Below are 57,671 nucleotides of genomic sequence, written 5' to 3' on the forward strand. Positions count from 1 at the left end.
AGATTGGGAGGCTTATATGAATGGCAAGGATGCATTTGTTCAGAATTTAGAGCGCAAAGCGCTGTTATGGAGAAGGAAAGGTGAGTGAAAGGTAATTCGCTCATCAGGAATTGTAAACGGACATAATATAGCGCATCGAAGGCTTACATATGATGCGCTATATTATTGATTTTAAAACTCTTCGTAAACAGCTGGATCTTGATTTTTATTTCTGCCATCAGGTCGGGTTAACTCTCCAATGAGGTTCATTTCCGTTTCGTCTAGTGAAAAGTCAAAAATCGATATGTTTTCTAATTGTCTTTCAGGTGATGCCGATTTAGGAATTGGAATTGCATCTAGTTGATAATGCCATCGTAAAATTACTTGTGACACTGTTTTGTTATGGTTATTGGCAATTTGTTGGAGTACTTCATTTTGTAAAACATCATTTGCACGAGCGATGGGACTCCAAGATTGGGTCTGAACGTGATTATCTTGATGCCACTTTCGTTGTTGTTCTTGGTTGAAAAATGGATGTAATTCGATTTGGTTCATGGTTGGCTTCACACCGGTTTCTTTTTCCAATCGATCGATATGCTCCGGTAAGAAATTACAAACACCGATGGAGCGAATAAGCCCCCATTTTTTAGCGTCAATTAGCGCTTGCCAAGCTTCCACATAGATGTCTTGGATTGGGTTTGGCCAATGAATAAGGTATAGATCATAGTAATCTAGATTTGCGCGATATAAGGACTCTTGAATGGTCGTAACAGCTTTATCATATTCATGGTAACGCCCTGGTAATTTGGATGTAATTCTTAATTCTTCTCTCGGAATTGAGCTGCGTCTAACAGCTTCCCCTACAGTTCCCTCGTTTTCATAATTATAAGCTGTATCGATTAATCGATAGCCGATATCCATTGCGTTTGTAATCGCATTTGCACCTGCATTACCGTTTAGATTATATGTACCAAATCCAATAACTGGTACAGTCATTCCATCATGAAGCGTAATCTCTGGAATTGATTTACTCATTATGAACCACTCCCTTTTAATAATAATTTAAGCCTATCACTATATCAATAAATAATTCAAATAAATTAATCGATTATTACTAAAATAAAGGATACTTAATTCAACGTTAACATTACCTGAGCTGACCTTTAAGTTTATCTCCAACAGTTCGTTGTCTGCCAGATCCAATCCCAGAAAGAAGTAGCAATCCAATGACACCTATTAATAATAGCAATGGGATACTCCAGCTGTTTGCGATATCGTGTAGGGCACCAATAAGAACAGGGCCTGTCGCTGCTAACAGGTAACCAAATGATTGGGCCATTCCCGATAATTCTGCCGCTTGTTTTCCATCTGTTGTGCGTAAGGTGAAGAACATCATCGACAAACTAAATGCACTACCAGAGGCTATACCAATTAGGATAGCACTAACAGGAACGATAGATGGATGTCCAATTAACAATCCAAGTATGCCTGTCGCATATAAACAAGCGGTTACGATGCTTAAACCAATTTGATTTTTCAAGCGCTCTGCAATTATTGGTATAATAAAGGTGATCGGAATAACAGAGAATTGCATTAAGAAAACCATCCATCCTGCTGCACTTGAACCATAACCAATTGATCGTAATATATCAGGGAGCCAGGTGATTAATGTATAGAATAGAAAAGATTGACATCCCATATATAGTGTGACCTTCCAAGCTAATCCGGATTTCCATAAATGATTCCCCTTTTTCTTTTCAGCGATCGCGTTAGTAGATACTTTTCTTTGAAGTAACTGTGGAACCCAAACAAGTATGGCTAAAAATGAAACACATGCGAAAACTGCTAAAGCGCCTGGCCAGCCAAAACCTTGAACTCCAGCAAGAGGGACACTTAATCCAGCGCCGAGCGCACCAAATATATTCATGGATACGGCATATACACCTGTCATGATTCCGATTTTTAAAGGAAAATTCATTTTGATAAATCCTGGTAGTAACACATTACCAAATGCTATTGCTATCCCTATTAAGAGTGTTCCAATGAATAGAAAGCTAACATCTGCTAACGAACGGATAATAATCCCGATGGTTAGAATAAGCATAGAAAGAAAAATCGTCCATTCCATTCCAAGCCGATTCGCTAGTTTTGGTACAAAAGGAGAAAGAAGTGCAAATGCAATTAGAGGCAGTGTGGTGATGCTTCCTGCTATTGCATTGGAAATGGCTAAATCATCTCGGATAAAAGGGATGAGTGTTCCGACAGAAGTAAGTGGCGCTCTTAAATTGGATCCGATTAGAATAATTCCGAAGATAAGAAGCCAAGTTGTCCGTTTATTTTTTGGGTGATTTTCTAATGGTAATTCTTTCGTATTCAATTTTAATCCTCCATTAATTCTATTTGCGGTCTGGTGCTTTTGGGTAAATGATGTTATACTTAAAGTTGCGATGAGCTGATTTGTGTAAGTCAAAGCACAACGCAATAGATGTGAATGTGAACACATCGTGCTTTGCCACAAATTTCGTAAAGGCGCCTGTATTGTATACGGGCGCCTTTTTATTAATTACTAGACCTTATCAAGGTGTCACTTTGATCATTTAAATGAAGTTTACGAAGCAGACTTTGGAGCGGTTGCTGAACAATGAGGTAAGTCCCGATTGATAGTAATGTGGCAGCCATACCAAAGAAAAATCCAGCAATCACGTCGGTTGGAAAATGAACCCCCAAATAAACTCGTGTAACTAATATGAATCCAATCCACACTAGCGTAGTAAAGCCAACTACAAATTTCATCCAAATATTTGCAACGATAAGTACAAGTACTAAACCGATAAGCCCGTAAAAAACAGTTGATCCAGTAGCATGGCCACTCGGGAAACTTTCATTCGTTTTTTCGATAAGCTGTAAAAAAGCTGGACGATCTCGGTCAAAAGCCTTTTTAAGAATCTTTCCAGCGATTGCAGCACAAAAGAGTATTGTGCTACCAAACCAGAGTCCTTCTGCATACTTACGCTTAAAAAATAAAACAATAACAAGAAGAATGGTTAAGGCAATAATAAGCCTCATATTTCCTAGTTCTGTTGTTATCTTAATAAAGGATGTTTTTCTTTCTGATATCGTTCCTTGAATCCGCTCGATCCATAATGAGTCAAAGGCAGCAATCCATTGGCTTTCAAAATAGACACCCCAGGCAACAATGCTGAATAATAGTAAAAATAAAAGGCCCATTAGAAAAAAGGGCATGGTTGATAATTTTGTATTTCTGATAGTATCACTCTTTCTATTACTACTCTCCCAGTTTCATTATAGAAATCTGTTGAAATCTAATTTATCTATCATACCATGATTCTAAAAGTAATTGTAGAAGTAAATCAATACTGGAATATGTAGTTGAAAAAATTTACCTTTATATTATAATTAGTCCTCACTTACTATTAAGAGAATTTTTGTGTTAAAAGAAGAAAAAAAGGATAGCAGATGTTACCTGCTATCCTTGATAAAGGGGGGTAATTCTATTAAGAAAGCCGAGGATCAGCGAGTAATCGTTCGATTTCTTCCTTATGGTGTGTCTCGTCCGAAATTAAATCTTCTAATTTAACAACAAGCTCCGTCAATCCAAGTTCTTCTGCTTGTTTTTTTCGTTTTTCATAGCGTGTAATGGTATCTGACTCAGCTTGAAGTGTTGCTTCGAGTAATGCTTTTACTTCTGTTGGTTGAGGTACTTCAGCTGATTCTGTTGTTGGGATGCCTCCAAGAGCCTTGATTTTTTCAGAAAGATAGAGCGCATGTCCAAGCTCATCTGTTATTTCCTCTTCAAAAAATGGCTTTAATGCGGAACGATATAACCCAGAAACAACAGATGCACTGTATGTGTATTGAATAACCGCACCATACTCATGAGATAAATCTTCATTTAAACCATCAATTAAATTTTGTAAATCTTTTTCCATTAGTAATCTCCACCTTTTTCAAAAATAGGACTATAAGTATAAAGATATAATACCCGGTCTAGTTTTTTTGAAACATAAATTAATGTAAGATAAAAGAACATAAAAAATTTGAGCGAGGGAGCGATTTGAATGAAAAGTAAAAGAATGCTTTTACGCATGATGCTTGCTTCGTTACTGTTTTTAGCGGCTTGTGGCTTGTACCAATGAAAGTGCTCCGCCCAATAAGGATCCTGATATCACTGGGTATATCATGGATGCTACTGGAGAGCGTATTTTGGTTGTCAGTAAGGAGGCTCAGAATCATGATAGTGATCATGAATATTATGATGCAATCAGCTTGTCTGGAGCACCTAAAGAAGTTGAAGCAGGTCAATTAGTGAACGTTTGGTATGATGGACCTATAGCAGAATCGTATCCAATGCAGTCTAAGGTTGGCGAGCTGGAGATTGTTTCAAGTGCACAACCTGATGGATCTCAATTAACAGAAGCAGAAGTATTGAAGATAGCGATTGAAGATCAATCGGCGCTTGTAGCGGTGCGATTAATAGCGTTTGATCCAGCATCAAAACAATGGCAAATAGAATTTATCGAAATACCACAAGGGGATACCTTTAAAGTGACAATTGAAGATAAATAATTACTTCAAAACATGTGAAAATGTGTATATAGTGTAGAAAGAGGTGTAATAGTTGAAGAAAAAGGGTCGAACTCTGTTGCTGTTACTATTTGTCACAGTCCTTATTATAACAGGGGTTTGGATTGTGCAAATCGTAAATGGTTATGTGCCATATATTGATCGATGGTCAAGTCAATTCATTGAAAGGTTGCATGATTCAATTATTTACCAACCATTCCGGTTGGTGACAGATCTTGGGTCAGAGTCTTTTCTTATACCATTCGTAGTTGTCATGACTATTGTGTTAAGTGTGTTACTAAAAAAATGGTTTGTTGCTATTCTTTTCCCTGGTGGGGTTTTACTTACCCATCAATTGAATATGTTTATTAAAGGTGTTGTTGTAAGGGAAAGACCGAGTATTTCGGTTGCGGCTAATGCAGAAGGATATAGCTTTCCATCTGGACATGCTATGATTTCGATAGTTTGTTATGGATTGATTGCTTATTTATTGATAAAGAAAATGAAGTCGCATGTTCTAATCGTAATTACTCAAACGACGTTTACCATACTTATATTCCTGATTGGAGTAAGCAGATATGTTATTAATGTCCATTATTTAACCGATATTGTCGCTGGCTTTGCAATTGGGTTTATCTGTTTAGTAGGACTCATATATGTGTATGAAAAGTTGGAGTCAGTCTTAAGTCGGAGCTAAAAGCATCCTCTAGATGGTTTAACGGAGGAGCGACTACGTTTATGATAAGGTTAGTAACTTGCTTATAGTCCGTGTTAAAAAGAGGATGTGTAGTGCAATCTCCTATATACACAGATTGACTCTGAGAGGAGGACAGACAGATGAAAAATTTCTTTCGCTATTTCTTTGCGATTTTTTTAATCGTTATTGGCGTTATGCTTGTTATGGCTAATCTTGAAGTGATTGACTTCAATTTTAGTGTCGCATGGCATTATATTTATCCGATTTTCTTTGTTGTGATTGGTTTTATGTGGTTGATTCGTTATTTACGAAGAAGAGGAGGAAGCTGGATTTTTGGATCCTTTTTCCTAATATTTGGTTCGTTGTTAATCATGGATCGGTTAGACTGGATGACATTTGCTTTTAAAGATGTTATTAATTTATGGCCGCTACTCATTGTTTATATTGGATTTTCATTAATCGGACGCAAGAGGATTTCGACCGATTTCAATTATGATTATGATATGAATGGTAAATATGATTACAATACGGGTAGAGAGAAGAAGTATTTCAATAATTCGATGTTCACAGTAGGGACTCATACGTTTGATGAGCAGAACTGGAAAGTTGAGCCAATGCACCTGAAACATATGGCAGGAGATTTTTATTTTAATTTTTCAAAGGCGTTCATTCCTGAAAAGAAAATACCGATTACAATTGATTCACTAGCAGGTGATGTGAATATTGTGTTGCCAGAAAATGTTGATTTTCGTATTTATGCTACGGTGAAAGCTGGTGAGATTAAGGTGCTAGATCAGACTGTAGATGGTATTAATCGTAGACTCGTATATCACACGAATGACTACGATACTGCTGTTAGAAAGTTAGACTTCCATATCGACCTAAAGGCTGGTTCAATTCGTATTGATCGTGTGTAAGGGGGCTGTATCATGAAAAATAGGTTTTCAAGTATTCGTTATATACTCATCCGTTCCCATTTGTACAATATGTTTTTAACGTCTATCTTGCTTCTTACAATTTTGTTATCGGTTTATGTTTTAGTTGAACCGGAATGGCTGTCTGTACAGGGTATCTTTTTGTTTACGATTCTCTACGCACTCATTGCCTTTATTATCTCCTTATACACCGGGTTTAAAGATATTGGGAATATATTAAAAACAAAGTTGGATAGTATTTCGCTTTTAATTACGCAATTTTCAAATGGAAACTATGATTCATCGATTCAATTCCCAAAATCTATGGATCAAGAAGATGAGATTACGAGAATAGCGAAGGATTTAAATGAGCTCGGAAATAAATTGCAGAATCAAGTAAAATCATTACAACGGATGGCGGATGAAAAGGCCGATTTTGCGAAATCTGCACATAAAGCGGCTGTCATTGAAGAAAGACAGCGGATTGCTAGAGACCTGCACGATGCTGTCAGCCAGCAGCTTTTTGCCTTAACGATGATTTCAGAGGCATCAATCAAGCAATTTGAAAAAAATCCGGTATTAGCGAAAAAGCAAATGAAAGAAGTTGCTACTGCGGCGTTGCAAGCACAGACCGAAATGCGAGCGCTTTTACTCCATTTAAGACCGGTTCATTTATCGGGAGATACTTTGGAAAAAGGAATACATAAATTAATTGAAGAATTAAAGCAAAAGAGTTCAATTGATTTTAAAGTGTCGATCAAAGAAGAGCTAAAGCTGAGTGAAGCAATTGAAGAGCATGTATTTCGGATTGTTCAGGAGTCTTTATCAAATATTTTAAGACATGCGAATGCGAATAAAGTACATGTCGATATTTTTAAAAAGTCAAAAGAATTATTTGTTCATATCCAAGACGATGGCAAAGGGTTTGATGTAGTCAATGATGCAGAAAAAAAGACCTCCTATGGCTTAAAAACCATGCGGGAGCGAAGTGAAGAGTTAGGTGGAACATTTGTAATTCGTTCTATTCCAGATGAAGGAACATATATTGATATTCGGATTCCATGTTAGTAGGAAATAGCTTGGGCTGTTTATTAGGAGGAATGAAAAATGGTACGTGTTGTAGTTGTTGATGATCATGAAATTGTGCGAAAAGGAATTATTGCCTATTTACAGACGGAAGGTGATATTGAAATCGTTGGTCAAGCATCCAGTGGGAATACCGGAGCAGATCTTGTTCTTGAATTAAAGCCAGATGTTGTATTAATGGATCTAATTATGGATAACGGAACTGGGATTGAAGCAACAAAACAAATTATGGAGAAATACTCAACTTGTAAAATTATCATTTTGACGAGCTATTATGATGATGAACAAATCTTTCCAGCCATTGAAGCTGGTGCCTTTAGTTATATTTTAAAAACATCTTCTGCTCCTGAGATTGCTGCCGCTATTAAAAAAGCAGCTAATGGTGAAAATGTAATTGAACCGAGAGTTGCTGGGAAAATGATGTCTAATTTCCGTGTTGAAGCAAAAAAGCCTCACGATGAATTAACAGAACGTGAAATGGAGGTACTGCTCTGCATTGGGAATGGGATGACCAACCAAGAAATTAGTGACAAGCTTTACATCGGAATCAAAACAGTGAAAACCCATGTTAGCAATATTTTATCGAAATTGGACGTGAACGATCGTACGCAAGCCGCTGTCTATGTCCATCGTAATCAATTATTATAACCAATTGGCCGAAAGCCACTTAAAACGCATGTTATTTTTAAGTGGCTTGAAGTGTAAAGAAATTCACTCCTCTCACTCTCCAAACACCGAAATAAGTCACCATCTCACACCTCTTGACACGATATGCCAATCCATTATAGATCATAATATTGATAGATAATCAACAATATAAATAGAGTAGGAGTTAGATTTCTTTGGCGATTGTTCAATAATTTGTCAAATTGTAAGTTATAAGCAAGACTGTTTTATTGTGTTTCATGACAAGCATTTGTATAATACAAATGTATAAAAAGTAGAGAGGAATACTCGAATATGCGACAGATGACTAAAAAAGCTGAGAATTTATTGTTGTTCATTTGGGTACAAGCATTTGTAGCAACGACAGGAAGTTTGTTTTATTCAGAAGTAATGGGGTATGTTCCATGTGAAATGTGCTGGTACCAAAGAATTCTAATGTATCCACTTGTCGTTATTTATGGGGCTGCAGCAATTAAGAAGGATATCTCGATTGCATTGCCAGGGTTAATTTTGAGCCTCATCGGGTTGCCAATTTCAATTTATCACTACATGCTGCAAAAAGTACCTGCCATGCATGAATTGGGCGGAGCATGTACAGGTCCAGTTCCATGTAATGCTGTTTATGTCAATTACTTTGGTTTTATAACAATACCGTTCTTAGCTGGTGTAGCATTTACGGTAATCATCGTTCTACACCTTATGCTATTAAGGGAACAAAGGAGGAAATAAAGAATGGGAAAGAAAATGATAGTTATTATTGGAGTAATTGTTGTATTATTTATTGCTCTATTCTTCGTCCTTGATTATAAAAATAATCAAGCATTAAATAACAATGATAATCCATATGGAACAAACGATTTAGATCAGGCTACAATTGATCAGCTAGGTGATCCATTATATCAAAACCAAATTCTTCCTGATGAGCTAAGTGAAACGATTCAGAATGGGGATCCTGTAACGGTTTACTTTTACAGCCCAACTTGTATTTATTGTCAAAATACAACACCATATCTTGCACCATTAGCTGAGGATATGGATGTCGATATGAAGAAATTTAATTTATTAGAGTTTGGTCAGGAAGGCAATGCGTACCAGATTGAATCAACTCCAACATTGATTCATTTTGAAGATGGGGAAGAGGTTGCTCGATTAGTTGGTCAGTATCCTGAAGAGGGTTACGAAGCTTTCTTTAATGAATATGTTGCTAATTAAATGATTTTGAAGCAAGTAAGGGAAGTAGTGGATTCGTTAATGAAGCCACTACTTTTTTTATGATTAACCTAAACTTTTGGTGAAATCCAAAAGATGAGAAGGCTGCGAACCACTTTGTTCATTCTATAATAGCGCTATAATGAAAGTGAACAAGTGCTAGGCTCGTACCGAGTATCTTTAGCGCTGTTACTTCGCTTTGATAAAAAACGGATAGGTAAGAATTAATCCAATAATATATAGTCCAAGCGCAACATATGCAGGTAATAAATGAATAAAATTCGTATAGCCAATTGCAAAGTGAATATAGATTCCCGCCCAAAATGCTGGCAAGCCTCCAATTAAGTAAGTCCACCATACCCAACGATTCCCTTGTTGAAATCCCCATAAGGAGAGCGTCAATACTAACAAACCAACGCTTAATAACGCACTACCAAATCCAGCACGATCATGTGCTAAAACAGGAAGCAGATTCTCGTTAAACGCATTCATCATTTCAGCAGGCATACAGATATAAGCTAAATCAGTTGGGACAAAAATGGTTGTCATTCCAATAATGGAAATAATAATGCCGCCTAATACAAAAGAAAAACCTAATAATACAAATGCTAGTTGCCCAAACACCCCTCTTTTAAAGATGACATCATTTTTTCTGTTTTTAGAGGATGCTGTGCCAGTGACTCCCTTTGTTTTCCTATATCCATATACATAAACAGGAAGCAAAATCAGCCAAAAAATAAGATGTAGCCAGTCGAAATAGCCAAAGCCAATAAAAGAAAAAATACCAAGAAAACCAATAATTGCAGCAATATCAAATGCTTGTTTTGCCCATTTTAATCCATGTTTCACACCGTGTTTGGCTAATTGCATGTAAACAATTCCACCGGATATCATGGTACCAGCGAGTGTCATACGGTCATGTGCCATAAATAACATAATCCGCTCATTGAAGGTCATTATGGACTCGCCTGTCATTTCTAAAAACAGCTCATCATAGGGGAGGACTACAGTCGTCATGCTAAAAAGAAGTGCCAGTAGTCCTCCTATCATAATAAATAAACCGAACAACCAGTAGGCCAACCACCCATGTTGGTGTGTTGGATTGTAATTTAAACGATCTAGGAGGGCTTCGTTGATTCGTTTGGTTAATCCGGGACCAGCAAATACATATCCATCTGATAGCATAATGAAATCAGCCCCAGCATCTAGCAACTGTAATGCTTGTTCTGGTTCTTTAATTCCACCTGTAGTTATAATCGTGCCTTGAAAACCATTTTTTCTTAAGTTGATCACTTTTTCAAGGAACTGAACATCTTTTTCCGCGTGTTCCAACACAATACCAGCAAATGGACTATCTACTAGATTCTCACTTGGAGAAGCGGTTGAGAAGAATATCGGCTTATTCGTTTCACTGATTAGTTCCGGATACGAGGCTTCGATAATATAACCATCAGCGTACTGCTCAAACCTTTTTATCATCTTGCTTAAGTTCTCACGAGTCCCGATAAGCCTAACGAATATAGGTTGCTTCTTTTTTACCTTATGTAATTGATTAATCGTTTTTTCAATACCAATGGATTCCACTTTAGTAGGAAACTGAATTACTTCTATCTTTTTATCAACTGTTGGAGTCGAGAAATGCTTTGATGGCTTTACTGCGACAGGTCCAATTTCTAGAAAACCAAAGCCTAAGTTGGTAAAGGCTTTTGTTCCAGAAAGAAGCGGGTCGATTTTGCCAGATAATCCAACTGGGCTGTTGAAGTTTAATGCATGCTTCTTCTGATGGATGAGTGGAGAACTTTCTTCCCTGCCCAGAAAATGAATCAATTGTGGGCCGATTTGGAGTGGAAGCGTGGCGATGAAGCTCATTCCACGATGTATAAGCTCTCTTGAGACGTTTGGCGGTAATCTATTTAGTAGAGGACGAAAAATACCATGATAAGACCAGTCTGGCACGATATCCCTCCTTCCGGCTGTCTTTTACTTCATTGTAGCATCTATGTGTTTGGAAAAGAAAGAAACCTAGTGTTTAAGTATCTGAGTATGGGAAAATAGACTGTTCGATGATAAAATAGAATTTTCAAATGAGAATTAAGTTGCTATTTTTGTAGTAAAACGTAATAATTAATATGATTTAATACTCCTAAATTGCGTACTATTTTAGTACTGCCAAACTCATCTAAGGTAAGGTGATTACCATTAAAAATATAAGAAGTGGGCTTTTCATGCTTCTGGGGCTTATATCCTTTGGTATTGGTGTTGCTGGAACGGTGTTACCGGTCTTGCCAGGTGGACCGTTTTTTCTATTCTCCGCGTTTTGTTTTGGGAAAAGCTCGAAGCGTATTGAGAACTGGTTTAAGAGCACCATGTTTTATGAAAAATATGTCGTTCGAATCAAAGAAAACCGTGGCATGACAAAGAAGGAAAAAATTCGGATAAACTTGATTGCTGATGCTTGTATTTTATTTTCGGTATTTTATGTGGATATTCTAGTAGTGCGGATTGTCTTAATTATACTTATGTTCTACAAGCACTATTATTTCATTAAGAAAATAAAGACAATCACACCAGAAGAAGCAAAATTATTGTAAGAAAAATGCTCGAGGAATGAATCCCGAGCATTTTTGCTTTTTATTGCTCTTCCTCTGTATACATATTGCAAACCGTTAAAAAGGCTTGCTCGAGAATATTTGCTGGCTTTTTAGCAGCCTGGTTTTTATGAGCTTCTTTAAACTGTTCTGATTCCTTCCAGTTTTCGAAGTCCTCAGCAGACTTCCATTGGGTGAAGACAACATACGTATTATTTTTCAACGGCTTAAGTAAGCGAAAGGCTTGAAAGCCGGGCATCCCTTCAACCGAATTTGTTCGGTGTTTGAATCGATATTCAAAACCGGGCTTACTTTCATCAGAAACAGGAATGTTGTTCATGACAACAAAACCTTCCTCCAGAATTTCTCCTGTTTGCATTAAAACTTCATATTCTCTTCCAGATTGAAATAGTTTCTTTTCATGATTTTCATAGTAAGCAATTCCTCCTTCACTGCTATGCATGAGGTGAAGGTCTATTTCTGGATTTTTCTTACGTAGCTTTAAAAGAAATTCAATTGTTCCATTCGTCATATATGCTTTCATGTAACAACCCCCTTATCTTTTTATATTATCATACTTCCCTTTTATGGCAACGATTACACAAAACGTATATTAAAATTATTATTAACTAATAGGGAGTATATTCTTTAGACTTGACGAAAAATGTCGTATAATAAATACTGTAATTGTGTAGAGGTGAACATATGCGGAAAATCATAAAAAAAGAAAAGCGACGACTAACAATTCGGCGTAGGTTAAAAGTATTCTTATTTATGACTGTATTTCTAATTGGAATTGGCCTTCTAGGATATGGTGCTGCTTTATTTGGTGGAAAGCTTATCGTTAACCAAGCAGGTATGGTATTGGATGAAACGACTATCATTGAAACGCAGGATGGAGAAGTAATCGGGACGTTATACAATGAAAATCGCATTTATACCCCTATTGATCAAATACCAGAGCACCTGCAGCAAGCTTATGTTGCTATTGAAGATAGACGCTTTTATGACCACGCAGGGATCGATATGAAATCAATTGCACGGGCAGTCTACAAAGACATTATAGCGATGAGCAAGGTAGAGGGTGCAAGTACGATCACTCAGCAGTTAGCGAAGAACTTATTTTTATATAATGATAAAACATGGACACGAAAAATAAAGGAAGCAATGGTCGCTGTTTATTTAGAAAAAGAATTAACGAAGGATCAAATCCTAGAGTTATATATGAATGAAATTTATTTTGGCCATGGTTTATATGGAGTAGAAGTGGCTTCAAACTATTTCTTCTCGAAGTCGGTTGGTGATTTGACAATTGCAGAGAGTGCGATGCTTGCTGGACTTGCCAAAGCGCCGAATGGATATTCACCAATTAACCATCCAGACAAAGCGCTGAATAGAAGAAATGTTGTTTTACAGGCGATGGAAAATGCAGGATACATTTCAGCGGAGACAAGGATTGCAGAGCAAGAGAAAACATTAGGCTTGGAAGTACAGGAAAAAGAAGCTAAATCTTGGACAGATAGCTATATTGATCTTGTGATGAAAGAAGCTGCCGGTGAACATCAGCTTTCCGTTGATGCGTTAAAACGTGGTGGATACCGAATTGTCGTTAACATGGATAGTACGATCCAAAAAATTGCTTACGAGCAGTTTCAACATGATGAATTTTTCCCGGGGAATACAGACGGAGTGGAAGGTGCCTTTGTCATGATGGAAGGTGAAACTGGAAATGTTGTTTCTGTTATCGGTGGTAGAAATTATCAGCTTGGTGATTTAAATCGAACGGTAGTAAAGCGTCAGCCAGGGTCAACCTTCAAACCAGTTGCAGTATATGGACCGGCGCTCATGCAAGAGGAAAAATATACACCTTTTACACTTTTGCCAGATCAACAAATGGATAAATATATGGTGTCAAATTCGGATGGAACGTACACAAATGCAGTTACTATTTATGAAGCTTTAATAAGCTCAAAAAATACATCTACCGTATGGCTCCTTGACCAAATTGGCGTTGACTATGCAAAAGGGTATCTAGAACAATTAGGAATGCCGATTGAGGATGAAGGGTTATCGATTGCCCTAGGTGGTTTAACGGAAGGGGTTACGCCGCTTCAGCTCGCGGAGAGCTACCGTTCATTTTCTGCAGGAGGAAATATTGTAGAAGCAACAACGATTAATCGCATTTTTGATCGAAATAATGAAATAATACACGAAGAGGGAGCTGTATCGACACCGGTTTTTAGTCCGCAAGTTGCATGGAATATGACAGAAATGCTAATGGAGACCGTTAATAATGGGACAGCAGCTGCTGGTGATTATTCAAAAGCCTTAGCGGGAAAAACAGGTACGACCCAGCACCCACATGTTGAGGGACAATCCAAAGATGCTTGGTTCGTTGGATATACACCAGAATATGTTACAGCTACGTGGATTGGGTATGATAAATCAGATAAGGATCATTATTTAACAGGTGGTAGTTCTTATCCAACAAGATTAACGAAATCAATATTGACAGAGGTTGATAAACAGACTGGGGGAGCATTGGCAGCAGCATTTACGAAACCAGATGATGTGACTGAATTGCCGAAGCCAATCAAGATCCCGCAAATTATGAACCTTCGTGCAGAATATCAATTCGGAGGATTTTCGTTGGTACAAGGAAAGCTTTCATGGCAAGGGTCGGATGATGACCGTGTGCATTACCGAATTTATCAGGAAAAAACAGGAATCGATAAGCGTATTGATGAGGTGCAAGGAGAAACAGAATATGTCATTAATCATGCACTGTTTCGTGGCAATGCGTATTATGTTGTAGCATATGATCCCTTGACTAAATTGGAAGGTGGCAGATCTGAAGTAGTGGAACTCAATTGGTGAATTAAATTAGACAAATTGATGACAATCAGCCACCGTTACTATACAGTAAGGGATGTAATCGCTATAGTTAGGTATGGAGATAGTAGAGGATTAACGTACAGTATGTTAAAAGGGTGAAAAAATTATGTCGAAACGAATCAATGATACGATTTTAAAAGCTTATAAAGGGGAAAAAACGGATTATACACCAGCTTGGTTTATGAGACAGGCAGGACGTTCTCAACCAGAGTATCGGAAACTGAAAGAGAAATATTCTTTGTTTGAAATTACACATCAGCCTGAATTATGTGCCTATGTAACAAGGCTCCCTGTTGAAAATTATGGGGTCGATGCAGCAATCTTATACAAAGATATTATGACGCCATTACCAGCAATTGGTGTCGATGTGGAAATTAAAGCTGGAATTGGACCAGTGATTGACAATCCAATCAGGAATATTAGAGACATCGAAAAACTTGGTGAATTAAATCCGGAAGCAGATATTCCTTATGTACTTGATACGATTCGTATTTTAACAGAGGAACAGCTTGATGTACCTTTGATTGGATTCAGTGGTGCACCGTTTACATTAGCGAGCTATATGATAGAAGGTGGCCCATCAAAGAATTACAGCAAAACAAAAAGCTTGATGTATCGTGAGCCGGAAGCTTGGTTTGCTTTAATGGATAAGCTCGCAGATATGATTATTACGTATGTGGATGCACAAGTAAAAGCTGGTGTAAAAGCAGTTCAAATTTTTGACTCATGGGTAGGTTCATTAAATGCTGCGGATTATCGTGTATTTATTAAGCCGGTAATGACGAGAATATTTTCAGAGCTCAAAAAGCATAACGTACCATTGATTACGTTTGGCGTTGGAGCACGTCACTTACTATTAGAGTGGAATGATCTCCCTGTTGACGTTGTTGGTCTGGATTGGCGCACGTCTATTGCTGAAGCACGTGAAATGGGTGTAACGAAGGTTGTACAAGGGAACTTGGATCCGACCATTTTACTAACAGACTGGGAAACGATTGAAAGACGGACGAAGGCAATTCTAGATGAAGGAATGCAACATGGGAAGCACGTGTTTAATCTTGGACACGGAGTTACCCCTGATATAAAACCAGAAACATTGAAAAAGTTAACAGCGCTTATTCATTCTTATACACAAAAATAGATACAAGAGGTTGTTCAAAAAGTCCGGTGAAAATGACGCATCGAGAACAGTAGACCTTCGACTAACTACCGACACGTCCTGTGTCGAACGTCGAAGTCACCACATCCTGTGGAAGCTCGTTGGCTTGCTTTGCGCTACTCACGTATTAAATGCATACGTTCCGTTCCTAGGAAAAGAAAATCGCTTTTCCTGCGTGCAAGTACGTCTGCTCAAAGCCACGCCGCCTCGAACTTCTCGGTCCTTTTCATCCTCCTTTTGAACTCACACTTTAAATTTTCACAAAGAGGTGCAATAAAAATGGAAAAGAAGAAAATGGGATTATTAGTAATGGCATATGGTACTCCAACGAAGGAGGAAGAAATCGAACCGTATTACACACATATTCGCCATGGAAGAAAGCCAGAGCCAGAAGCACTTCAAGATTTGAAAGACCGCTATAAGGCAATTGGTGGTACTTCTCCATTAGCAAAAATTACCGAGGATCAGGCACAGGCTATTGAAACGAAGTTAAATGAATCACAAAATGAGTATGAATTTAAAGCGTATATTGGATTAAAGCATATTTCACCTTTTATTGAAGATGCAGTACAAGAGATGGCGAAGGATGGCATTGAGGAAGCTGTTTCTATTGTGTTAGCACCACACTATTCAACGTTTAGTGTGAAATCTTATAATGATCGCGCAGCAACTGAAGCTAAAAAGCATGGCATTTCCATTGATGCTGTTGAAAGCTGGTATAAAGAACCTGGATTTATCCAATTCTGGGTTGATGGAATTAACAAGGTTTATAATGAAATGTCTGAGGAAGAGCGTGAAAAAGCAGTTCTTATTGTTTCGGCACATAGTCTTCCAGAGAAGATTTTACAACATGGGGATCCATATCCAGAGCAGCTTCAAGAGACAGCAGATTTAATTGTAGAAGCTGCTGGAGTTAAACATTATGCTCTAGGTTGGCAAAGTGAAGGGAATACGCCAGATCCATGGTTAGGTCCAGATGTACAAGATCTTACACGAGACTTATATAATCAAGAAGGCTATCAAGCTTTTGTCTATGCACCAGTTGGTTTTATTGCCGACCACTTGGAAGTATTATATGACAATGATTATGAGTGTAAAGTAGTTTGTGATGAATTAGGAGTATCCTATTACCGTCCAGACATGCCAAATGTTCATCCTGACTTTATCGCTTCACTAGCGAAAGTTATCTTGAGCAAAGTAAAGAGTGAAGTGTGATGGAGCGTAAAAAAATTGCGATTGTAGGTGGCGGGATAACTGGTTTATCCGCCGCCTATTATTTGCAAAAACAAATTAAGGCAAGTCAATTGGCTGTTGAAGTGCAATTGGTTGAAGCAAGCGATCGTCTTGGAGGGCGAATTCATACGATTAAAAAGGACGGTTTTACGATCGAACGTGGGCCGGATTCTTTGTTAGCAAGAAAACCAGAGGCGATGGGGCTTGCAAAAGAGCTTGGTCTAGAAGAAGAAATCGTTTACAATGGTACAGGGCAATCTTATATTTTAGTAAAAAACAAATTACATAAAATGCCTAAAGGTGCTTTTATGGGAGTGCCAAAGGAATTAAAACCACTGCTCGCATCGAATGTATTTTCACTGAAAGGGAAGCTACGAGCACTTTGGGATTTAGTTTTACCAAAAAGTAAAGAAATAGATGATCAATCGGTTGGTACATTGATGCGCCATCGTTTTGGGAATGAACTTGTTGATTATCAGATTGATCCGCTGCTTTCTGGAATTCATTCTGGTGATATTGATCAAATGAGCTTACAAGCCACCTATCCTATGTTCCATCGGTTGGAGCAGGAACATGGCAGCTTAATCAAAGGTTTGCAAAAAACAATGTCGAAACCAACAAAAAAAGCAAAAGAGAAGAAGACGCAAGGAATGTTTTTCTCCTTTGAAAATGGACTTGAGACATTAATCGAACGACTTGAAGAAAAATTAGCAGATGGAACGGTACGTATGAATACTGCAGTCGATCACATTGAGAAGAAGGAACATGGCTATCATTTGTTATTAAGTAATGGAGAAGTATATCGTGCAGATGCGGTGATTATGACAGCGCCACATAATAAAGTTCCAAAGATGCTTTCACAATACGATTTCCTTAAAAAATTGTATGACATTCCAGCAACATCAACTGCAAATGTTGTCCTTGGATTTGATCAATCAGCGATAAAAAAAGATATCGATGGAACAGGATTTCTCGTTAGTCGAAGTGAAAAGTATCGAATTACCGCTTGTACGTGGACACATCGTAAATGGCCGAATACGACACCGGAAGGCAAGGCGCTATTCCGCCTGTATGTTGGAAAACCCGATGATCAAGATATTGTGAATTTATCAGATGAAGAGATTACAGATATCGTTTTACGAGATATGAATAAAACGATGAAAATAAAAGCAAAGCCCGAATTTAGTATTATTACGCGGTTTAAAGAAGCTAGACCACAATACCATGTTGGACATTTGGAACGCGTTGCAGAAATTCGTGCAAATGCAGCACGTGAATTGCCAGGTTTATTTTTAACAGGAAGCTCCTATGATGGTGTTGGAATACCAGATTGCATTGGACATGGACGTAATAGTGCGGAAGAAGTGCTTGCATTTTTAAATAAATAATAGTTTTGAAGCTCTAGACAATTGTTGGTCTGGAGCTTTTTTGTTTGTGTAGGAAAATGCTTTTCTTGGGGAAATACTGATCATTAAAGTGAAACGACTAATATTTGGATGCAAAAAGCTGATGTTCACACTAAATAGGCTGATATTCGACATGACATGTAAGAATCGAGCAATTTAATCCGAGGAAAAACAAAAAGTAGATGATCAGCAATTATCTGGATCACCTACTAAACAATTATGCCTTTGGTTTTACCTTGTAACGAAGAACGGTTTTAAGCTTGGATGCCTCTACTCTTCGAAAGTCGGATAGATAAATTTCTTTATGTGTTAAAGATACCCTTTCAAGCTGATTGCTAGCTACAAATTTATCCATCTCCTGAAATGTTTTTGGTTCATCATCATATGGTCCGACGTGAAGCATTTGCACAGACAAACCTTCTTCAATCGAATCGAAAATCACCTCATCTAGCAAAGGGTGGTCTTTCTTCTTTCGTACATGTTCAATTGCTCTCTCCACAACTTCTTCTGTTACAAATGCTGGTTGTTTAATCATAATGGTATATAACAGTTCATCCTTATTCAGGGTATCTAGCTGTCTGCCTTTCTCTGTCAAATCCCATATACCTTCTAATGGATAGACTGTATATTCGAAATAACCTTCAGGAGTATGTCCTTGTTTTGGCATCATTCGCACAGCATATGCTAACGAGTAAAGGACATGTATTCTATTAGAAAATTCCTCATCATTCGGGTTACCCTGGCCTTGAATCATAAAAAAATGCTGTTTCGGAACGGTGACTATTTCAGGTTGTTGTTTTGGTATATATAAATCCTTTTCCTTTTTTCTCCACTCATATTTCATTTACTATCATCCTCTAATTAATGGATTGACTTTACTATTCTAAATTATAAAAGGGATAGGGTTAGAATACAAGATTCCAACACTATCCCAAATTGCGAAGGGAGCATTACTCCAATGCTCTAGCTTATTGGCTTGCCAAGCAGATAGCAAATATCATTCGTAGGTTTTCACCAATTCATCTACAAGTGACCCTACATAGTTAACAGCAACATGAATCGCATCTGGATTAGACATATCAACTCCAGCTTGCTTAATTAGTTCGAGTGGCTTTTTCGTTCCACCAGCTTTTAATACATCTAACCAACGATCAATAGCTGGTTTTCCTTCTGTTTTAATTTTTTCTGCAATTGCTGTGGAAACAGTAAGTCCCGCTGAGTAGGTGTATGGATAAAGTCCCATATAATAATGTGGCTGGCGCATCCAGGTTAACCCGGCACCTTCATCAAATACGACCTCATTTCCCCAGAAAGCTTCGAGTGTTTCTTTTTTCACCTTGCAAAGTACGTTTGCTGTAAGGGGAACACCTTGCTCAGCCAGTGTGTAGACACGGCGCTGAAATTCCCCCTCTAATAGATGCGTCACAAAGTTATGATAATAGGTTCCAAGCAATTGGCTGATCACCCATCGTTTCATGCGCTTATCATCATTGTTTTTCATCAGATGTTCTGCCAGTAGCAGCTCATTTAAAGTAGATGGGGCTTCAATGAAATACGTAGATGGACGTGTATTGACAAGGGATTGATTCTTGCCAGCTAGATAAAAATGGCCCGCATGGCCAAGCTCATGTGCCAATACGAATGCGCCTCGCATTGTATCTGTCCATGTAATTAGGATATATGGATGAACGCCATATGGACTGGAACAAAATGCTCCGTTGGCTTTACCGACATTATCAGAGCGATCGATCCAGCGGTTGGAAATTCCTTCTTTCATAATTTCCGTATATTCAGGTCCCATCACCTGCAGCGCTTCGATAATGGTTGCTGTTGCGTCTTCATATGTTGTTTTTGGGTTGAACGTTGGATCAAGCGGCGCTTTTAAATCACAATATTGCATTTCATCAAGCTTGAGTTTTTCTTTCTTTAATTTTGCATACTTGCGCATATGTGGTGCCAGTTCTTGTTGAATAACATCTAACTGGTTGTGATACATTTCCTCTGTTACTTGCTGTGGTGCTAAGAGCATATCTGTTACAGAGTTGTAACCACGAAGTTTAGACATTGTAACCTGTTTTGTCACTTCTGTTGCATAGGTTGCAGCAAATGTATTCTTATATTGATCGAATGCTTTTATGAAGGATTCATATGCTGCGCGTCGAGTATTGGTGTCTGCTGTAAATTCATAACGGTCTTCGTAGAGAGCAGCAGACATAGGCAAGTCGACATTGTCCTCATTTTTAATCGAGTCGAATTGCATATCTGCAGCCTTACTACGCTGATAAATCATATATGGTGCATTATGTACTTCGCTTAGTGCTGCTAATGTCTCTTCAATCTCTGGGGAAAGTGTATAAGGTTTTACATCCATTAAATCCTCGAGCATTTTCTTATAGGCTGTTAACTCAGACTGTTCACTAAGAAATTGATTGATCGTAGCATCCGAAAGCGTCAATAGTTCGGATTGGAAAAAAGCCAGTTTGGCTTGAATAGAAGCCGTCGCTGCAGCTACTTTTGCAGAGTCTCGCTGGTTATCGGGATCTGATCCATCTGCACTGGAACGAAGCATTGCATAAACAGAAACATGCGTCAGCCTTTGCTGGAATGCTTCCAACGCTTTCAATGCTTGTAGTAACGTATTAGAATCAGAGCCTAACCTACCTTTATAGGCTGTAATTTCTGTAACATCTTCCTGTAACTTCATAAGCTCATGATCCCAAGCAGCATGAGAAGAAAATAAATCAGCTAAGTTCCATTTTTGCTCCTCTGGCACGTCTGAACGATTTTTGGTTACTGTATGAATTGTCATCATTAAGCTCCTTTGCTATATATTTCGTAACTCTAAATAAATTATAATATAAAATGGGGGTTAATAATAGAACTTTCTGATATAAGTTCAATCTATTTCCTATCCAGGCAAAAAAAATACAGCTATAATAATAGCTGTAAGAAAAAACTTGTTGTAGTACAGTTGGGATAAAGTGCTTTATTTAGGTTATACACATTAATAAAATAAATGACGTATTGCAGTTATCTTGCTGGGTGGTCACACTCATCACAGATATTACCATAGCAGTCAGCTTTCTCGTGAATCATATCTTCACCACATTGCTTGCACTTCTTTCTAGGCAGGTTTCTGAAAAACTCAACAATACTAGTCATGTGTATCCTCCTTTAATATTAACGTATTTGATGTTAGACTTATTGTAATATAACAATATGTTGTTTGTCAATACTGTGTTACAACAAATTTTATAACAGGAGTGTTTTTTTATGAAATTAACGGTTATTGGTTGCTGGGGTGGTTACCCGGCAAGGGATGGAGCAACATCATCTTATTTACTTGAAAAAGAAGGTTTTTTGCTGTTAATCGATGTTGGGAGTGGGGCACTATCTAAACTTCAGAAATACAAAGCAGTTTCTGATCTGGATGCAGTTATCATTTCACATTATCATCATGATCATATTGCTGATCTTGGTGTGCTTCAGTATGCAAAGCTCATTGAATACTATGTTAAAGGCGCAAATAAAAGGCTGCCGATTTATGGGCATACAGCGGATCAAGCGAGTTTTCAAACGTTAACCCATGAATATACAAAAGCTATGCCATATAACCCGAAAGAAGAACTGAAACTGGGGCCATTTACGATTCAATTTTTTGAAACGGTTCATCCAGTTCCGTGCTACGGAATGCGAATTTCGGATGGCGAATCTGTAATTGTCTATACAGCAGATACAAGCTATAAGGAAGAATGGAAGGATTTTGCACAAGGTGCAGATTTATTGATTGTTGATTGTAATTATTATGCTGGCCAAGATGGAACCAAAGCAGGTCATATGAATAGTGAAGAAGGTGCGAGAATAGCAGAGGCTGCAGGAGTAGACACATTGATGCTTAGTCACTTACCGCAATATGGCGATATTCATCAATTAGTGATAGAAGCGAAAAAACATTATAAGGGAAATGTAAGGTTAGCGGAAGAAGGAGCAATTTGGCAAAGCTAGTCATGATAAGCGATATCCGTTGATTCCTTTGATTCTTTCGATTAAAATTAATGATAGAGAATAAAGGAGGAAACGGTAAATGAAATTTATTGATAATAAAGGGATTACAGATCCAATGGTTAACTTGGCTATTGAAGAATATATACTTGAAAACTTTGGTGAGAAGGATACATATTTATTATTTTATGTAAATAAACCGTCTATTATTATTGGTCGAAACCAAAATACGATTGAAGAAATAAATACAGACTACGTTGATGATAAAGGAATTAAAGTTGTGCGCCGTCTTTCTGGTGGTGGTGCTGTTTATCATGATGAACAAAACCTTAATTTCAGCTTTATAACAAAGGATGATGGTAACAGCTTTCAAAACTTTGCTAAATTTACGAAGCCGATGGTTGATGCATTGAATAAATTAGGCGTTCCAGCAGAAATACAAGGGCGGAATGATTTAGCTGTAGAAGGACGAAAAATTTCCGGGAATGCGATGTTCTCAACAAAAGGACGTATGTTCAGTCATGGAACATTAATGCTAGACTCTGAGCTAGAAGAGCTAACAAAAGCATTGAAGGTTAAAAAGATAAAAATTGAATCAAAAGGCATTAAATCGATTCGCAGTCGTGTTGCCAATGTTGCAGAGTTTCTTGACGAACCAATTACGATGGAACAATTTAAAGAGATCATCTTGAAAAATGTTTTTGATGTAGAGGATGTAAAGGATGTTCCACAGTATGTGTTGACAGAAGAAGACTGGGAAAAAATTCAAGAAATTTCAAAAAAACGTTACCAGCAGTGGGAATGGAACTATGGGAAATCTCCAGCATTTAATGTTCAGGAGTCGTATAAATTCGATGCTGGACTTGTGGATATCCGCTTGGATGTTAAAAAAGGAATCGTTGAAAACTGTAAAATTTATGGTGATTTCTTTGGCATTGGAAATGTAAAAGAGCTTGAAGATAAATTAAAAGGAGTTCGCCATGAGCGAAGAGCGATTGAAGCTGCATTAGCAGATTTCGATGTATCTCACTACCTTGGCAGAATTTCTAAAGAAGACTTTATCAATTTGCTCTATTAAATAAAATAAAGTATAAAAATCCCGCCCATATAAGTTTGTTGGGTGGGATTTGTTATGACTTAAGTTAATTTTTCTTAAAATTTTGTTTTTGGCTATTATTACTCACATAAATATGGTAAATTAGTTCTTGAGCCACTTTCTTTTTATTTTTTAGAAAGGAAGAATTGCATTTATGGAAAATTATTATTTTACCTCTCATGAAGTAACCCCAGTTACAATGGCAGTCTTATCTTTACGTGATGTAAATGGTGATGCAGTTACACGTGTAATAGAGGAGGATGCGGAATATGTGGTTGATCACTCCCCGACAAAAATCATTGACAATGCATGTCGCTTCTTCGGTTCTAGTCTGAAAGGCAGGCAGGACGGGACCAAGGATATTAGCGGAATCACCCATAAAGCACCAATCTCCATTGATCCTTCAAGTGGAATGTACTTTTTCCCAACTACTTCACCTAGCAATCGAAAATGTTCATGGATTGCACATTCACATATTGATAAAGTAAATAAAGCTGCGGCCAAGCACACCGAAATTCAATTTACAAATGGTAGAAAGATTGTCATTGATTCATCATATGGGTCAATTATGAATCAATTGCAGCGCACTGCACAATTCCGTTACTTATTAGACCATCGAATTAGACTCTTCCAGCAGTTTCAGCCTGGGACTGTTCCAGAGACTTCATCATGAGTTCATCTAGAATAGCTTCCACTTTTTTGCGAATCGCAGGATTGAAATAATTTCGTTTTTCTTCTCGACTTTGGCAAATAAAAAGAAACGAAGAAAACGAATCGTTTTTATTTAATGTAATTACCTGCATTCTCTTCTGTTTCATTGCTATACGTAAGGCTCTTCGTTCATCGGCTGCTTTTTCTTCCATCTTCGTTAAGAGCTTCATATAAGTTTCTTTAATTTTAAAGGCGCCACTCTGAATATGATCCATATCTTGTCTAATGACAACCATTGCCATTGATAAAAAAAGAAAGCGAGTGCCCAGTTCTAATTCTTCGTCTGAGAGATAGCGCATATCGATACCCTCCTCTGAAATAGGAACATAAGTTCTGTATTTATTATATGCTAAAGTTTAAGGCATTACACTACTAAAATAAAAATAATTACATCATAAAAAGAAAGTGGCTAAATTACTATTTAAAATTATGCATTTTTCATTGTTTACTTTAGAATATATAATGAGATACTTGTATTTATAATCGAAAATTGCTTATGTTAACGAGGAGAATTAGACTACATGTACTTGTCAAACATCAATTTTTCTAATTGGAAAAACGTTCTTGAAACAGAAGGGCTAGAAGATTTTATACAGCAACTATTGAGACAATATGAAGGTTTAGGACCATTGCCGGGAATACTACTCCCGTTTATAGAAGCTTTTTTGCCCTTTTTACCGTTAATTGTTTTTGTATTGGGTAATGCAGCAGCATATGGATTGTTGGAAGGATTTTTGTTCTCTTGGATTGGTGCTAGCAGTGGGGCAGTTGTTGTATTTATCGTTATTAGAAGGCTTGGTAATACAAAACTGTTTTTAAAAATTCGTAAAAACAATCAGGTAAAGCGAATTACTGCATGGGTAGAAAGGCACGGATTCGGCCCGCTGTTTCTCCTGCTTTGTTTTCCGTTTTCACCATCAGCTATTATTAATGTTGTGGCAGGGCTATCAAAAGTAAGTACACACCAATTTATTCTTGCCGTCTTTCTAGGGAAAGCGGTTATGATTTTTTCGATATCCTATGTTGGCTCCAGCATTATGGAATTCGCAAAGAATCCAGTTCGGACGATTGTCGTTGGTATTGGCATTTTCCTCTTTTGGATGTTAGGGAAATATCTGGAACAGAAATTACAAAAAAGAGTTGTGGAAAAGGCTTATCCAAATAGGAAGAAAGATTAAAAGGGCGTCCTCTAGGGTATTATAGGAATATAATAACCTGGAGGAAGATGAAGATGAAAAAAATTAATTATCGCAGACTCGTTCCTTTGGTCATACTTGCAGTTTTATTTGCGGTAATTCTCAGGTCCAGCATCTTTGCAAGTTATGTTGTAGATGGTGAATCGATGCAGCCAACGTTATATGATGGCAATTTATTAATTGTGAATAAAGTTATATATAATTTACGAGATGTAGGTCGTTTTGATGTGATTGTATTTCATGCGAATGAAGAAGATGATTATGTGAAACGAGTCATTGGTTTGCCAGGTGATGAAATTGAGTATACGAACGATAAGCTGTACATTAATGGTGAATATATCTCAGAGGAATTCTTGCAGGTGGATGGCTATGTGCAAGCGAGTGACAATCATCCATATACAAAGAATTTTACACTTACTGAAACAACTGGGGAGAAGGTAGTTCCCGAAGGCCAGCTGTTTGTTATGGGAGATAATCGTGGTGATAGCTATGACAGTCGCGCATTTGGATTTATATCAATGGATCAGCTTGTTGGTAAGGTAGATATTAAATACTGGCCACTCTCCCAGACAAAGCTTAGTTTTGGCAAATAGCTATATTGGAGCTTCTATCTTTGGTAAAATAGGTAGGAGCTCTATTTTATTTAGAGGGTGTTTAAATTCGCACTTTTACAGGATTTTTAGGAGGGCTAACGCAGATGGGATTACGATTTATTATGGGAAGGTCTGGTACGGGAAAAAGCGGAAGAACATTAGATGAAATCAAAGAGAAATTGTTAGCAAACCCTCAAGGTTCTCCCATTTTCTATATTGTTCCAGATCAAATGACATTTCAACAGGAATTTGCATTATTTAATGATGAACATATAAAGGGAAGTATCCGGGCACAAGTAGTCAGCTTTTCTCGACTCGCATGGCGGATATTGCAAGAAACGGGTGGAGGTACAAGACAATTTATTAGCTCCATTGGACTGCAAATGATGCTTCGCAAAATTATTGAAGAGAAACAGGGAGAATGGCAGGTTTTTCAAAAAGCAATGGAAAAGCAAGGCTTCTTGAACCAATTGGAGCAAATGATTACGGAATTTAAACGCTATCAGATTACGCCAGAGATTTTACACATGCAAATGGAACATATGAACCAATTTGTACATAAAGCACCTGGTGAGGTAGCTTTAATGAATAAGCTTGATGACTTAGTATATATTTACGAAAGGCTAAACAGTGCATTAAAGGATCATTACATGGATGGGGAAGATCAATTACAGCTATTAGCGGAAAAAATAGAAGAATCATCGATTTTACAGGATGCAGAAATCTACATCGATGGGTTCCATAGCTTTACCCCAAATGAGCTCGTTGTTGTCGAAGCGTTAATGAAGCAATGTCATTCGGTTACGATTACGCTTGCCGTTGATAATCCGAATGAAACAATCTCTGAGCTTGACTTGTTTCATCAAACGTCGGAAACGTATCATATCCTAAAGCAAATCGCATATGAGAACGGGGTGATGATTGATGAAACGGTCGTTATGGATCCAGCTAATGGCAGGTTCCGTAATCGCCCGTATTTTGCGCATTTGGAGCAACATTTTGATGTTAGACCTTCACCTGAATTTCTTGGGGAAGTGCCAATTCAGATAGCAGAAGCAGTACATCCGCGTGCAGAGGTCGAAGGAGCGGCACAAGAGATATTGCGTCTTGTTCGAGAGGAAAAGTACCGTTTTCAAGATATTGCTATTTTTATTAGGCAAACAGATGTCTATCATGATTTAATTCAAACGATTTTTGATGACCATGATATCCCGGTATTTATCGATGAAAAAAGGACGATGCTGAATCATGCTTTGATTGAATTTATTCGTTCCATGCTTGATATCGTCGAAGGTAACTGGCGATATGATGCTGTTTTCCGTGTTTTAAAAACAGGATTTATTCAAGCATCGAATTCGAAATCCCCCTTAACAAATGATGCAATCGATGAGTTAGAGAATTACGTATTAGAATATGGAATTCGCTCACGAGAGCGTTGGTTTAGTGATGAGGAATGGAAGTTTCAACGATTCCGTGGTTTTGAAAATAAGGTACAAACCGATATGGAAAAACAAACGCAGGAGAGAATTAATGCCTATCGGGCGCAAATTGTACATGCATTAAAGCCATTTGATGAACAGATAAGAAAAGCAACTACAGTAAGAGAGTTATGTGAGACAACCTATTTATTGCTTGAAAAGATTGATGTCCCGGAGCGTTTGGAAGAAATGCGATCCTACTATGATGAGCATGGCGAAAACGAAAAAGGAAGAGAGCAGGAGCAGGTCTGGGCAGCGGTGATTCAATTATTTGATGAAATGGTAGAAATGGCTGGCGAAGAACCAATGAAATTAAGTCCATTTCGTTCGACACTTGATGCTGGCTTTGAAACACTTAAATTTGCCCATGTTCCTCCAAGTATGGATCATGTTATCGTAGGGACGGTTGATCGTTCGCGATTAAGTGGAGTGCAGTGTGCATTTCTTCTCGGTGTAAACGATGGTATTTGGCCGATGAAGCCACCGGCTGATGGCATGATTAATGAAGAAGAAAGAACACTCTTAGCGGAAAATGGCATGAAGTTGGCAGAAAGCGGTAAACGTCAATTATTGGATGATTGGTTCTATATGTATATTGCGTTTACAGCTGCACAAGACAGGCTGATAATTAGTTATCCATTGAGTGATGAGGAAGGGAAGGCAAAAATGCCATCCCAGCTTATTAAGCGTATCGAAGATTTGTTTCCGGTTTGCTCTGATCATCTGTTGCTTCAGGATCCGGATGAATTAGCAGATGCAGAACGTTTTATTACAACACCGGTAAAAACGAGGTCTGCATTGACCGCCCAATTGGCAAGAAATCAGAAAGGCTATCCAATACAGCCTGTCTGGTGGGAAGTGTTTAACTGGTATGTAGAACACCAACCGAAATTTAGCACAACCTATATGATATTGCAAAGTCTATACTATGAAAACAGACCTAGTAATCTAGCGAAAGATACAGTGGAAGAGCTTTATCCGAAACAAGTGAAGGCAAGTGTAAGTAGACTGGAAACATATTATCGATGCTCGTATCAGCATTTTGCGAAGTATAGCTTGAAGCTAGATGAGCGGAAGACGTATAAATTAGATGCGCCAGATATTGGTCAGCTTTTCCATGAGGCATTAAAAATAATTACCGATTGGATTCAGGGCGAAGGGAAGGACTTTGCACAGTTAACGAAAAAAGATGCAAATGGGTATGCAGAACGGGCCGTTTTTAATCTTGCACCTATTTTACAGCATCAAATTCTTCACAGTTCGAATCGGTATAAATATATTCAGCAGAAGCTGCAGGAGGTTATCGCAAGAGCCGCTTACATTTTAAGTGAACAAGCAAGGCAGAGTAACTTTTCACCGGTAGGATTAGAACTTGGCTTCGGTGACAAGGAAAAGCTCCCTCCATTAACGATGCAACTGCCAAATGGGTATGAGCTTTTACTTCGCGGAAGAATTGATCGTGTCGATAAAGCTTTGAATGAAGATAACTTATATTTGAGGATCATTGATTATAAATCAAGTGCAAAAGGCTTAAATCTAATGGAGGTTTATTATGGAATTGCATTACAGATGCTTGCCTATTTAGATGTCGTCTTAACGCATTCGGAACAGTGGCTTGGAACGAAAGCGAGCCCAGCGGGTGTTCTTTATTTCCATGTCCATAATCCAATGATTTCAAGTAAACAAAAAATGAACGATGATCAAATTAGTGAAGAAATCTTTAAAAAGTACAAAATGCAAGGGTTGCTGCTTTCTAATGAGGAAATTGTAAAAATGATGGATAAGTCGCTAGAAACTGGATCTAGCCAAATTGTACCCGCTGGCATTAAAAAAAATGGTGGGTTTTATGGCTACTCGAAAATTGCGGATCAAGAAACGTTTTCAAGCTTACAACATCATATTCATCAATTAATGCGACAGGCAGGGATTGATATGACATCCGGTGGTGTGGATTTAAATCCATACCAGCATAAAGAGCAGATTGCATGTACGTATTGTCCGTTTCATTCGGTTTGTCAATTTGATCCTGAATTAGAAGAAAATAATTATCGAAAGCTTAAAGAGATAAAGGAAGAGGACATTCTTGAAAAGCTGAGAGAGGAGTGAACATATGGTTAATTGGACAAAGGAACAGGAAGAAGCGATTTATACTACTGGCACTGACATTCTTGTAGCTGCTGCAGCTGGTTCTGGAAAAACAGCGGTACTCGTTGAACGAATTATTAAAAAGCTGTTATCGACAAGCAATCCAGTTGATATCGACTCTTTGCTTGTCGTGACATTTACGAATGCTGCTGCACAGGAAATGCGTAATCGCGTTGGGATTGCACTCGAAAAAGCATTAGCAGAAAATCCAACCTCTATGCATTTAAAGAAACAGCTTTCCTTATTACAGCGTGCTTCGATTTCAACGCTACATTCCTTTTGTCTTGATGTCGTCCGAAAATATGCGTATTTAATTGATATGGACCCATCTTTTCGAATTGCCGATGATATGGAAGGGGATCTCATCAAGCAGGAAGTTTTAGAGGATTTATTTGAAGAATGGTATGGTGCTGAACCGGGACATCAAGAAGAATTCTTTGCGGTTGTGGATCGATTCTCCAGTGACCGAAGCGACCTTGAAGTGGAAAACTTAATTTTAGATTTATACACATTTGCGACCCAGAATCCATGGCCAGAGCAATGGCTTGATAAGCTAGCTGAATCCTATCGTATTCCAGAGGATTGGAAAGAAGAGGAGTTAGCTTGGCTAAAAATTATAAAGCGAGAAGTGAATAATCAGTTCGAAGCAATCCGTCAAGAAATGGAGCTTGCTTTAAGCATCACACGGGAAAATGATGGGCCATACCACTATGCAGATACAATTGATACAGAGTTGGCATTATTACAGGAAGCAATGAGGCTCGTGGGTTCATGGGATGAGTTACAACAATTCATGGCATCGAAGTCCTTCGGCAGACTTTCAGGGAAAAAAGCTGACTGCGATGAGCAAAAGAAAGAAAAAGTGAAACAGCTAAGAAAAAGCTACAAAAAACGCTGGGACGATATGAACAGTGAATGGTTCAAACGGAATTTATCTAGTCATGTCGAGGATATGCGTGAACTTGCACCAGTTATTAAACAGTTGACAGAGCTCGTGAAACAATTTAAAAACCGATTTGCAGAACTGAAGCGTGAGAAAGCATTGGTGGACTTCTCCGATTTGGAGCATTATTGCTTGCAGCTGCTTGCCAGCGAGACCTCAACAGCAGATAACATCATTCCATCAAACGTAGCGACTGGGTTTCAAAAGCAATTCAGCGAGGTTCTAGTTGATGAGTATCAAGATACAAACCTCGTTCAGGAAACGATTTTGACGTTGATTAGTAATCGATCCGAAGCTGGAAACATGTTTATGGTTGGGGATGTAAAACAAAGTATTTACCGGTTCCGCCATGCGGAGCCATCCCTGTTTATCGAAAAGTATAAACGATTTGCACGTGAAGAAGAGCAGGCAAAGCGAATTGATTTGGCAAGTAATTTCCGCAGCAGGGAACAGGTTTTAATTGCGGCGAACTATATATTTAGACAGATTTTAAATGAGGAACTTGGTGAAATTGATTATGATCAAGATGCCGAGCTGATCTATGGAAATAAAATGTATGAAGATATGCCGTTTGATAAACCTTTTCCTGAGCTGTTATTAATTGATCGAGAAGCAGGGGATGAGCATGCTGAGGTATCAGGTGAAGAGGAAGATTTTCAGGATTTAGAAAAAGCGCAGTTAGAGGCAAGAGCGTATGCAGAAAAAATTAAGACCTGGATTGGTGCAAAAGAAGATTCCAAGCCGATGCAGGTCGTTGATAAAGCAACCCAGTCACAACGGGATTTACAGTACCGTGATATCGTGATCTTAATGCGTTCCATGACTTGGGCACCAACAATTGTGGATGAGCTGAAAAAGCAAGGAATTCCAGTCTATGCCGAGCTTTCGACAGGCTATTTTGAAGCGATTGAAGTAAAGGTAATGCTTAGTCTGTTGAAGGCAATTGATAATCCAAGACAGGATATTCCGCTCGCTTCCGTGTTGAAATCACCGATTGTAGGTTTAAATGAAGATGAGCTTGCTGCCATACGTTTAGCAGCAAAACACGATTCCTTCTATGAAGCTGTTATTACCTATCGAAAGCAGCAAACAAATGAAACGGCCACGAAACTAAACCGATTTTTAAAACAGCTCGAACAATTTCGCTTAGCGTCCAGACAAGGGGCATTATCGGAATTGGTTTGGGATATTTATCGGGAAACAGGCTACTATGATTTTGTTGGTGGAATGCCAGGCGGCAGACAGCGTCAGGCGAATTTAAGAGCACTTTATGATCGGGCAAGGGGCTATGAAACAACTTCCTTCCGAGGGCTATTCCGTTTTCTCCGGTTTATTGAAAGAATGGAAGAGCGTGGTGACGATTTAGGTTCAGCGCGAGCACTCAGTGAGCAAGAAGATGTTGTACGTATCATGACGATCCATAAGAGTAAAGGACTGGAATTTCCGGTTGTCATTGTTGGCGCAATGGACAAGCTATTTAATCAGCGGGATTTAATGCAAAAATACTTATTGCATAAAGATTTAGGGTTAGCAAGCAAATATATCGATCCAATCAAACGCATCACCTATCCGACGCTATTTTATCATGCTTTTAAGGAGGAGATGCGAAGAGAGCTGCTTGCAGAGGAAATGCGAGTGCTTTACGTAGCCCTAACAAGAGCAAAGGAAAAATTAATAATGGTTGGAAATGTAGCATCTGTAGAGAAAAAGCTGCAAAAATGGCAAAAAATACAAAATCATCCAGACTGGGTGCTGCCAGCATACTTCCGAGCGGAGTCGAAAACGTATTTGGATTGGGTTGGACCAGCCCTCATCCGTCACCAAGAATCAGGGAAGCTTCGTGAAGAGGAAATTGGCAATGGTGTGTTAGATGAAATTAAAGCAGATCCATCAAAGTGGGACATCTCGATTATCCATGCTAGTGAATTAACAAATTTGGATGAGAAAACGAGAGAAACAGATTTGAATTTGAAAGAGAAGATTATCGAATGGCAGACTGTAAATGTCGATGATAAAACATTAGAAGAATTTGTTGATGAACGTTTATCCTATCGCTACCCGTTTAGTCAAGCAGCGAGGTCACGAGCAAAGCAGTCTGTTACAGAATTGAAACGGCAGCAGGAAATGAAGGACGAATATAGTGATGATCGCTTTGTACAAGCATTTCGAGCGCCGATTATTAAACGACCAAATTTTATGCAGCAGGAAAGACAGGTAACAGCTGCAGAAAAAGGGACAGCCTTGCATACGGTCATGCAACATTTACCAATACGTGAACCGCTGAGGAAAAGAGAAATCGAGGAAACAGTGGAAATGTTGGCTGATAAAGAAATTTTGACGCGTGTAGAAGCATCCGTTATCGACAGTGAAGCCATTGAGCAGTTTTTCCATTCTGAAATTGCCGAACGTATGATGGAAAGTCCACAGGTCATTCGTGAAATTCCATTTAGTTTAACGTTGCCAGCAAGTCAAGTTTATGCAAATTGGGATAGTGAGAAAGATGAGCAAGTATTGATTCAGGGTGTGATTGATTGCTTAATCCAAAGTGAGGATGGCTGGATTATTTTAGATTATAAAACAGATGCAATTACATCGGATGTTACAGAAGAGGTAAAGGAACAGTTAGTAAAGCGATATGAAACACAAATGAAGCTTTACCGAACAGCATTGGAAACGATTTGGAAGGAGCCGGTGAAGGAAACGTATTTGTATTTCTTTGCTAAGCATCTATTGCTTGAAGTGTGATCAAATTTGGTTTGAAACTGCATGTAGTGGGGGATAATTCTCACTACATGCTCGTTTTTTAGATAGAAACCGAAATGGAAAGGATATCGATGATGGACATAAACGCAGCACCAACTAAAGAAAAGAACCGGCTTGTAGCAATCGATGCTGCAAGAGGCTTTGCTATTTTCGGGATATTCATCGTAAATATTGGAGCATTCTCAGCTCCTTATTTTATTTATGGTGGAGCAACTGCAGCGTGGAATTCTACTGTTGACCGTTATACACAAGCGTTGATCGATATGTTTTTTCAAGCAAGCTTTTACACGTTGTTTTCTCTTTTGTTTGGTTTTGGAATTCAATTGCTGAAGGATAGGCTAGTTGAACGAAATATCCATGTAAGCCGCTTTTTAGCGAAGCGTTTAACAATTTTAGTAGGGTTCGGATTAATCCATGCATTCGCTATTTGGCACGGAGATATTTTATTATCCTATGGTCTGATTGGCCTCCTATTACTATTGTTTATAAAAGTAAGCAATACGTCTTTGCTTGCATGGGGGGCAGTTCTTTTAGGAGGAAGTGTTGGCCTTTTATCACTAGCTTTATATGGAACACGAAATGCTCTAGGAGGGTCCAATCAACTAGCCATTACGCAAGCTATCACAAATTATCGCAGTGAGAACCTTATTACGATTTGGTCACAAAATTACCACGACTGGATGAACGCTAATGGCGGAATAGGGTTCTTTTTTCTAATTATGGTATTACTCCCATTATTTTTATTCGGCATGTATATCGCAAGAAAGCGCTGGCTGCATGAACCAGAGAAGCATAAAACCATTCTGAGAAAGCTTTGGCTGGTTTCATTTATTGGTTTTATAGGGTTAAAAATTGGGCCGTATTTCGTTGGGAATCCACTTTGGCTATCCTACCTTCAGGATAATATCGGCGGGACATTTTCGGCCATATTTTATATTGTATCGATCACGTTTCTGGCACAGCGGAAAAATGGTCAGAGAATCATCCAGCCTTTTGCGGCAGTTGGAAGAATGGCATTAACCAACTACTTAATGCAGTCAGTGATTTGCTTTATTCTTTTTTATGGCATTGGCTTCGGTTTATACGGTTCGGTTCGTCCGATAGTTGGAGTAGGAATAGTGCTTGTTATTTTTACTGGGCAAATATTTCTTAGTAACTGGTGGTTGAGACGATTCCGGTTTGGACCATTTGAGTGGTTATGGCGTAGTATAACCTATGGAAAGCGACAGCCATTACGGAAGTTGGAGGGTTGACGGATGAATAAGCAAAAGCTAAAACGAGAAGCAAGAGCATGGGTGGAAGAAGATATTATTTCTGACGAACAGTACGATAAGATTATAGAACGCTATTCTAAAAGTGGCCCAAATTCAATTATCCTTTTATTTGCTATTTTACTAATGGCACTCGGATTTTTGACATTTATTATGTCTGACTGGGCGCGGGAGCCGCATTTATCAAGGATTATTATTCTTGCGAGCGTAACGATTGTGCTCTATGTATTAGGAGATATACGTTACCGAAAAAGTGCAGATTTAATAGCAATCAGCTTTACTGTACTCGGCTATATTGCTTTCGGCGCGGGAATGCTATTAGCTATTGATATTTATAACATTCAAGTGACGTTTGCTTGGCCGTTTATCATATGGGCAATTGTAGGGCTTGGCGTATATTTTATGTATGAGCATAAATTATTATTTTCAGCTGCGATTGCGGTAACAACGATTGGCCAACTATACAATGCGAGTATTAATTCAGCTTTTAGCTGGATTTTACTGCTTCTATTACTATTCGGTTTTGGTCATTTTGTCTATCATCATCGGAATTATTTATTCAGCTATCTGTTTAGTGTAAGCTTTGTGGTGCAATTATTAACGCTTGTTTTCGTAGCGTCCCAGCAATATTATTGGTTGATTCTTTACTTTTTGATATTGTATTTTGCTGGTGATTTGATTCCAGAACAAGTATATCGGAAGCCATTTAAAAGAATTAGCTTAATTGGAATTTTTATTTTCGGGATGTACCAAACTTTTATTCTCCAAGATGATTTTTACATGAAGGATGTAACCCTTCAATGGAGCTTTATAGCAAGTTGGTTCGTGTTGTTTGGAGCAACAATAGTTAAAAAAATAATAGATAAACGAAGCAATCAGCTGATTGACTTAGTTTTATTCTTACCAATCGTGTTTATCCCATTTTCATATAGTATGAGTTTGATTGTTCTATTTATATTTGCGCTTGGCTGGCTCTTTGTTGGCTATAAAGAGGACAATAGTGAGTATGTTTTACTTGGAACGATCTCCTTTTTAGTCAGTGTTTTCACGGTGTATATCCAATTTGCATGGGATGCGATGAATAAGTCTCTTTTCTTTTTAATTGGAGGTATTCTATTATTTTTAATTAGTTTTTTAATCGAAAAACAGCGCCGTACAATTATCGATAAACAAAAAGGGGGAGAGTAAGCATGAAACGTTTATTATTCTATCTCCTGCTTATACTGCAAATTGCGATACTTTTTCTCTTTGGCGTACAATATTATTTTATCGATGATTATGGACGTACGGTACAATTGCTTAGTAAGCATGAGGAAATGACGGATACGTATGGAAGCTATAATCAGCATACAGCGTATATTGATTATGAAATTAATTTCATAGCAGCGGATGCTTGGGAAATTGCAGAAGAAGTAGATTACAATACGAAGATATATGTCTTGCTTGATGCTGATTCGGATGGTGTCTTTCATGTTGTAAAAGCAACCGATCGGAAAATAGATGCTGAACAGGACCAAGTCGTTTTCCAAGGGAAATATCAATATTATAATGACATGCAAAAAGAATATCATGTCACCTATGGAATCGAATCGTTTCATCCTGATTTTGATTTTGATCATTCAGGCAGGAATCAATCACGAATCACTGTACAGCTCGCACCATGGGGGCAAAAAAAGGTGACCCATATAGAAAATCTGCAATAGATTGATTAGAATGCTTCGTATAACAAAAATCACAGAAATGTTGATGGGTCGACATTTCTGTGATTTTTTATGTTGTGTTTTATGACTGTAGTACATCCTTGATTCGTTCTATAGCCCAGTTTAAGTCTTTTTTCGAAATGACAAGCGGTGGGGCAAAGCGGATGACATTTTCATGTGTTTCTTTACATAATAGACCTTTCTCTTTTAATGTCTCGCAATATGGGCGAGCGCTTTCAGTAAGCTCGACACCAACAAATAACCCTTTACCACGTACTTCCTTTATGATTGGGTTATTAATTTTTCTAAGCTCATTGAGCATATGATTACCAAGCTCAAGAGACCGATCAGCAAGATTTTCTTCTTCCAAAACCTCTAATGATGCAAGGGAAACAGCGCAAGCAAGTGGGTTCCCGCCAAAAGTAGAACCGTGTGAACCAGGATTAAACACGCCAAGAATATCATTGTTGGCAACAATACAGGAAATTGGGAAAACGCCGCCACCTAAAGCTTTTCCGAGAATTAAAATATCTGGAGAAACATGCTCCCAGTCGCAAGCAAATAGTTTTCCACTTCGACCAAGTCCAGCTTGAATTTCATCTGCAATATATAAAACATTATTATCCTTGCACACGTCATAAGCTTCTTTTAGAAATCCATCAGGTGGAATAATAATCCCAGCTTCTCCTTGAATTGGTTCAAAAAGAAAACCAGCCGTATTCTCATTAATAGCATTCTTTAACGCGTCAATATCTCCATACGGAATTAGTTTAATCCCTGGCAGCATAGGTCCGAAGCCGCGTTGGTATTCAAATTCAGAGGATAAAGAAACCGCTGTCATTGTTCGGCCGTGAAAATTGCCTTCACAGGCGATGATTTCAGCTTTATTATTTTCTACTCCTATGACATCGTATGCCCAACGTCTTGCAGCTTTAATTGCTGTTTCCACTGCTTCAGCGCCAGTATTCATTGGAAGTGCCATGTCTTTGTTTGTCAGCTTGCAAATTTTTTCATACCATGGTCCTAATTGATCATTATGAAACGCTCTAGAAGTTAATGTGACATTGTCTGCCTGGTTTTTTAGTGCTGCAATAATTTTAGGATGCCTGTGCCCCTGATTAACGGCTGAATAAGCGCTTAGCATATCTAAATAACGATTTCCTTCTGGATCCTCGACCCAAACATTTTCTGCTTTTGAAATGACTACTGGAAGGGGATGATAGTTCTTCGCACCGAATTGTTGTGTTTGGTCGATAATTTCTTGACTTCTCATATTTTGACCCTCCATTATTGGAAAATTTAAACACCATGTTTAGTATAACAGCTTTAGAAATGAATTACTTCACCTTGGAGTAAATAAATGAATTATTCTTAGTTCCATGATATGATACGAATAGAAATCGGTATATCGGCTCTAAAGTATGTGTTCAAAAGGAGGATTTTACCGTACTTTTTGGACAACCTCTTAAATGCTGATATAAGGAGGTAGCACTAATGACACATATGCACATTACAGGATGGGTATTAGGATTAATTCTGTTCATCGTTGCAATCGTAATGCAAAAACAAGGAAAAGCAAAACCAGCGAAAATTGTTCACATGATCTTACGTTTAGTTTACCTGTTTATTCTTTATACTGGTGTTGTACTCGTATTGGATTATTTCAGTGGTGGCTATCAAATGCCATATCCAGCAGAAGCAGCTACAAAGGGAGCTGCAGGAATCTGGCTGATTGCTGCAATGGAAATGATTCTTGTAAAGTTAGGCAAAGGAAAACCAACGAAAGGTGTCTGGATTCAATTTTGGATCGCACTTATCATTGTACTCGTACTTGGTTTCTTCCGCTTGCCAATGGGCTTTTATTTTTAAAAACAAAAAGGGAGGCTGTCCATTCGGACAGTCTTTTTGAATGTTTCTAACCCTATAATGTGAAGGCTTTTCAACAATCCAAGTAATGGGATTGACTATTTTTTTCCTTCCTTAATAATAAAGTAAAGAGATAGTTTGCAGCCTGAAAAGTGATGGAGGATTGTTTATGAAGAAAATAGCAGGGGTGCTTTTAGCAATAAGTATAATGGCGTTTACGTCATTTGTTCCCAATGTCGCAGCTGAAGGAGAGCGGGGACTAGAGGACGAAATTATATATAATATCATGATAGATCGTTACAATAATGGAACGCCGAGTAATGATTCTCAAGTAAATCTAGATGACTCGCAAGCGTATCATGGAGGAGATCTGCAAGGTATAATTGCAAAGCTCGATGACTTACAGGAAATTGGGGTTACAACAATTTCTATATCCTCTTTGATGGAAAATGGTGACGAAGGGTTCCATGGCTATTGGATTGAAGATTTTTATCAAGTGGAAGAGCATTTTGGTACAATTGAAGACTTACATACGTTGATTGAAGAAGCACATAATCGCGATATGAAAGTAGTCATGGAATTTGTTACAAATTATGTTGCAGCAAGTCATCCAATCGTCGATGATTCAGAAAAAGAAGATTGGTTTATTGACAATGAGTTGGTAGAACCAGCTTGGTTGGAGAACACTGCTCGTTTAAACTTGGAACATCCAGAAGTGGAGGCATATTTACTAGACGTTGCTGTATATTGGATGAATGAAACAGCGATTGATGGTTTTAAGCTTCATGCAGTTGATCAAGCTCCATTGGCATTTTTGGAGAGCTTTACAGAGCATGTAAAAGAATTGAATCCCGAGTTTTACTTGTTAGGTGATACCCTCGTTACGGATGCGAATAGTGCTGAAATAATAAACGACACTGCACTGGATGCGATAGGCAGTATGCGCTTAAAAGATGCAATGGTGGAAGTTTTCGCTGAACCAGACAATGCTGTGGAAAGTATTTATGAAGTCTGGCAAACAGCAGAAAATCAGCTGCCTCTATTGTATGTGGATGATTTTAATTCGAAACGCTTTACACAGGAATTTTCCGAGAATCGGAGAAATACGCTAACGACGTGGTCATTGGCATTAACTTATATGTATACAACACCAGGAGTGCCAATGCTGCTTCAAGGAAGTGAACTTCCGATGTATGGTACAAACGCGGAAGAATCCCAGCGTTTAGTACCATTTAATAGTGGTGAACCAGATTTAAAGGAATTCCATAATCGAATCTCAGCATTACGTAATCAGTTCCCGGTATTACGTTATGGAGATTTTGAAATCGTTGATACCTCTGGTGCGTTGAGTGTCTTTAAACGGACGTATAATGATGAGACAATGTATATCGCAATTAACAATGGTAGTGAGTCAGCATACGTTGATGTTTCAGAAATACCTTCGAATATGGAATTAAGAGGATACCTCGGTGATAATCTAGTGAGAGAAAATGAAAACGGGGAATATCGAATTGGTTTAGCACGAGAAAGCGCTGAAGTGTATATGGTTCAACCAAACGCAGGCATTAATTGGTTATTTATCGGGTTTGTCGTCAGTGTGTTTGTTTTGTTTATTGGAGCTATTATTTACTTAAGTGTGAAACAAAAAAAGCAGAATATGTAATTGAAATATGGACAAGGCTGTCTCCAAGTGCAAGACTTCTAGAGAGCCTTGTCCATTATATTATCCATTTACAATTGTACCACCATTAATATGAATCATTTGACCAGTAATATAGCTTGCATCTTCACTTGCGAGATAGACATATGCGGGTCCTAATTCTTGTGGCTGACCAGGTCGTTTCATTGGTGCATTTGCACCGAAATTACTTACTTTTTCTTCTGTAAACGATGCTGGGATTAAAGGTGTCCAAATTGGACCAGGTGCAACTCCGTTTACTCGAATACCTTTATCGACGAGGGAGCTGGAAAGCGATCGTGTAAAGGAAGTAATGGCTCCCTTTGTGGCTGAATAGTCAATTAAATCCACATTCCCTTTATAAGCGGTAATCGAGGATGTATTAATAATGCTGCTACCTGCTTTCAGGTTTGGTAACACAGCTTTCGTTAGATAAAACATACTAAAAATGTTTGTGCGGAATGTTTTCTCCAACTGTTCACTTGTAATATCCATAATGCTATTCTGTATGTGCTGTTCAGCAGCGTTATTAACAAGTATATCAATCTTACCGAATGTGTCTAAAACCTCAGTAACAGCAGCCTCACAAAAGGATTGGTTTCCAATATCGCCGTTAATTAAAATGCATTTCTGTCCTTCATTTTCAATCAATCTTTTTGTATCATTTGCATCTTCATGTTCATCCAAGTAAATGATTGCGACGGATGCGCCTTCTCTTGCAAAGTGGACACTGACGGATCGTCCAATACCACTATCTCCACCAGTAATGATGGCCACCTTACCTTTTAGTTTATCACTGCCCTTGTAATCATTTCGGATATACGCCGGTTCTGGATGCATTTTTGCTTCAATCCCGGGCTGTTTATGTTGTACTTGTGCCGGGGGTGTTTGTTTTCCATTTGCTTGTTCCATTCCCATGAAAGGTCCTCCTTGAAAATTACTTATTAACAATGTACCCGGTTCGATAAATTTCAATCATGGGAAGAACAGGTAAGAATTGCTTAAAAGTGGGAGCACAAGTAACGTGCCCCGTTTAAAAATTTTTTTCAATTGACATCTCATGGGCAGAAACAGCGCCTTTTTCATGTAAACAATTGTAAAGATCGCGATATGTTTTAAGGTCAATTTCTCCATGGATATATTTTTTCTGGCAATAGTCTAATAAATTATCAATGGTTTGAGGGGCAAATTTGTGTTCCATTTCAAAGGCGTCCAATAATTCGTTAATCATGGAAAACCTCCATCTTAGGTTATTTATACAATCATATGATGGAGGAAGGTCATTCATACTATTTTTTCAGTTACTGCCTATTGTTTGAATTTGGAAGTGCAACCGTATCAATAACACGATTATCCTTTAGGGTAATCGTTCGTTCTTTTTGCTGATGTGTAATGGTGTCGTATAAAGTAATCCCGTCTTCAGCTGTAATGTTGTATAAGAATGCACCTTCATAAATAAAGGACTGCATCTCGTAGCTACTATCTCCTTGCAGGATGTACTTACTTTCATATAAGGTAGCAGGGAAGCCGAAAAGATTGCTGTCAGGATGTTTGAACAACGCTTTGTGATTGTTATTTAGTTCACAGTTTATATATAATCGTATCTACTTATTGAACTAAAAAAGCCTGTCCCATTTAACAGGAACAGACTCGAGATTATCATTGATTTGGTTTGTTCGAGAAGAATAACGCAATGGTTCCAGGTCCCGCATGCGAGCCAACTGCTGAACCGACCATTTCAATCAGAATGTTTTCTTTTGCTACACCAAATTTTTCACTGATCATCGAGGCAAGCTTTTCAGCAGTATCCTGCACATCGCCATGGCTGATACCGATCGTTTGGTTTTTGAAATCCGTTCCGCGTTCTTCCATAAGTTCAAGCATTCTGCCAAGTACTTTTTTAGATCCTCTAATTTTTTCAAGTGGAATTAATTTCCCATCCTCGACATGAAGTAGGGGCTTGATTTTAAGTAATGTACCGACAAATGCTGCAGTTTTACTGACACGTCCACCGCGATATAAGTATTCTAAATCATCTACCGTAAAAATATGTTCCATATGCTCAGCCTGGTAAGTTGCATCTTCGATAATTTCTTCTAAGCTGGCGCCGTTTTGAGCAAGCTTTGCAGCGTGTAAAACAACAAGTCCATATCCAATCGAAGCACATTTCGTATCAATAATGTGAATGGGTGCATCTGGGTATTCTTCCTTTACTTCCTGTTCCATCATTTTAGCAGTTTGATAAGTTCCTGATAGTGCAGAAGAGAATGCGATATAAACAAGAGGCTTATTAGCTTTGGCATAGGTCGTGAAAACAGATTTAAATGTTTGTGGTGAGACCTGAGAAGTTTTCGGAGATTTCCCATCTCTCATTGCGCTATAGACAGTTTTTGGTTCAATGGTTTTTCCGTCTTCGTATTCTTTTCCATCTAAATGAACAGTTAATGATACCATTTCGATGTTAAATTCGTTATAATGTTTGAATGATAAATCACTTGCTGAGTCAGCGAGAATTTGTATCGTCATTTTTTCCACCTACATTCTAAATTTATCCTTGTAATGTCTAGTTTATAGCTATCTAGTCCTTTAGTCAAAGTATAATTCAATAATAGTAAGAATTATCTACAAAATTACAGACTGACCGTTCAGAGTAATAAAGTTAATAAATAGGTGTTAGTCTAATTTAAACAGATGGGAAAATATAAAACGTATCTGTTTGCATAAATGAAACAAAGGTATTCACTTAGGAGGCTTGCACTCCAAAGTATAAGGGTTTCTAGGAAAGGAACGAATGCTTTCGTAAGAATCTCTTTATCGAATGTTACTTTATCTGAAAGAAGGAGGGAATGCTGCCATGTTTATGATGGAAGCGAAACGAATAATTGTTGTTATATTCGGTGCTTTATTAAATGCGATTTCGCTAAATTTTTTCTTAATTGGAGCAAATGTATACGCCAGTGGATTTACTGGAGCAGCCCAGTTATTATCAAGTGTGTTTAATGATTTTATTGGGATTGGTGTTAGTACAGGGATATTACTATTCTTGCTTAACATACCAGTTTTACTGTTAGGCTGGTATAAAGTTGGGAAAGGTTTTACCATTTACAGCATTATTTCTGTATTTTTCTCCACGCTTTTCTTAGAGGTTATTCCAGTAATTGAGCTGTCTAGTGATATTATATTGAACGCAGCATTTGGAGGAGTTATTGGTGGTGTTGGAGTAGGTGTCACACTAAAAATCGGTGCTTCTACTGGAGGTATGGATATTGTAGCAATGATTTTATCCCGATTGAAGGATAAGCCGATTGGTAATTATTTTTTAGTAATGAATGCCGTCATTATTTTATTTGCTGGAATCTTGTATGAGCCTGAGAATGCATTGTATACAATGGTTACGTTGTATGTATCGACACGGGTAATTGATGCGATTCATACACGTCATGAGAAAGTTACAGCATGGATCGTTACACTGAAAGCAGATGAATTACAGGAAGCAATTCATCGGAAAATGATTCGGGGTATAACGATTTTACCTGCTAAGGGAGCGTTCACGAAAACAGATAAAAGTGTGATGTATCTTGTGATTACACGTTATGAATTGTATGATTTAGAAAAAATAATTAGCGAAGTAGATCCAACTGCCTTTACAAATGTTGTGGAAACAGCAGGTGTATTTGGCTCTTTCAGACGCGATTGATAGGAGAAAGATAAATGAGATATGTAGTCCTTACAATTATGCTAATTCTGCTGGTGGCATGTGGCAATGATAATCAAGCAGCAGAAAATAACACTTCTGTCGTATTTCAAAATATCGATGTTGTAACAGAAGGAAATGAATTTGTGTTAACTGGTGAAGTTATGGCGACAGAAGGGGAATTTTTCTATGTTATCGAGCAGGGGGAAGAAAAAATTTCTGCAGAAAAACGTATTCCCATCGATCAGGACACGGGAGATTGGGAGGATTTTGAAATTAAAGAAAAGCTATCCGATGCTGTAATTGAAAGTAATGATCCACCAATCATTATGCTGTATGGTAAAAATAATGATGATGGAATTGTGAATCCAAATTACATACCGGTTGATCTAAAAAAAGAATAAAGTCGGTACAGTGAGCAATAGTTTAAAATGAAAGCAAGAGGACAACCAAATTCTATATGGTTAGACCTCTTGCTTTATGTACTTAATATCCGTGTTTTTCAAAAATCTCAAGTACTTTTGAATTAACAGCATCCCATTCGACATCAAACTGTTTATTGACAGTGATGAAGTTTTGGTAGCCAAATACATTATCTACTTCTTCAAGTTTCATCAGATCATTCAAAATGTCGTATTCGCTCGTATTGCCGGGCATAACGGAAACGCTATTCGTACCTTCGAAAATTAACTTATCAGTAGTAAATTTCATCGCATTAGGGTTAGGTGTAGCTTCTATGCGAACTCCCATAACAAAATCCCTCCTAAACATACTTACCTCTATAGTAGCAGAAATAAGTATAAAAAAAAAGAAAGACCCTTACGGTGAATGAATTCTAACAAGTAGATGAAGTAGGATTTCAATCGTGATTTTTATTAAATGGTATTTCTCATAGTAAACAAAAATAATCTCCCCGACGAAAGGGGAGATTATTTCTTTTAGCAAACCAGCTTCATCAACTGCTTGATGAATTAGAGATTGCTTAAAATCTCATTACTGTAATTGATTGTGCTGTTTCAACTGCTGTTCAAGTTGTTGTAATTGATTGCGTTCCTCAGGTGTAGCTTCGGTGTAGGCTGCTTGGACTGCATTTTGTGCAGCTTGCTTATCTTGGGAGTTCGCATTGCCTTGCATCATCATGTTTGAAACTGCGTCTTTAGCTTGCTGGAATAGGTTGTTTTGCACCTAAAACCCTCCTAGATTGTGATTGGCTGCTTCTTCATGTTTTCGTCCCTCTTCCGATAAAGTGGAACGATACGTGAAAATCTCGTCATGTTTTTTGACGGAAGCAGCCCCCTGATGACTGAAACGCTTCGATTTACTTCGTTTGCCCAAGACGAAAACCTCCTTGGATAATAACGAATCACTCGGAACAGATGCTAAAAGTAAAGCAAATCAAAAGTGAACGTATCATACGTTCACTAAGTAGTATGGCCGATGGACCATTTTATATAGCTGGTAACAACTGGCGCTTAAACCGTTTTTACCTTAATTTTTAAATACTCTTCTAAAAAGACACCAATTCCATCTTGTTCATTTGTTAAGGTCTGATATTTTGAAACGGACTTCAATTCATCAATTGCATTGCCCATTGCAACGCCGACACCTGCATAATCAATCATTTCTAAATCATTATCTTCATCACCAAAGGCGATGATTCTTTCTTTTGGAATACCGTAATAATCAGCAATTTTTTGCAAGCCAACAGCTTTGTTAATTCCTTTTTTGATGATTTCAATGATATTCCAAGGCGCTCCCCATCTGCGGTGTTCAATAATTTCCGCATGATAATCATCCAGATGATTGCGCAATGACTCAATATGATCTTTTTTCGGGTATATAAGGACAGAAGTTGGATCCTCTTCTAATTTATCCTTAATGCTTCCAATAATATAAGGTCGATCCTTTTGGGTTTGATGGAAAATGTCAATGATCTCCTGGCTGTAATTATCAAGATAAACATCATCCATCACTTCAGCCAATATGTTATTAACCTCTAGATCATAGCAGGCATCAATTATGGTATGAGCAGTTTTGAGTGGCATTGGTGTATGCATAGCGAAATCCCATGTCCGATCTTGTGGGTGGTGAATTAATGCACCATTGAAATTAACCATGGGGGAGTTTAAACCAAGTTCATTATAGTAATGAATGCTTGCACGGTGTGGTCTACCAGTAGAAATCACAACGAGATGCCCTTCCTCCATAGCAGTTTGAATTGTTTGCTTCGTTCGAGCACTAATCTCTTGTTTATTCGTTAGAAGTGTACCATCAAGATCTAACGCAATTAAATGTTTTTTATTTTCCATAAAATTCACCTCGTATGTGATAGTGTATAGAGGAAAGCGATATATGTAAAGTAATTTTTCCTTTACATTATTTGCAACAAGCTTAAGCTTACCCTTAAAATAGAATATAGTATACAGAGAAGGAGCGGAATTACATACATGATCGGAATCTATACAGAAAAAATTCAAACGATACCATGTTTGGTTGTAGTAGACGCAGAAAAGAAAAAAGAAGCATTACCAGTTATTACCTACTTTCATGGGTTTACAAGTGCAAAAGAGCATAATCTTCCGTTAGCATATTTGTTAGCTGAAAAGGGCTTTAGAGTTGTATTACCTGACAGCATGTATCATGGAGAAAGGGAACCAGATGTACCAAAGTTAAAAAAACAAGTTTCTTTTTGGGACATCGTTATGCAAAATGTAAAAGAATTGGCCGCTATTCAATCATTTTTCGATTCCAAGGGTTTGATTTTGGAAGACCGTTTTGGAGTGGCTGGGACAAGTATGGGAGGAATCACGACATCTGCGGCATTGTCACAGTATTCATGGATTAAAGTCGCTGCAATTTTAATGGGTTCTCCTAAAATAACAGTTTATGCTAAGACATTGGTGGAGAGCTTTAAAAAAGTAGGGGACCTGCCGGTAACAGAAGAAATGATTGAAAATCTCTATGAACAATTGGAGGATTATGATTTATCAAAGCAGCCAGAGAAATTAAATGATCGTCCATTATTATTCTGGCATGGGGAAAGCGATTCTGTTGTTCCATTCGATCATTCTTATACATTTTATGATGAGATTCAAGCGATTTATCAAAATAAAGACAACATTAAATTCATTAAAGAACCAAATCAAAATCATAAAGTAAGTCGCTCAGCTATATTGGAAACAGTTAAATGGTTTGAGAAACATTTATAATGACAGCCTGATGATGTAGAAATAGGTTAAAATCATTTAATAAAACCTCAATTTATGGTTAAATAGAAATAGATGAAGGATTGGAGGTAGAAGAGATGGATGAAGCTTTAAAAGAGAATTTATTTGGCGCGTTAGAAAATGTAATCGACCCTGAGTTAGGCATTGACATTGTTAATTTAGGATTAATATATGATGTTGATTTAGATGAAGATGGGGTTTGTAACGTTACGATGACCTTAACGTCCATGGGATGTCCATTGGCTGCACATATTGAAACCGATATTAAGCATGCACTTGCAGATATTCCAGAAGCGAAAGAAATAAGAGTAAATGTTGTATGGGATCCACCATGGGGTAAAGATAAAATGTCACGTTATGCTAAAATTGCCTTAGGAATTCCAGATTGATCTTAAAATAATTGGAAAAAGCAGCCACTTTAATTCGTGAGCTGCTTTTGTATTTTTTATAAGAAAAATATAACCAATAACCCTACGACAACACAGTAATAAGAGAAATACTTTAAATTTCCTTTTGCCATGATATTCATAAACCATTTTAATGCAAAGTAGGTTGCAATAAATGCTGTGATAAAGGCGATAATATTCGGAATGAGCATTGATTGAAATTCTGGGCTGCTCACTAGTTTGGGAACTTCGATAATGGTTGTCCCTAAGCTAACTGGGATATATAACAGGAATGAAAAGCGAAGCGCAGTTTCCTGTCTCATTCCAACGAGCATCGATGCAACAATAGTAGACCCTGAACGGCTAATCCCTGGTGTTACAGCAACTGCCTGTGTCAGTCCAACAATTAGTGCATCCTTCATTGTTAAGTCACCGTCATTTTTTCTTCCTCTTAAATTACGGATCACCCAGATAGCAACTGCTGTAATGAGGAGTGTAACTCCGACTACATTTGTTCCACTTAATGCTTCTCCAATTGCGTCACCAAACAACATGCCAATAACACCAACTGGGATTGTTGCAACAATAAGATAAATGATAAATTGGAAATCGCTTTTTGCTGCTGGATCCCGTTTTACTAAGTAAAGAAAGCCGTTTTTAATTAAACGGATAATATCATTCCAGTAAATGATAAAAACTGCTAAGAGTGAAGCGAAATTAACAAATATCTCGAAGGATAACCCTCTTACTTCAATTCCAAAAAGATCCCGGAAAATAATAAGGTGTCCACTCGATGAAATTGGAATTGGTTCTGTTACACCTTGTACGAGTCCTAAAATAAAATACTGGATGATTGTCCATAATTCTGATATAAAGTCCATTGTTTTCTCTCCTTATTTTAGTCATTCATTTTCACCTGTAAACAAGTCACCATATACTGGGCCTATGAATAGGCTGATGGTGAGAAGGAGGTTACGAAAATGAAAAATGATTCTAAACATATGTATGATTTATGCAAGAGCCATATGCATTCGTATGTGCTTGCGCAAACAACAGATGGCTCAAATTTTGATGGGATTATAACCGGTTTGGACGATGAATACGTATATTTTGCTGTGCCCGTAGATCCGAATCAACAAGCCTACCAAGGACATGAAGATAATAGACAATTTGGCTTCGGTTACCCAGGGTACGGCTATCCAGGATATGGTTACGGCTTTGGGAGACCACCACGAAGATTTCAACGTTTCATTTTGCCGCTAGCGGCACTCGCAGCCATTAGTATCCTACCTTGGTATTAAAAATGAAAACCCTTGCCGTCTTTGCTTAAGGCAAGGGTTATTTCTGCTTTTAATTACTTTTTTCTCTTAGTACGCCTTCACCTAAAATGAAAGCTGCTATGACAAAAATACCTGAAAGAATTAACGCTTCTGATAAGACGAAAGGTTCTCCACCCATACTCGTTAATACATAGGATACAGCAGCACCAATCAATATTGCCCAAACAATTGTCATTATGTAACGCACAGCACCCACCCCCACTTTTCATTCTATTAAAGGTTATTCAACAAGGTTAACTTCTTGAAATCACCTACTGTAACAATAATTATTTTATCTTTTTATAATTCAAACGATAATCATCTTGATATCCTCATATATTTTAACAAATACGGACGTAAATGAAAAGGCTTGTCATGAAATTAAAATATTTAAAGGCAACGCATGTGGCCTATATAAAAGGAAGGTGTTTATGAATGTCTATTTTCGTAATGGATTGTAATGAGTGGGTAACCTATCATATTGTTGATACACTTTTAGAAAATGATTACAAGGTTGATGCTCTATCAGCTACAACGAACGAAGAAGATTTAAGTATGTTCTTTGCTCGAAACAGTTCGTTTTCAATTGTTCCAGAAGGCGTTCAAAAGAAGTATACTGTCGGTATCCTTGTTGGAGAACAAAAAACAAGTGCTATTCATCAGGAATTTGATCTATTAATCGTAATTAATCCAGCTGCGGGTTCGGTTCGATCAGAAATATATAAGAAATGTACTGTCATCCACACCCCCATTCTATTTGGAGAATGGATGCCAATGAATGAAAAAGGAATATATGATGAGGATACATTAATCGCTTTTGAATCAGATGTTTTCAAGGAAAATGCACTTTATATAGGTGATTTTACGAAAGCGCTGCTCCAATGGCTAAACGTTTCTGATTTACCACCAATCTTAAATGTTAATCATAACGATAATGAAAAAGATGGGCACTCTAAACTTGAAAAAAACGTCTTCATCCGTGACAATATACCTAAGCAGGAAAGAGTGAAATCTGTAATCGAGCATTATCGTTCAAAAAGAAATTTTACAGTATGATATAAAAATGTAACATTGGATTCATTTACCGAAGAAAACGTTGCAGGTACAATGGAAGATGCTGTGATAATGTGGCAGAATGGAGGGTCAGACCTTGAGGAAAATAACAATCGTTCTATTATTCGTAGCAGGTATATCTATTCTTTCAGGTTGCTCATACTTTGATACTGGTCAGATTCAAAATGTTGGTTTGCTAGTCGATACTGCCATTGATGAGAATGCATGGAGCGAGAAAGGCTATAAAGGGCTTTCACTAATTGAAGAACGATTCGATGTCCAAGTATATTATAAAGAAAATATAACAACTGAAGAGGAAATCAATGAAGCTGTTGATGCGTTTGTCCAGGATGGAGTAAACTTGATTTTTGGTCATAGTAATATGTATGGTGACTACTTTATGGATATCGCGGAGTTATACCCCGATGTCCATTTTGTATACGTTAACGGGGGAGAGTCCAGCGAAAATGTCACGAGCTTAAACTTTAATTCACATGCAATGGGATTTTTTGCAGGAATGGTGGCAGGTGAGATGACTACTACAGATGAAATTGGCGTCATTGCTGCATTTTCCTGGCAACCAGAAACAGAGGGATTCTATGAAGGGGTAAAATACCAAAACCCAGATGCTCATATTCGCGTTAATTATACTAATAGTTGGACGAATATAGATATAGCAACAGGCATATACAAGACAATGCAGCAAAATGGTGTGGATGTTGTGTATCCAATAGGGGATTCCTACAGTGGTGAAGTGATTCGAAAAGCTGCTGAAGATCAAAATTACGCAATTGGTTATATTACAGACCAGCTTTCCATAGCTCCTAACACAGTTCTAACAAGTACTATCCAACATGTAGACGAGCTTTATGAAATAACAGCCGAGCAATTTAATGAAGGAAGGCTTGCCGGAGAGTTGATTACATTAGATTTTCAAGATGAGTTGATTACATTAGGTGAATTCAATGAAGCAATACCAGAAGTGTTTCAAGAGGAAATGAATGAACTGATTAACGAATATAAGGAGACTGGCCTGCTTCCAAATGAACGATAATAAACGGTGAAATATCCGTTTTTTTCTTGCTAAATAAACCATTTTACATTAAAATTAGTACCAAGTCATAATAATTGATATTAAACATGAATATATAAGGGAGCTGTCAATATGAACGTAGGTATATTGGGCACAGGTCATTATCTTCCAACGAAAATCGTTACAAATAAAGATTTGGAAAAAATAGTGGATACAAATGATGAATGGATTCGCACACGAACTGGAATTGAGGAAAGAAGGTTAGCTGAGGACGATATCGATACATCGGATATGGCATACCATGCAGCACTCGGAGCACTTGAAGAAGCTGCAATCGATGTAGATGATATTGACTTAATTTTAGTTGCAACTGTAACTGCAGATACACCATTTCCATCTGTAGCATGTATGGTACAGGAACGTCTAGGTGCGATGAATGCAGCTGCGATGGATATAGGTGCTGCATGTGCTGGTTTTATGTATGGAATAATTACAGCTAAACAATTTGTCGAAACAAAAGCTTATAAAAATGTACTTGTCATTGGTGCGGATAAGCTTTCTAAAATCATCAACTGGGAAGATCGTTCTACATGTGTATTACTTGGGGATGGTGCTGGAGCAGCAGTTGTTGGTGAAGTGGGAGAAGGAAAAGGGATTTTATCCTTTGAACTAGGAGCTAATGGATCCGGTGGTAAAGATTTGTATCAGGACGAAAATAATCAACTGGTTATGAACGGACGTGAAGTATATAAATTTGCAGTAAGACAAATGCCAGAGTCTACAGTTAACGTAATTAATCAATTAGGTTATAGTAAAGAGGATGTAGATTATTTGGTGCCGCATCAGGCAAATATTCGAATTATGGATGCTGCTCGTGAGCGTTTAGGAATTTCACCTGATAAAATGGCAGCGACGATTCGGAAGTATGGTAATAATTCCGCAGCATCGATACCTATGGCTTTATCTGAATCAGTTAAAGAAGGTAAAATCAAAGATAATGATTTAATTGTATTAGTTGGCTTTGGTGGCGGTCTAACGTGGGGCGCCGTTGCAATGCGTTGGGGCAAATAAGCCATTAATTTAGAGAAAGGTGGAAAAGCTAATGGAAAAAAACAGAGTAGTAGTTACTGGACTAGGGGCAATAACCCCTCTAGGTAATAATGTAGAAACGATGTGGGAAAATATCTTAGCAGGCAAGTCAGGAATTGACTTTGTAACGAAGGTTAATAAAGACGACTATCCTGCTAAAGTTGCTGCAGAAGTAAAGGATTTTGAGCCGACAGAATATATGGATAAAAAAGATGTACGTAAGATGGATCCATTCACACAGTATGCAGTTGCTGCAGCGAAAATGGCTGTAGAAGATGCAAAGCTTACGATTGATGATAGCAATGCACATCGAGTAGGCGTATGGATTGGGTCAGGCATCGGTGGTATGAAAACGTGGGAAGATCAGCATACAAAACTATTAGAAAAAGGTCCGAAAAGGGTTAGTCCATTTTTTGTTCCAATGATGATTCCAGATATGGCTGCTGGTCAAGTATCCATTCAATTAGGTGCAAAAGGTATCAACTCTTGTTCGGTTACAGCTTGTGCATCAGGTGCCAATTCAATTGGAGATGCATTCAAAGCGGTTCAGCGTGGAGACGTTGACTATATTATTGCTGGTGGTACAGAGGCGCCTATTTCCGATATGGCCTTTGCAGGATTCTCTTCAGCGAAAGCTTTATCAACGAATGAAGATCCAAGTACAGCTAGTCGCCCATTTGATAAAAACCGCGATGGTTTTGTTATGGGTGAAGGTGCTGGGATCTTAATTTTAGAGTCATTGGATTCGGCGCTTGAGCGTGGCGCAAAAATCTATGGAGAAATTGTCGGATATGGTGCAACAGGTGATGCTTATCATATTACGGCTCCAGCAGAAAATGGTGAAGGTGCAGCTCGTGCCATGCAGCTTGCGCTAAAGGATGCTGGTATTGCTCCAGAAGACGTTGATTATGTTAATGCCCACGGGACGAGCACGAACTTAAATGATAAATACGAAACTGCTGCAATTAAAGCTGTTTTTGGTGATTATGCAAACAAGTTGGCAATTTCCTCGACAAAATCGATGACAGGACATTTACTTGGAGCTGCTGGTGGAGTTGAGGCTGTTATTTCAATTAAATCGATAAAAGATAGTATTGTCCCTGCGACGATCAATTTAGAAACACCAGATCCAGACTGTGATTTGGATTATGTTCCGAATGAAGCAAGACAACAAAACGTGGACGTGGTAGTAAGTAATTCACTTGGTTTCGGCGGACATAATGTTGCACTTGTATTTAAAAAATATAACTAATATCTATAAGAAGCTGGTAGCGATAAATTGCTAACCAGCTTTTTTGATGGCTAAAAAAGTTCATCGTTTCGTCGATCATTAATAATGCTATCTGAAATGACATGCTTTTGAGTAGACAAGCATAGAATGTATTAAACGGACAAGCTTAGGTGGGGTATGATGGGCTATATTTTTATCTTTCTCGTTGGATTTGGACTAGCAGTTACAGGTGGGGTCACCATTATTGCATATATGAACTTTTTACCAGCCGGTTTATCATGGGCGGATTATTTTATTTTTATTAGTGGAAGAATTGAATGCTACTTTCTATTAGTCGGACTTGTGATAATGGCTTTTGTGCTTTATCGTTATCCAAATTAATTTTAATGGAACTTCTCGAATATTTTTCTCCGTGATGGTCATAATGTATTCTAAATCGGAATATGAAAAGTGAGGGTTGTTCTATGTTATATTTGCACGATGTATGGGTGAATTGGTTTGAAGGAGAAGAGAATGGCTATAGTGTCTGTCATTTCCATGAGTGGCGTAAGGAGGACGCGATTGAGCTATTGGACCAAGTGCCATTGTTATACATAACAGAAACACTATATAACTACATTGAAAATGATATGCATGATCTGCCGAAAGCTTTGCTTGATTCGATCTACAAAAGAGCATATACACGCAAGGGACAGAAAAGGTCAGTTGTGGAGTATGCATGTATTGTCACCGACGGTAATGATATACTCGCCTTTGATACAATTGGCTATTCGATCCCAATTCGTAAAAGCAGATTAATACCAAGGCAAGAACAGCTTGTGTTCGATATGATTGCCAATACGAAAGCACAATCCTTTAAATTTGTTGAAAGTGATTATCAAAAAGAATACCATATGCTATCCATGCCACCGGAGCTAATCTTTGGCCTGACAAGAAAAGAAAGACAACTCAAACAATTGCTCATGATTGGTTTGGATCAGTTGAAGACAACAAATAATCGCGAAGAATTGCGGTACTGGCTAACTGAATGGGACCCCAAGCAATATCCTGCGATTCGCTATATGGATGAGGATACAGTTTGGGAAGCGTTGTATAATGGTGTGAAAGATGGCTGGAGTTCAACGCATGAAGAACTTTGCATGAAACTGATTCGTGGACAGCCTTTTTTAGAGAAAATGTGGGAAGCTGAGATTGGGCCAGAGCATGATACATCAAATCAAAAATAGGTTTCAGTATATGCCATCGAACGAGCTAAAAAGCAATGCGCTAAGCAGAATGAATCTGCCTAGCGCATTTTTAAATAATTATTTTTTAACTCTTCCAAGTCCCATTGCTTTCTTTGCTTTGGCAACCGTTTTATTTGCTGTAAAGGACGCTTTTTCTGCACCTTGATCTAAAATATCATCAAGTTTTTCTGAATCAATTAATGCTGCATATCGATCCTGAATTGGCTTTAAAACACTGATTACAGCATCTGCTACGCCTTGTTTGAAATCCCCGTAGCCTTTACCTTTATACTTGGCTTCTAGTGTTTCAATGGATTCACCTGTACAGCTTGAATAAATAGTAAGCAAGTTTGAGACACCAGGTTTATTTTCCTTATCAAATTTCACAATACCTTCAGAATCCGTTACAGCACTCTTGATTTTCTTTTCGATTTTCTTCGGCTCATCCAGCATGGAAATGTAGCCTTTTTCATTTGAATCGGATTTACTCATTTTCTTCGTCGGATCCTGTAAAGACATAATTCGCGCTCCGACCTTTGGAATACGAATCTCTGGGATCGTAAAAATGTCATTAAATCGATTATTAAAGCGCTGTGCTAAGTTTCGAGTCAATTCCAGATGCTGCTTTTGATCATCGCCAACAGGTACGACATTTGTGTTGTAAAGAAGGATATCTGCTGCCATTAAGGAAGGATACGTAAGTAATGCAGAAGAAACTGCATCTTTCCCTTCAGACTTATCTTTATATTGGGTCATCCGCTCTAGCTCACCAACATAGCTAATAGACTGTAGCATCCATCCTAGCTGTGTATGTGCAGGAACCTCGGATTGAATAAATAACGTGGCTTTTTCAGGATCAATACCTGAGGCAAGATATAGGGCTGCCAAAGAACGGATATTTTGCCTTAATTTTAATCGTTCTTGCGGTACAGTAATTGCGTGTTCGTCTACAATGCAGAAGAAACAATCATAATCATTTTGTAATTCAACAAACTGTTGGATTGCTCCAAGATAATTCCCCAGTGTTAACGTACCACTTGGTTGAATTCCAGAAAAAATTTTCTCCATGTCTTATCACTCCATCTTATCATTTTAAAGCATTAAAAAAAGCCCATACTCCCTATAGAAAGGGACGAATGAACCGCGGTGCCACCCTAATTATCTTAACTGTGTAAGATCACTTTAATTGTCATCAGCTCTAAAGCCCAATTCCAATTTACCTTGATGCTTATTTTCACCAACCACAAGCTCTCTAAAATTCAGCGGGTAAATTGTACTATATCTTTTTCATTGCTAAACATATTAATTTTTATTTATTATATATATCCTTTTATTGAAATGCAAGTGGGAAGTTTGTTAGACACGTTTTTGCTGTCACTTACGGTGAAACCAGAAATTATACTAGAATCACCCGAGAGTATAGGTGTCACTGACGATAAATATGGAAAGCATAGGAGAATCGTCCGAGAGCAAAGGCACGGTCGATAAGCATGGAAGTCTTAGCAAAATTAACCGAGAGCAAGCACGTCACGGTCGATAATCATGAAAGTCATTCCAGAATCGGCCAGTACCCGAGAGGATTTCATAAAATAGATTATCTAGCTATTTTAATTAGTTAAAATACGACCAACGATGCTCGCCCATTTTTGAAAAGTTTTGCAAAAGAATATTTCGAATTCTCCTTTCCGGTACAAATTGACACCAATCGTAGATAATTTTGGTTGTAATTTTTTTATTTGGAAATAGTAATCTAAATTCATCTATGCTTCTTAAAACAGCATCTTCAATCAACTCCTCTTGTAGGCATTTCTTACAAATATATTTCTTTCTACCAAAAGTTAACGAAAACGAATAACATTTAAAGCAAATAACTCCTTTTCGTAATTGATCATATTCATAAGAAGGTAGTTGGTTATAAGGGGACTCGGATACATGTAATGATAGTAACTGGCCTGCAAGTTTTCTATGTTTCTCCATTAATTTAGAAGGCGTTTCATTTAAATTTTTCATGTATGCTTTTACTTGGGTTGGAAAAAGAAAAAGGTTTATCTAGAGGTGCTTGGTATAGGGTGAAGCTGGGGTTTATAAAAACAACTGAAGCGTCAATTTGAGGAATAAAACCGAGTGTAAGAAGTAACTGTCGTAGTAAGGATTCGCTTCTGCTTAGTTGGTGCAGGGGATTAATAATTTCTAATCTAGGCTTCTTAAATAACTTATCAGATTGGTAATGATAATCGCCTTCATAGTTTTTTACTTCATAAATATAAAATTTATCCCCTGTAATAATAAGGCAATCAATTTGGAAAGACGTGTTATTAGTTTCTAGTAACAAGTCGTTTAAGATGAAGCATTCACACTTTAATTTTGCTGTGAAGTGATCGAATAGAGCTTCTCCTTCATAGCCTTTGTTTAAATTGAAGTAGTGTTGTTTTTCCTTGTTTGTTAATTTCTTTCGCTTGTCTAAGGCATGAAGAACCTGTAATCCTCTGGATTTCGTACGAGGTTTGTAGGGCATAGATAACATCATTTCTGATTTATATATTAAACTAATCTAATTATACTGAAATAATCCATTTAGAGAAATCTAGAGAGCTGAACGATTATCCTAGTGAAAAAATTTAAATATAAATTGCGGTTTTATTTTACGCCCGACGGGTAATTGTACTTTAAGTTAATTGGAATGAAAAGTATTTAAAACGAATTAGGAATATCCATTTAAATGAACGAACTTTTCATTTATACTTAACTTATTAACTTTAATAGGAGATTGATTCAACATGCGGAAAAGGCGAAGTACGATTATGGCATTCATTGGAATTCTTTTACTTAGTATTTCAATTCCAACGGTAGCAGCAGCGGAAGAAGCAGTGCAGGCATCCTTGCATCAAGAAAGAAAGACAAACATAGAATTAATGGACATATATCAAAACATAAAGCGTTTTACATATGACTCTGGTTATGACTTTGAATATCCTGATGCTGTTAGAGGAATCTATGTAACTGGAAATTCCGTTGGGTCTAGCAAATTTGAAAGCCTTGTAGAGTTGGTAGACACAACAGATTTGAACGCAATGGTTATTGATATTAAAGAAGATCATGGGCATTTAACGTTTAAACCAGAAGAGGGTTCTCCTTATGAGGACATTGCGACCAATTATATTTCAGATCCTGAAGGATTGATGGAACTTTTAGAAGAAAAGCAAATTTATCCCATTGCTAGGGTTGTTGTATTTAAGGATTCGCTGCTCGCTAAGGAACGTCCTGATTTATCGTTCACTCAAAATGGAGAAGTATGGGTCAACAACAAAGGAGAAGCTTTTGTTAGCCCTTTTGAAAAAGAAGTGTGGGAATATAATGTCGAAATTGCTAAAATGGCGGCAGAAATGGGATTCCAAGAAATTCAATTTGACTATGTGCGCTTCCCGGAGGGCTTCGAAACAAAGGATGAAGAGCTAGAGTATACACTTGGCGACTATAAAGATATGGACTTAAACAATATTAAAAAACGTGTTGAAGCTGTGACAGATTTTGTTGCATATGCGAGAGAAGAGCTAT

60 protein-coding genes and 1 other annotated feature (2 of these 61 cut by a window edge) are annotated in these 57,671 nt (G+C 37.8%); of the genes, 37 read left to right on the plus strand and 23 right to left on the minus strand.

What is annotated here, in order from left to right; translation table 11 throughout:
- Positions 1-88, plus strand: the end of a protein-coding gene (locus F1560_RS10290; RefSeq protein WP_149474529.1) for a GrpB family protein. Its footprint begins 431 nt before the window's first position; the window shows 88 of its 519 coding nt (coding positions 432-519); the start codon falls outside the window, past its left edge; the stop codon is at positions 86-88.
- Between the two features lie 83 nt (positions 89-171).
- Here F1560_RS10290 and F1560_RS10295 read toward each other — a convergent pair whose 3' ends face one another.
- The 4 genes from F1560_RS10295 to F1560_RS10310 all read right to left on the minus strand — a co-directional run bounded on the left by F1560_RS10295 (position 172) and on the right by F1560_RS10310 (position 3,929).
- Positions 172-1,014: an aldo/keto reductase gene (locus F1560_RS10295; RefSeq protein WP_149474530.1), complete on the minus strand. Its 843-nt coding sequence runs from the start codon at positions 1,012-1,014 to the stop codon at positions 172-174.
- Positions 1,015-1,126: 112 nt separating this feature from the next.
- A complete protein-coding gene (locus tag F1560_RS10300; protein ID WP_245347623.1) occupies positions 1,127-2,356 on the minus strand; it encodes a CynX/NimT family MFS transporter in 1,230 nt (409 codons plus the stop codon).
- 182 nt (positions 2,357-2,538) lie between these two features.
- Positions 2,539-3,222 (minus strand): phosphatase PAP2 family protein, encoded by a 684-nt coding sequence (locus tag F1560_RS10305; protein ID WP_149474532.1) that lies wholly within the window; start codon positions 3,220-3,222, stop codon positions 2,539-2,541.
- Positions 3,223-3,494: 272 nt separating this feature from the next.
- Complete coding sequence (locus F1560_RS10310; protein ID WP_149474533.1) at positions 3,495-3,929, minus strand: ferritin-like domain-containing protein; 435 nt, start codon at positions 3,927-3,929, stop codon at positions 3,495-3,497.
- Positions 3,930-4,179: 250 nt separating this feature from the next.
- Between F1560_RS10310 and F1560_RS10315 the strand changes: the two genes are divergently transcribed.
- The 7 genes from F1560_RS10315 to F1560_RS10345 all read left to right on the plus strand — a co-directional run bounded on the left by F1560_RS10315 (position 4,180) and on the right by F1560_RS10345 (position 9,138).
- Positions 4,180-4,566: a DUF3221 domain-containing protein gene (locus tag F1560_RS10315; protein WP_275955849.1), complete on the plus strand. Its 387-nt coding sequence runs from the start codon at positions 4,180-4,182 to the stop codon at positions 4,564-4,566.
- A gap of 124 nt (positions 4,567-4,690) precedes the next feature.
- Positions 4,691-5,260: a phosphatase PAP2 family protein gene (locus tag F1560_RS10320; RefSeq protein ID WP_246811926.1), complete on the plus strand. Its 570-nt coding sequence runs from the start codon at positions 4,691-4,693 to the stop codon at positions 5,258-5,260.
- Positions 5,261-5,400: 140 nt separating this feature from the next.
- Positions 5,401-6,177, plus strand: a complete 777-nt coding sequence (liaF, locus tag F1560_RS10325; RefSeq protein ID WP_149474536.1) for a cell wall-active antibiotics response protein LiaF — start codon at positions 5,401-5,403, stop codon at positions 6,175-6,177.
- A gap of 12 nt (positions 6,178-6,189) precedes the next feature.
- Positions 6,190-7,242, plus strand: a complete 1,053-nt coding sequence (locus tag F1560_RS10330; RefSeq protein ID WP_149474537.1) for a sensor histidine kinase — start codon at positions 6,190-6,192, stop codon at positions 7,240-7,242.
- Between the two features lie 39 nt (positions 7,243-7,281).
- The gene (locus F1560_RS10335; protein WP_149474538.1) at positions 7,282-7,908 is read left to right on the plus strand and encodes a response regulator transcription factor; all 627 of its coding nucleotides are present in this window, start codon (positions 7,282-7,284) and stop codon (positions 7,906-7,908) included.
- Between the two features lie 312 nt (positions 7,909-8,220).
- The gene (locus tag F1560_RS10340; RefSeq protein WP_149474539.1) at positions 8,221-8,655 is read left to right on the plus strand and encodes a disulfide oxidoreductase; all 435 of its coding nucleotides are present in this window, start codon (positions 8,221-8,223) and stop codon (positions 8,653-8,655) included.
- Between the two features lie 3 nt (positions 8,656-8,658).
- Entirely contained in the window at positions 8,659-9,138 is a 480-nt protein-coding gene (locus tag F1560_RS10345) for a thioredoxin family protein (RefSeq protein WP_149474540.1), read from the plus strand.
- Between the two features lie 186 nt (positions 9,139-9,324).
- On the opposite strand, the gene F1560_RS10350 is transcribed toward F1560_RS10345, so the two are convergent.
- Positions 9,325-11,091, minus strand: coding sequence for a beta/alpha barrel domain-containing protein (locus F1560_RS10350; protein WP_149474541.1), 1,767 nt, complete (start codon positions 11,089-11,091; stop codon positions 9,325-9,327).
- 269 nt (positions 11,092-11,360) lie between these two features.
- On the opposite strand from F1560_RS10350, the gene F1560_RS10355 reads away from it, so the two are divergent.
- Positions 11,361-11,726 (plus strand): YbaN family protein, encoded by a 366-nt coding sequence (locus F1560_RS10355; RefSeq protein WP_245347622.1) that lies wholly within the window; start codon positions 11,361-11,363, stop codon positions 11,724-11,726.
- 40 nt (positions 11,727-11,766) lie between these two features.
- Here the strand turns inward: F1560_RS10355 and F1560_RS10360 are convergent, their stop codons facing one another.
- Positions 11,767-12,267, minus strand: coding sequence for an antibiotic biosynthesis monooxygenase family protein (locus tag F1560_RS10360; RefSeq protein WP_149474542.1), 501 nt, complete (start codon positions 12,265-12,267; stop codon positions 11,767-11,769).
- 161 nt (positions 12,268-12,428) lie between these two features.
- On the opposite strand from F1560_RS10360, the gene F1560_RS10365 reads away from it, so the two are divergent.
- From F1560_RS10365 to hemY, 4 genes are all read left to right on the plus strand, one after another.
- Complete coding sequence (locus F1560_RS10365; RefSeq protein WP_149474543.1) at positions 12,429-14,600, plus strand: transglycosylase domain-containing protein; 2,172 nt, start codon at positions 12,429-12,431, stop codon at positions 14,598-14,600.
- 124 nt (positions 14,601-14,724) lie between these two features.
- On the plus strand, positions 14,725-15,759 hold the full coding sequence (gene hemE / locus F1560_RS10370; RefSeq protein ID WP_149474544.1) for a uroporphyrinogen decarboxylase: 1,035 nt from the start codon (positions 14,725-14,727) through the stop codon (positions 15,757-15,759).
- Positions 15,760-16,056: 297 nt separating this feature from the next.
- On the plus strand, positions 16,057-16,992 hold the full coding sequence (gene hemH, locus F1560_RS10375; RefSeq protein ID WP_149474545.1) for a ferrochelatase: 936 nt from the start codon (positions 16,057-16,059) through the stop codon (positions 16,990-16,992).
- Positions 16,992-18,398, plus strand: coding sequence for a protoporphyrinogen oxidase (gene hemY, locus F1560_RS10380; protein ID WP_149474546.1), 1,407 nt, complete (start codon positions 16,992-16,994; stop codon positions 18,396-18,398). Before hemH ends, hemY begins: the two co-directional genes overlap by 1 nt.
- 235 nt (positions 18,399-18,633) lie before the next feature.
- Here hemY and F1560_RS10385 read toward each other — a convergent pair whose 3' ends face one another.
- The 3 genes from F1560_RS10385 to yhfH form a co-directional block, all read right to left on the minus strand.
- Entirely contained in the window at positions 18,634-19,260 is a 627-nt protein-coding gene (locus tag F1560_RS10385; protein WP_149474547.1) for a GyrI-like domain-containing protein, read from the minus strand.
- A 153-nt stretch (positions 19,261-19,413) separates the two neighbouring features.
- Positions 19,414-21,228 carry an oligoendopeptidase F gene (pepF, locus tag F1560_RS10390; protein WP_420874415.1) on the minus strand — a complete coding sequence of 605 codons (1,815 nt, stop codon included), beginning with the start codon at positions 21,226-21,228 and terminating at the stop codon, positions 19,414-19,416.
- A gap of 218 nt (positions 21,229-21,446) precedes the next feature.
- Complete coding sequence (yhfH, locus tag F1560_RS10395; RefSeq protein ID WP_149474549.1) at positions 21,447-21,578, minus strand: protein YhfH; 132 nt, start codon at positions 21,576-21,578, stop codon at positions 21,447-21,449.
- A 111-nt stretch (positions 21,579-21,689) separates the two neighbouring features.
- Between yhfH and F1560_RS10400 the strand changes: the two genes are divergently transcribed.
- The 3 genes from F1560_RS10400 (at position 21,690) to F1560_RS10410 (ending at position 24,187) form a co-directional block, all read left to right on the plus strand.
- The gene (locus tag F1560_RS10400) at positions 21,690-22,421 is read left to right on the plus strand and encodes an MBL fold metallo-hydrolase (RefSeq protein ID WP_149474550.1); all 732 of its coding nucleotides are present in this window, start codon (positions 21,690-21,692) and stop codon (positions 22,419-22,421) included.
- Positions 22,422-22,500: 79 nt separating this feature from the next.
- Positions 22,501-23,496: a lipoate--protein ligase gene (gene lplA, locus F1560_RS10405; protein ID WP_149474551.1), complete on the plus strand. Its 996-nt coding sequence runs from the start codon at positions 22,501-22,503 to the stop codon at positions 23,494-23,496.
- A 172-nt stretch (positions 23,497-23,668) separates the two neighbouring features.
- The gene (locus F1560_RS10410) at positions 23,669-24,187 is read left to right on the plus strand and encodes a competence protein ComK (protein ID WP_149474552.1); all 519 of its coding nucleotides are present in this window, start codon (positions 23,669-23,671) and stop codon (positions 24,185-24,187) included.
- On the opposite strand, the gene F1560_RS10415 is transcribed toward F1560_RS10410, so the two are convergent.
- On the minus strand, positions 24,135-24,524 hold the full coding sequence (locus F1560_RS10415; RefSeq protein WP_149474553.1) for a YhjD family protein: 390 nt from the start codon (positions 24,522-24,524) through the stop codon (positions 24,135-24,137). The genes F1560_RS10410 and F1560_RS10415 overlap by 53 nt on opposite strands.
- Before the next feature lie 222 nt (positions 24,525-24,746).
- Here F1560_RS10415 and F1560_RS10420 point away from each other — a divergent pair, with 222 nt between their 5' ends.
- The 7 genes from F1560_RS10420 (at position 24,747) to F1560_RS10450 (ending at position 36,317) form a co-directional block, all read left to right on the plus strand.
- Positions 24,747-25,403, plus strand: a complete 657-nt coding sequence (locus F1560_RS10420; protein WP_149474554.1) for a TVP38/TMEM64 family protein — start codon at positions 24,747-24,749, stop codon at positions 25,401-25,403.
- Positions 25,404-25,456: 53 nt separating this feature from the next.
- Entirely contained in the window at positions 25,457-26,014 is a 558-nt protein-coding gene (gene lepB, locus F1560_RS10425) for a signal peptidase I (protein WP_149474555.1), read from the plus strand.
- Between the two features lie 104 nt (positions 26,015-26,118).
- Positions 26,119-29,598, plus strand: a complete 3,480-nt coding sequence (gene addB / locus F1560_RS10430) for a helicase-exonuclease AddAB subunit AddB (protein ID WP_149474556.1) — start codon at positions 26,119-26,121, stop codon at positions 29,596-29,598.
- Between the two features lie 4 nt (positions 29,599-29,602).
- A complete protein-coding gene (addA, locus tag F1560_RS10435) occupies positions 29,603-33,325 on the plus strand; it encodes a helicase-exonuclease AddAB subunit AddA (protein ID WP_149474557.1) in 3,723 nt (1,240 codons plus the stop codon).
- Positions 33,326-33,417: 92 nt separating this feature from the next.
- The gene (locus tag F1560_RS10440; RefSeq protein WP_187773691.1) at positions 33,418-34,596 is read left to right on the plus strand and encodes a DUF418 domain-containing protein; all 1,179 of its coding nucleotides are present in this window, start codon (positions 33,418-33,420) and stop codon (positions 34,594-34,596) included.
- 3 nt (positions 34,597-34,599) lie between these two features.
- The gene (locus tag F1560_RS10445; protein WP_149474558.1) at positions 34,600-35,802 is read left to right on the plus strand and encodes a DUF2157 domain-containing protein; all 1,203 of its coding nucleotides are present in this window, start codon (positions 34,600-34,602) and stop codon (positions 35,800-35,802) included.
- A gap of 2 nt (positions 35,803-35,804) precedes the next feature.
- Positions 35,805-36,317, plus strand: coding sequence for a GDYXXLXY domain-containing protein (locus F1560_RS10450; protein WP_149474559.1), 513 nt, complete (start codon positions 35,805-35,807; stop codon positions 36,315-36,317).
- A 79-nt stretch (positions 36,318-36,396) separates the two neighbouring features.
- Here the strand turns inward: F1560_RS10450 and F1560_RS10455 are convergent, their stop codons facing one another.
- Complete coding sequence (locus F1560_RS10455; RefSeq protein WP_275955848.1) at positions 36,397-37,587, minus strand: ornithine--oxo-acid transaminase; 1,191 nt, start codon at positions 37,585-37,587, stop codon at positions 36,397-36,399.
- Between the two features lie 221 nt (positions 37,588-37,808).
- On the opposite strand from F1560_RS10455, the gene F1560_RS10460 reads away from it, so the two are divergent.
- Positions 37,809-38,183, plus strand: coding sequence for a YisL family protein (locus tag F1560_RS10460; RefSeq protein WP_149474561.1), 375 nt, complete (start codon positions 37,809-37,811; stop codon positions 38,181-38,183).
- Positions 38,184-38,349: 166 nt separating this feature from the next.
- Positions 38,350-39,843, plus strand: a complete 1,494-nt coding sequence (locus tag F1560_RS10465) for an alpha-amylase family glycosyl hydrolase (protein ID WP_149474562.1) — start codon at positions 38,350-38,352, stop codon at positions 39,841-39,843.
- A 60-nt stretch (positions 39,844-39,903) separates the two neighbouring features.
- Here F1560_RS10465 and F1560_RS10470 read toward each other — a convergent pair whose 3' ends face one another.
- From F1560_RS10470 to F1560_RS10485, 4 genes are all read right to left on the minus strand, one after another.
- Positions 39,904-40,776, minus strand: a complete 873-nt coding sequence (locus F1560_RS10470) for an SDR family oxidoreductase (RefSeq protein WP_149474563.1) — start codon at positions 40,774-40,776, stop codon at positions 39,904-39,906.
- Positions 40,777-40,891: 115 nt separating this feature from the next.
- Positions 40,892-41,089 carry a YppF family protein gene (yppF, locus tag F1560_RS10475; RefSeq protein WP_149474564.1) on the minus strand — a complete coding sequence of 66 codons (198 nt, stop codon included), beginning with the start codon at positions 41,087-41,089 and terminating at the stop codon, positions 40,892-40,894.
- Positions 41,090-41,159: 70 nt separating this feature from the next.
- A complete protein-coding gene (locus tag F1560_RS10480; RefSeq protein ID WP_149474565.1) occupies positions 41,160-41,462 on the minus strand; it encodes a beta-propeller domain-containing protein in 303 nt (100 codons plus the stop codon).
- Between the two features lie 55 nt (positions 41,463-41,517).
- Positions 41,518-42,384, minus strand: coding sequence for a DegV family protein (locus F1560_RS10485; RefSeq protein WP_149474566.1), 867 nt, complete (start codon positions 42,382-42,384; stop codon positions 41,518-41,520).
- Positions 42,385-42,712: 328 nt separating this feature from the next.
- Between F1560_RS10485 and F1560_RS10490 the strand changes: the two genes are divergently transcribed.
- Both F1560_RS10490 and F1560_RS10495 read left to right on the plus strand, forming a co-directional pair.
- Complete coding sequence (locus F1560_RS10490) at positions 42,713-43,555, plus strand: YitT family protein (protein ID WP_149474567.1); 843 nt, start codon at positions 42,713-42,715, stop codon at positions 43,553-43,555.
- Between the two features lie 14 nt (positions 43,556-43,569).
- A complete protein-coding gene (locus F1560_RS10495; RefSeq protein ID WP_149474568.1) occupies positions 43,570-43,956 on the plus strand; it encodes a hypothetical protein in 387 nt (128 codons plus the stop codon).
- A gap of 82 nt (positions 43,957-44,038) precedes the next feature.
- Here F1560_RS10495 and F1560_RS10500 read toward each other — a convergent pair whose 3' ends face one another.
- The 4 genes from F1560_RS10500 to F1560_RS10510 all read right to left on the minus strand — a co-directional run bounded on the left by F1560_RS10500 (position 44,039) and on the right by F1560_RS10510 (position 45,861).
- A complete protein-coding gene (locus F1560_RS10500; protein WP_149474569.1) occupies positions 44,039-44,302 on the minus strand; it encodes a NifU N-terminal domain-containing protein in 264 nt (87 codons plus the stop codon).
- A gap of 243 nt (positions 44,303-44,545) precedes the next feature.
- A complete protein-coding gene (locus F1560_RS10505) occupies positions 44,546-44,737 on the minus strand; it encodes a DUF3813 family protein (RefSeq protein WP_095309557.1) in 192 nt (63 codons plus the stop codon).
- Positions 44,738-44,887, minus strand: coding sequence for a hypothetical protein (locus tag F1560_RS22130; protein ID WP_187773693.1), 150 nt, complete (start codon positions 44,885-44,887; stop codon positions 44,738-44,740).
- Positions 44,888-45,024: 137 nt separating this feature from the next.
- The gene (locus F1560_RS10510) at positions 45,025-45,861 is read right to left on the minus strand and encodes a Cof-type HAD-IIB family hydrolase (protein WP_149474570.1); all 837 of its coding nucleotides are present in this window, start codon (positions 45,859-45,861) and stop codon (positions 45,025-45,027) included.
- 138 nt (positions 45,862-45,999) lie between these two features.
- Between F1560_RS10510 and yjfP the strand changes: the two genes are divergently transcribed.
- Entirely contained in the window at positions 46,000-46,761 is a 762-nt protein-coding gene (yjfP, locus tag F1560_RS10515) for an esterase (protein ID WP_149474571.1), read from the plus strand.
- A 95-nt stretch (positions 46,762-46,856) separates the two neighbouring features.
- Positions 46,857-47,168: a metal-sulfur cluster assembly factor gene (locus F1560_RS10520; protein ID WP_149474572.1), complete on the plus strand. Its 312-nt coding sequence runs from the start codon at positions 46,857-46,859 to the stop codon at positions 47,166-47,168.
- Between the two features lie 56 nt (positions 47,169-47,224).
- On the opposite strand, the gene F1560_RS10525 is transcribed toward F1560_RS10520, so the two are convergent.
- Positions 47,225-48,037, minus strand: a complete 813-nt coding sequence (locus F1560_RS10525; RefSeq protein WP_187773708.1) for an undecaprenyl-diphosphate phosphatase — start codon at positions 48,035-48,037, stop codon at positions 47,225-47,227.
- A 108-nt stretch (positions 48,038-48,145) separates the two neighbouring features.
- On the opposite strand from F1560_RS10525, the gene F1560_RS10530 reads away from it, so the two are divergent.
- Positions 48,146-48,466, plus strand: coding sequence for a hypothetical protein (locus F1560_RS10530; protein WP_149474574.1), 321 nt, complete (start codon positions 48,146-48,148; stop codon positions 48,464-48,466).
- A 49-nt stretch (positions 48,467-48,515) separates the two neighbouring features.
- Here the strand turns inward: F1560_RS10530 and F1560_RS10535 are convergent, their stop codons facing one another.
- Positions 48,516-48,692 carry a DUF2929 family protein gene (locus tag F1560_RS10535; RefSeq protein WP_187773694.1) on the minus strand — a complete coding sequence of 59 codons (177 nt, stop codon included), beginning with the start codon at positions 48,690-48,692 and terminating at the stop codon, positions 48,516-48,518.
- A 227-nt stretch (positions 48,693-48,919) separates the two neighbouring features.
- On the opposite strand from F1560_RS10535, the gene F1560_RS10540 reads away from it, so the two are divergent.
- The 6 genes from F1560_RS10540 (at position 48,920) to F1560_RS10565 (ending at position 54,116) form a co-directional block, all read left to right on the plus strand.
- Positions 48,920-49,540 carry a hypothetical protein gene (locus tag F1560_RS10540; protein ID WP_149474575.1) on the plus strand — a complete coding sequence of 207 codons (621 nt, stop codon included), beginning with the start codon at positions 48,920-48,922 and terminating at the stop codon, positions 49,538-49,540.
- Between the two features lie 94 nt (positions 49,541-49,634).
- Positions 49,635-50,591: a BMP family ABC transporter substrate-binding protein gene (locus tag F1560_RS10545; RefSeq protein ID WP_245347621.1), complete on the plus strand. Its 957-nt coding sequence runs from the start codon at positions 49,635-49,637 to the stop codon at positions 50,589-50,591.
- A 111-nt stretch (positions 50,592-50,702) separates the two neighbouring features.
- On the plus strand, positions 50,703-51,641 hold the full coding sequence (locus tag F1560_RS10550) for a beta-ketoacyl-ACP synthase III (protein WP_149474577.1): 939 nt from the start codon (positions 50,703-50,705) through the stop codon (positions 51,639-51,641).
- A 31-nt stretch (positions 51,642-51,672) separates the two neighbouring features.
- A complete protein-coding gene (gene fabF, locus F1560_RS10555) occupies positions 51,673-52,911 on the plus strand; it encodes a beta-ketoacyl-ACP synthase II (RefSeq protein WP_149474578.1) in 1,239 nt (412 codons plus the stop codon).
- A 159-nt stretch (positions 52,912-53,070) separates the two neighbouring features.
- A complete protein-coding gene (locus F1560_RS10560) occupies positions 53,071-53,271 on the plus strand; it encodes a YuzI family membrane protein (protein ID WP_149474579.1) in 201 nt (66 codons plus the stop codon).
- 83 nt (positions 53,272-53,354) lie between these two features.
- Positions 53,355-54,116 carry a YjbA family protein gene (locus F1560_RS10565; RefSeq protein ID WP_149474580.1) on the plus strand — a complete coding sequence of 254 codons (762 nt, stop codon included), beginning with the start codon at positions 53,355-53,357 and terminating at the stop codon, positions 54,114-54,116.
- 78 nt (positions 54,117-54,194) lie between these two features.
- On the opposite strand, the gene trpS is transcribed toward F1560_RS10565, so the two are convergent.
- Together trpS and F1560_RS22670 are read right to left on the minus strand one after the other, a co-directional pair.
- Positions 54,195-55,184 (minus strand): tryptophan--tRNA ligase, encoded by a 990-nt coding sequence (trpS, locus tag F1560_RS10570; RefSeq protein WP_149474581.1) that lies wholly within the window; start codon positions 55,182-55,184, stop codon positions 54,195-54,197.
- Between the two features lie 57 nt (positions 55,185-55,241).
- Positions 55,242-55,416: a binding site (T-box leader), on the minus strand.
- Between the two features lie 693 nt (positions 55,417-56,109).
- Positions 56,110-56,631: a nuclease-related domain-containing protein gene (locus F1560_RS22670; protein WP_338112780.1), complete on the minus strand. Its 522-nt coding sequence runs from the start codon at positions 56,629-56,631 to the stop codon at positions 56,110-56,112.
- Between the two features lie 262 nt (positions 56,632-56,893).
- Between F1560_RS22670 and F1560_RS10580 the strand changes: the two genes are divergently transcribed.
- On the plus strand, positions 56,894-57,671 hold the 5' portion of the coding sequence (locus F1560_RS10580) for a putative glycoside hydrolase (protein WP_149474582.1). The gene runs 431 nt beyond the window's last position; only the first 778 of its 1,209 coding nucleotides appear in the window; its start codon is at positions 56,894-56,896; its stop codon lies beyond the right edge, outside the window.

Origin of the sequence: Oceanobacillus polygoni (genome assembly GCF_008304605.1) — a bacterium.
Classification (GTDB): Bacteria; Bacillota; Bacilli; order Bacillales; family Amphibacillaceae; genus Oceanobacillus; species Oceanobacillus polygoni.

What these genes read in the sequence shown, in the direction of transcription:
- F1560_RS10295 (WP_149474530.1), bottom strand. Translation starts at nt 1,014, where the DNA reads ATGAGTAAATCAATTCCAGAGATTACGCTTCATGATGGAATGACTGTA.
- F1560_RS10305 (WP_149474532.1), bottom strand. Translation starts at nt 3,222, where the DNA reads ATGCCCTTTTTTCTAATGGGCCTTTTATTTTTACTATTATTCAGCATT.
- F1560_RS10310 (WP_149474533.1), bottom strand. Translation starts at nt 3,929, where the DNA reads ATGGAAAAAGATTTACAAAATTTAATTGATGGTTTAAATGAAGATTTA.
- F1560_RS10315 (WP_275955849.1), top strand. Translation starts at nt 4,180, where the DNA reads ATGGATGCTACTGGAGAGCGTATTTTGGTTGTCAGTAAGGAGGCTCAG.
- liaF (WP_149474536.1), top strand. Translation starts at nt 5,401, where the DNA reads ATGAAAAATTTCTTTCGCTATTTCTTTGCGATTTTTTTAATCGTTATT.
- F1560_RS10330 (WP_149474537.1), top strand. Translation starts at nt 6,190, where the DNA reads ATGAAAAATAGGTTTTCAAGTATTCGTTATATACTCATCCGTTCCCAT.
- F1560_RS10335 (WP_149474538.1), top strand. Translation starts at nt 7,282, where the DNA reads ATGGTACGTGTTGTAGTTGTTGATGATCATGAAATTGTGCGAAAAGGA.
- F1560_RS10340 (WP_149474539.1), top strand. Translation starts at nt 8,221, where the DNA reads ATGCGACAGATGACTAAAAAAGCTGAGAATTTATTGTTGTTCATTTGG.
- F1560_RS10345 (WP_149474540.1), top strand. Translation starts at nt 8,659, where the DNA reads ATGGGAAAGAAAATGATAGTTATTATTGGAGTAATTGTTGTATTATTT.
- F1560_RS10355 (WP_245347622.1), top strand. Translation starts at nt 11,361, where the DNA reads ATGCTTCTGGGGCTTATATCCTTTGGTATTGGTGTTGCTGGAACGGTG.
- F1560_RS10360 (WP_149474542.1), bottom strand. Translation starts at nt 12,267, where the DNA reads ATGAAAGCATATATGACGAATGGAACAATTGAATTTCTTTTAAAGCTA.
- F1560_RS10365 (WP_149474543.1), top strand. Translation starts at nt 12,429, where the DNA reads ATGCGGAAAATCATAAAAAAAGAAAAGCGACGACTAACAATTCGGCGT.
- hemE (WP_149474544.1), top strand. Translation starts at nt 14,725, where the DNA reads ATGTCGAAACGAATCAATGATACGATTTTAAAAGCTTATAAAGGGGAA.
- hemH (WP_149474545.1), top strand. Translation starts at nt 16,057, where the DNA reads ATGGAAAAGAAGAAAATGGGATTATTAGTAATGGCATATGGTACTCCA.
- hemY (WP_149474546.1), top strand. Translation starts at nt 16,992, where the DNA reads ATGGAGCGTAAAAAAATTGCGATTGTAGGTGGCGGGATAACTGGTTTA.
- F1560_RS10385 (WP_149474547.1), bottom strand. Translation starts at nt 19,260, where the DNA reads ATGAAATATGAGTGGAGAAAAAAGGAAAAGGATTTATATATACCAAAA.
- pepF (WP_420874415.1), bottom strand. Translation starts at nt 21,228, where the DNA reads ATGATGACAATTCATACAGTAACCAAAAATCGTTCAGACGTGCCAGAG.
- yhfH (WP_149474549.1), bottom strand. Translation starts at nt 21,578, where the DNA reads ATGACTAGTATTGTTGAGTTTTTCAGAAACCTGCCTAGAAAGAAGTGC.
- F1560_RS10400 (WP_149474550.1), top strand. Translation starts at nt 21,690, where the DNA reads ATGAAATTAACGGTTATTGGTTGCTGGGGTGGTTACCCGGCAAGGGAT.
- lplA (WP_149474551.1), top strand. Translation starts at nt 22,501, where the DNA reads ATGAAATTTATTGATAATAAAGGGATTACAGATCCAATGGTTAACTTG.
- F1560_RS10410 (WP_149474552.1), top strand. Translation starts at nt 23,669, where the DNA reads ATGGAAAATTATTATTTTACCTCTCATGAAGTAACCCCAGTTACAATG.
- F1560_RS10415 (WP_149474553.1), bottom strand. Translation starts at nt 24,524, where the DNA reads ATGCGCTATCTCTCAGACGAAGAATTAGAACTGGGCACTCGCTTTCTT.
- F1560_RS10420 (WP_149474554.1), top strand. Translation starts at nt 24,747, where the DNA reads ATGTACTTGTCAAACATCAATTTTTCTAATTGGAAAAACGTTCTTGAA.
- lepB (WP_149474555.1), top strand. Translation starts at nt 25,457, where the DNA reads ATGAAAAAAATTAATTATCGCAGACTCGTTCCTTTGGTCATACTTGCA.
- addB (WP_149474556.1), top strand. Translation starts at nt 26,119, where the DNA reads ATGGGATTACGATTTATTATGGGAAGGTCTGGTACGGGAAAAAGCGGA.
- addA (WP_149474557.1), top strand. Translation starts at nt 29,603, where the DNA reads ATGGTTAATTGGACAAAGGAACAGGAAGAAGCGATTTATACTACTGGC.
- F1560_RS10440 (WP_187773691.1), top strand. Translation starts at nt 33,418, where the DNA reads ATGGACATAAACGCAGCACCAACTAAAGAAAAGAACCGGCTTGTAGCA.
- F1560_RS10445 (WP_149474558.1), top strand. Translation starts at nt 34,600, where the DNA reads ATGAATAAGCAAAAGCTAAAACGAGAAGCAAGAGCATGGGTGGAAGAA.
- F1560_RS10450 (WP_149474559.1), top strand. Translation starts at nt 35,805, where the DNA reads ATGAAACGTTTATTATTCTATCTCCTGCTTATACTGCAAATTGCGATA.
- F1560_RS10455 (WP_275955848.1), bottom strand. Translation starts at nt 37,587, where the DNA reads ATGAGAAGTCAAGAAATTATCGACCAAACACAACAATTCGGTGCGAAG.
- F1560_RS10460 (WP_149474561.1), top strand. Translation starts at nt 37,809, where the DNA reads ATGACACATATGCACATTACAGGATGGGTATTAGGATTAATTCTGTTC.
- F1560_RS10465 (WP_149474562.1), top strand. Translation starts at nt 38,350, where the DNA reads ATGAAGAAAATAGCAGGGGTGCTTTTAGCAATAAGTATAATGGCGTTT.
- F1560_RS10470 (WP_149474563.1), bottom strand. Translation starts at nt 40,776, where the DNA reads ATGGGAATGGAACAAGCAAATGGAAAACAAACACCCCCGGCACAAGTA.
- yppF (WP_149474564.1), bottom strand. Translation starts at nt 41,089, where the DNA reads ATGATTAACGAATTATTGGACGCCTTTGAAATGGAACACAAATTTGCC.
- F1560_RS10485 (WP_149474566.1), bottom strand. Translation starts at nt 42,384, where the DNA reads ATGACGATACAAATTCTCGCTGACTCAGCAAGTGATTTATCATTCAAA.
- F1560_RS10490 (WP_149474567.1), top strand. Translation starts at nt 42,713, where the DNA reads ATGTTTATGATGGAAGCGAAACGAATAATTGTTGTTATATTCGGTGCT.
- F1560_RS10495 (WP_149474568.1), top strand. Translation starts at nt 43,570, where the DNA reads ATGAGATATGTAGTCCTTACAATTATGCTAATTCTGCTGGTGGCATGT.
- F1560_RS10500 (WP_149474569.1), bottom strand. Translation starts at nt 44,302, where the DNA reads ATGGGAGTTCGCATAGAAGCTACACCTAACCCTAATGCGATGAAATTT.
- F1560_RS10510 (WP_149474570.1), bottom strand. Translation starts at nt 45,861, where the DNA reads ATGGAAAATAAAAAACATTTAATTGCGTTAGATCTTGATGGTACACTT.
- yjfP (WP_149474571.1), top strand. Translation starts at nt 46,000, where the DNA reads ATGATCGGAATCTATACAGAAAAAATTCAAACGATACCATGTTTGGTT.
- F1560_RS10520 (WP_149474572.1), top strand. Translation starts at nt 46,857, where the DNA reads ATGGATGAAGCTTTAAAAGAGAATTTATTTGGCGCGTTAGAAAATGTA.
- F1560_RS10530 (WP_149474574.1), top strand. Translation starts at nt 48,146, where the DNA reads ATGAAAAATGATTCTAAACATATGTATGATTTATGCAAGAGCCATATG.
- F1560_RS10540 (WP_149474575.1), top strand. Translation starts at nt 48,920, where the DNA reads ATGTCTATTTTCGTAATGGATTGTAATGAGTGGGTAACCTATCATATT.
- F1560_RS10550 (WP_149474577.1), top strand. Translation starts at nt 50,703, where the DNA reads ATGAACGTAGGTATATTGGGCACAGGTCATTATCTTCCAACGAAAATC.
- fabF (WP_149474578.1), top strand. Translation starts at nt 51,673, where the DNA reads ATGGAAAAAAACAGAGTAGTAGTTACTGGACTAGGGGCAATAACCCCT.
- F1560_RS10560 (WP_149474579.1), top strand. Translation starts at nt 53,071, where the DNA reads ATGGGCTATATTTTTATCTTTCTCGTTGGATTTGGACTAGCAGTTACA.
- F1560_RS10565 (WP_149474580.1), top strand. Translation starts at nt 53,355, where the DNA reads ATGTTATATTTGCACGATGTATGGGTGAATTGGTTTGAAGGAGAAGAG.
- trpS (WP_149474581.1), bottom strand. Translation starts at nt 55,184, where the DNA reads ATGGAGAAAATTTTTTCTGGAATTCAACCAAGTGGTACGTTAACACTG.
- F1560_RS22670 (WP_338112780.1), bottom strand. Translation starts at nt 56,631, where the DNA reads ATGCCCTACAAACCTCGTACGAAATCCAGAGGATTACAGGTTCTTCAT.